The sequence below is a fragment of the Pleionea sediminis genome (assembly GCF_007570825.1).
Classification (GTDB): domain Bacteria; phylum Pseudomonadota; class Gammaproteobacteria; order Enterobacterales; family Kangiellaceae; genus Pleionea; species Pleionea sediminis.
Genome location: NZ_SUNB01000001.1, coordinates 692059 through 749729, shown reverse-complemented (window position 1 = coordinate 749729; position 57671 = coordinate 692059). Strand labels below are relative to the sequence as shown.

Sequence of the window (57671 nt, the reverse complement as noted above, 5' to 3'; positions counted from 1 at the left end):
GCGGGTATAGAATTGGTTAGTAAGTGTACGAAACAGAGATGCCAGTTGTTCGAGGTCGGTTGGTCGAAATACGACGAATGTCATCTAAGTTATTGATAAATAACTCGGCTCGTTCATCGGTCAGGTTATCGATAAAGAATTTGATTTTCCAAAGATCTTTTTCGATTCCAATCGAAAAATTGGTGAGAGTATAGGCATCTTGCTGTTCTCGCTCTGCGGCAACGATCGAACTATAAGATTTACTCGCATGTTGGAGACCAAACTGCCAATTGGCTAAAAATTCACCGATTTCGAAGTCGTATTGGGCTCGAAAATTGGCTTGAAATTCTGGTGTCATTGGCAATTCACTGCCGATGGGTGCCATTTCAATAACTTGTGCGTTAACACTGGTTAGCTCTGTTTGATTGATCGAGAAAGCTCCGTAAAGAGTGAGTGGATTGTCCATTCGCCAAACAAAATCGGATTCGAGGCCTCGTATTTCAGAATCGGCTGCATTTTCGATAAAGGTTAGAATGGATACGTTCACGGGATCAAATCGAGACACCTGCATATCAGTCCACTCGATAAAATACAGGTTTCCATTCCAGCGGAAAGAGCCATCCATTAATGTGGATTTCCAGCCAAACTCTATGTTTTGTACATCATCGGTATCGTAAGTGACTTCAACTGTGGGGAAAGTAGGGTTGGCTGACGGTAAACCACCACCTCGGTTAAATCCACCAGGACGGAAACCTTCTGAGTAGGTTGTGTAAAACATAATATCGTCAGTGAATTGATGTTTGAAACTGACTTTGGGAATAATATCGTCAATTTTTAGAGGTTCATCCGTGTGTCCACCACTGGCGTCGTAGTCACGACCACCGCCACCATCGGTTACGGTTAAATCACCGCCGGGCCAAAAAGCTTCGTTATTGGCAAAGTTGGATGAACCAGTAAAGTCAGACTCCATATCGTAATATCTTAATCCAAAAATAATCGTCGACGCTTCATTGAAGTCATACTCGACCTCACCAAACAATGCGACTTGCTCTTCTGTTCGCGTGATATCGTTATAGAAAGCAATCGGCAAAGGACGTGTTGCATTACTGATATTGTTTGCTGCAGCGATGGGAGCATTCGGGAAAAATCCTAGATCTTCAACGGCCATGTAGTAATAGTCATCAAGCGTTTTAATTTCCAGGTCATCGAAAAAGATACCTGCGGTAAAACGAAGTGACTTTAATGGATCCGTTGCGATTCTGAATTCGTTCGTGAAGCGCTCATGCTCTTGATAACCTTTAAATCCTTTAGTGGGATCTAAACAAGCTCGTGTCGCATCATAAGTACAGGTATAAAATGGAATAAATGCTCCGGAATTATTGTAACCTGTGTAGTCGATAGATTGTTCGACTTCACGATCTAAAAACGCACCGGTATAAATAAATTCGAGCGCTTCCATTCTTCCGGTTAGTGTCCAAGAAGTTTGGTTAAATTCATCGCGTAATTTATCGGGGAAGAAACGACTAACTGCGAGATCGCCAACTTCTGGATCGTAATCGAAAACACCATCAGCGCCAAGTTCCTGCTGTGCATGTTGTACTAATAAATCCCACTCTTCATTGATCCAATATTTTAAACCGAGACGATAACCTTTGTAGTAGCTGTCGTTAAAGTCATCTTCGGCTAACGCTGTATTACGAGTGGTTTCAAAAGTAGTGTCGGCTGGTAATGCTTGTACGCTGTCGGCCACGTTTGGATTTACGGCAGGATCTAAAGTAAATTCGCCCAGTTTATTATCGATGTATCCACCGCGGTGCACATTATAAAAAGCAAGACGAGCAGCAAAATTTTCCGTTATCGGAAAATTCATAAAACCTTCGACGGTGTTATTCATTTCACCGCCATGCGTATCGGAGATGGTTGAGCTTATACCTGCTTCGAAATCGTATTGACGTGGTTTGTTAGTTATGTACCTTACTGTACCTGCTTGAGAACTTGCTCCAAATAATGTGCCTTGCGGTCCTGGTAAAACCTCAATCCGTTGTAAGTCTGTCGCATAGACATCAAGATTTCTACCAGGTGCTGTGACGGGTTGTTCATCAATATACAGTGCAACGTTGGGCATGGTTCCCTGTGCACCAGAAAGCATGGTCGTAATCGGTTGAATCGCCATTCCTCGGATGAAAACATCATTTTGACCGGGGCCACGTCCACCGACAGAGATGTTCGGCATATAACGGACAAAGTCATCAAAGTTACCAATATTTTGATCTTTGATTTCTTGCATGGTGAGTGCTTGAACGGCAATCGGAGTTTCTTGATTGTTTTGTACTCGTTTACTGGCGGTGACATAAACGACCGGAATTTTTGATTCATCGACTTCAGTTTCACTCGACTCCTCTTGTGCATGAACCGCCATGTTGGCCGACAGAGCACAAATGACTGCCTTACTCAAAGTATTGAGCTTTCTCATGGTTATTACTCCCTCCATTATTTTATTTAATTTTATCAGTAAGTTGTAAACTGAATTTTTTCAAATCTGTTTTATACACGTGACAACAACCTGGCGGTTGTATTTGAAACTCAAGCACTGCTTGTTGTAGATAACTCAATGTTTTAAGAACATCGAGTACATTGACTGCACCGCAAGTTAGATCGAGACGATTGCGGATTTGAACTTGCTTTTTTGATCTTGCTTTAATTCGTCACCACTGAATTCAAATTCGGAAGCATGAAACAGTGGTGATGGTACTAATTTTTTCTTTCTAATGCTTCTTCATGCAATAAAATTTTGTATTCTGCACTTAATCCCATCAATAAGTTAATACCAATGAATAGCAGAACAATTGTAAACGGTAATCCGGCGGTAATTGCTGCGGCTTGCAGTGCGCCCAATGCATTGTCTCCGCCACCAAAAAGTAGTACTGCCGCAATAATTCCTTCCATTGTTGCCCAAAAAACGCGTTGAGCAATTGGAACATTCAGTTTGCCACCAGCGGTAATGCTGTCGATCACTAATGAGCCTGAATCTGAAGATGTGATAAAGAATACCAACACCAATACTATAGCGATAAACGAGGTTATTTGCCCAAATGGTAAATTTTCGAGCATATGAAATAAAGCAAGCGAGGTATCGTTAACGCCATTGACTAATTCACCAACATTATTTTTAACTTGTTCGATACCTGAGTTACCAAAAGTACTCATCCAAACGAGAGTCAATAGCGTTGGAACAATTAAAACAGCAAGCAAAAACTCACGAACGGTACGGCCTTTTGAAATGCGCGCTATAAACATTCCGACAAATGGTGACCAAGAGATCCACCAAGCCCAATAAAATACTGTCCAGCCATGGTAGAAGTCAGTATCGGAGCGATCGATCCAGTTACTTAACGGTATGATATTTTCTAAATAGCTAACTAAGTTGGCACCTATCCCATTAACGATGCTACTCGTTGCGCCAGTAATGAAAACAAATACCAGTAGCAACGCGGCTAATGACATATTAATGTTACTTAAAATTTTCACACCGCGACTAACGCCTCTCACTACAGAAAATACAGCGACTAGAGTGACTCCAAAAATGATGGCCACTTGTGTGCTGATGCCGGGGGATATTCCAAACAAGTAATGCAGACCGGCCGCCGCTTGTTTGGCACCAAATCCTAGAGATGTGGCCAAGCCAAAAATAGTTGCCATCACGGCGACGGTATCGATTAAATTGCCGAACCAGCGCCACACATGATCGCCCAACATAGGATAGAAGCAGGAACGCAGCGTTAATGGCATATTAAAATTGAATGCAAAAAATCCAAGCGCTAAACCAACCATGGCGTAAATACCCCAGGCATGAAGGCCCCAATGAAACATTGTCGCACCCATTGCCATCTTTTCTGCTTCAATGGTGCGAGGTAAAGTTTCTAACGGTGCGCCGCTCGTTGCTGTGTAGTAGATAACCGGTTCTGCGACACTCCAGAACATCAAACCGATTCCCATACCCGCTGCGAATAACATCGCAAACCAAGATATTGCGCTAAATTCAGGCTTTGCTTTTGTGCCACCGATGCGGATGCGGCCAAGAGGTAAAAAAATTAGAATTAAGCAAGTTATCGCAATGAGATTGGCACCAACCATAAATAGCCAATCAAAATTGTCAATTGACCAACTTTTCGATGCATCGAAAATAAATTTTGCTTTTTCCGGGAAGAGTAACGTTCCAAAGATGAATATAAAAACAAGCGCAGCCGAAGCAAAAAAAACTGGGTTATGTAAATCGAGACCAAAAATCTCAACATTATCTTCACCCACTTCATGATCTGTATCGTATTTTTCTTTTATTGCTTGAATTTGTTCCGACATGGGACTCCCGGAGTTGGTGTGAAACATGAGTATACCGAACTCAGATTTTATTGCAGCACTCAATCTTAAATTTTTGTTTTACGATAATGAAAAATCGCGGTATGTTGGTACAAATAAGCGAATTTCGAGGCTTTTTATCTTAAAAGTTGTTCTAATTTTGAAAATCATTTTTTATTTATGCGTTATTGTTGTTGCGAGTATGCCCGCAAGTCTTACTGCGGAGTCATTGCGTATTGCGGTTGCTTCAAATTTCAAATCGGTCACTCATAAGTTGAAAACTCAATATGAGAATATTTATGGTGCGAATATACAAGTCATTGCTGGTTCATCTGCAAAATTAATGGCACAAATTATTCATGGCGCACCTTTCGATATTTTTTTATCCGCCGATCAAGAAAAGATAGAGGTTCTATACAAAAAGCAATTGATTATTCCTGAAACAAGGAGCATTTATGCCGTTGGTCAGCTCGTTCTTTATTGCCCTGAACTTCACTGTAATAATGTTGAGTGTGATTTGGCGAAAATGAATGCTGATTCGGTTGATACGCTTTTAAATCGAAAGGATGTGAATAAAGTTGCGATGGCAAATCCTAAGTTGGCTCCGTATGGCCTCGCTGCAAAACAGGTTTTAGAGCAAGCTAAATTGTATAGAAAACTCGAGTCAAAATGGGTGTTCGGTGAAAACGTGAATCAATCTTTTCAATTTATAAAAACCGGTAATGTAGATTGTGGGTTTGTTGCCTTCTCTCAAGTGATTTCGCAAGGAGCTGATACTAAAAATTATTGGTTGATATCAGAAGATCGCTACCAACCGATTAAACAAGAAGGAGCGGTTCTTTCTCAGAGTAAAAACAAGCAGCAAGCAATAAACTTTATGCAGTGGCTTGCTAAGAGAGACGTTCAAATGTTTATTCAAGAATATGGTTATCGAAGTGCGAGTGCATTATGATGCTCAGTCCTGATGATTGGCTCGCTATTGGATTAACAATAAAATTAGCCGTCACAGTTGTTGTCTTATTGTTACTCATTGGAACGCCAATTGCCTGGTGGTTAGCAACGACTACCTGTCGATTAAAAAGTATTTTTGAAGCGCTTATTGCTTTACCTCTTGTATTGCCCCCCACGGTAATTGGTTTCTATTTATTAATGCTAATGTCGCCAGATGGTTTTGTTGGTCAAGTAACACAAAGCCTGGGACTCGGCACATTACCATTTACATTTTCGGGTATTGTTATAGCTTCAATTTTTTATTCTTTGCCCTTTGTTGTTCAGCCTCTACAGAATACTTTTCAAAGTATCGGTAAACGACCTAGGGAAGTCGCTGCTACATTAGGTGCATCACCGTTCGACACTTTTTTTTCTATTGTTGTTCCTTTGTCAAAAAAAGGATTTTTAACGGCGTCCATTTTGGGCTTTGCACATACGCTGGGAGAGTTTGGTGTCATTCTAATGGTGGGTGGAAATATACCTGGAGCAACACGTGTGATTTCTGTTCAAATATACGATCATGTTGAATCATTAAACTATGCGGCAGCACACTGGCTGTCCGCCATTATGATTGTTTCTGCATTTTTAATACTAATGGGATTGTCTTTTTTCAATCGAGAAGTTTCTGTATTTGGTGGGGCAAAGTAAAATAATGTTTGCCGCAGGCTTAAGTTTAAAAGTAAAAAAGCAATTTCCAAAGTTTTTATTGGATGTTTCATGTGAGGTTGCATCGTCTGGAGTGACAGCGGTGTTTGGTCATTCGGGTTGTGGCAAAACAACATTATTGCGGTGTATTGCTGGCTTAGAGTCTTTTGAAGGGCGGCTTTCCTTCAAACGGCAAGTATGGAAAGACAATCGAGAAACTGTCGCAACCCATTCTCGTGCGATTGGTTATGTTTTCCAGGAGCCCAGTTTATTCTCTCATTTAGACGTAGAGCGGAACTTGGTATTCGCTGAAAAGCGCTCAAAAAGAGCAGCGATTATTGAGCGGAAAACAATTATCGATGTGTTAGGAATATCGGCATTACTTTCAAAATTTCCGGAAGAACTTTCTGGCGGTGAAAAACAACGTGTCGCAATTGCTCGGGCTTTGTTGAGTGCTCCTGACTTAATATTAATGGACGAACCCTTAGCGTCATTGGATTACCATGCTAAGAAACGATTCTTGCGCTATGTAACTTCCGTTAAAAAATTGGGTGTTCCTATTATTTATGTTAGTCACTCTATCGATGAAGTGTGTGAAATCGCTGATGACATAATTTATATGGACCAAGGGCAGCTTGTCTCTAGCGGTAAGCTAGTTGATGTCCTTACTGAACCAGCGATTGCTGCTCGACTTGAAGAGGAGGCTGGAAGTGTTATTTCTGGTGAAGTAACTCGACTTGATGACCAATGGATGTTAGCTGGTATTCAATTTGGTGATAATTTGTTGTGGATAAAAAGTTCAGATTTAACCATCAAGCAAAATATTCGGTTAAGGATAAAAGCGAGTGATGTGAGTTTATCGTTAACCAAGACACCTGATTCTAGTATTGTTAATCAACTTGAGGGTGTCGTCGACTCATTGTCTAAAGACTTTCATCCTGCATTAAGCTTGGTTTCTATTAGAGTGGGCTCTGACCGAATGCTCGCCAGAGTTACAAAAAAATCAATTAATGATATGTCATTAAAGATGGGTAGTTCTGTCTGGGTTAATATTAAGTCGGCTGCGGTTGTGAGTTAAGCCGTAATTAAAAGTTATGCATCAAATGTTTGTGAGTGAATCGCATCGAGTTTTTGAAAAAACTCCTGTTCTGCGAGTTTATTGGGGGAGTCGATTTGATATTTATTGTGAAAGAAAACGGTTAATGTAACTTTTTCGTCGGTTAAGACGATGGTATACCCATCAAAGTCGGAGTCAGCGAACACGCCATTTAATCGGTGTTTGTTATCTATTTTGGATCCATGTTTAATGATGGTTTGAAAAATTTTCAGTGTTTTATGAATGTCTAACTGATTTTTCATATAATTCTCAAAATGATATGAAGCGCAGTAAGTCTGCGCTTCTTTGAACCTACTGTTCTGAGATTATTGAGATAATGAAGCTCTCAACATCCATGCCGTCTTTTCGTGCACTCTCATCCGATCAGATATTAAGGCAATAGACGATTCGTCATCGGCCTCTTGAGCGACTTTCAATGAATCTCGACACGTTTTAACGACCTGCTCGTGGCTTTCCGTCAAAATGGCAACCATTTCTTCTGCATTGGGTACACCATCAACTTCTTTTATCGAGCTTAAGTCTGAAAAGGCTTTGTAAGTTCCCGGAGCTGCAACGCCGAGGGTTCTTATTCGTTCAGCGATTTCATCAACAGCTTCCGCGAGCTCGGTGTAGTGCTCTTCGAACATTAAATGTAACTCTCTGAATTGAGGCCCGGTAACATTCCAATGAAAGTTATGAGTCTGTAGATAAAGGGTGTAACTGTCCGCTAATAGCTTTTTTATTGAGTCAGCGACACGGATTCGATCTTTTTCGTTAATTCCAATATCAATAGATTTCATGTTTGCCTCCTTATGAGTGTGAGTACACTGTAATAAATACAGCTTATAAAAAACAGAGGTAAACAACAATCGTTGCAATCGCTTTATTCAATTAATCCTTTTTTTATCGCAAAAAAACGGCGATGTTGCCATCGCCGTTTTAGCTTCTATAGCGTTAAACTATTGACTTAGAAGTCGTAGCTTAAGTTTAAGAAGTAAGCTTTACCAACTTGCTCATAACCTGTACCAACCATACGGCCAGCTCGGTCAGAACCAAGACCAGCTGCAACACGTGCAGGCTGCTCGTCAGTGAAGTTGCTAATACCCATAGTCACGCTAAAGTCTTGCTGAGGATTCCAGCTAAGCGAGATGTCTGAGAAGTAAGCTGCTTCTGCATGACAGTCGGTGTAAACATCAGGTGAACCAACAATTTCAGTTTCTTCAAATGCATTACGTTGGAAGCAAGAAGAGGTTGAAGTTGAAGGATCACGGATGAATGCAAACGTTGAATCAACGTAACGACCCGCATAGATTAATGTCCAGTCACCAGACTCAAATGCTAAAGTAGTTGCTGCACGATTCTCTGGAGCACCAAAAGTGCCTACCAAGTCATCAGTACCGATACGATTCTCAGGAGCTAAAGCACTCTCGTCTTTGATAAGAGTTTGCGTCAACTCGTCTTGAATAGTCCATTGAGTTAACCAGGTGATTTTCAATGGGTTACCCATGAACTCGTCGAAAGAGTAAGAGAATCGAGTATTTAAATCAAAACCTTTCGAAGTTGCAGCACCACTGTTAGTGAATGACGCATCGATGAAAGATGGGAAAGCTGTTGTTGCTGTACCAACACGTGGTCCGACTTGATCACAGAATGAACTTGCTAAGTTATCAGCACCGTTCAAACAAAGCTGCAAGATAGTGCCTGCAGGTAAGCTTTGAACTGTGTTTTCGATTTCAATATCGAAGTAAGTGATAGCAAAGTCAAACTCCATTGTTTCGTTTGAAATTGGAGCTGCTTTCAATGTGAAAGTAACCTGCTCAGCCGTTTCTGGATCCAAAGTAAATACGTTACCACCAGTACGGACAGGTAGTGTTGTAGTACCTTGTGAACCTAACTGTGTTGGGTCTGCACCTTGAAGGATACAGTTGTCTAAGATGCGTTGCTCTCGCTCATCCAATGCAGGATCGTAAGTTTGAGTTGCACCGTCCCAACCGTCGCCAGCGTTATTTACGTTACATGGATCGGCGAAGCCGGAAGCTCCACTGAACTGATCGCCAAGGAACTGTTCACGTAAGTTAGGCGCACGATAAGAAGTACCATAAGCAGTACTTAAGCTTATCCAATCTACTGGGGAGTACAATAAACGTACACGCTCAGTGTTTTCACGACCGAAGTTTGATTCGTCAGTGGTACGTGCTGCGATATCAAGTGTTAACTCTTCTGCACCAGGAGCACCAATCAAGATTGGTAAGCTGATCTCAGTGTAGAATTCTTGCACGCTTCGGCTTCCAGCAGTGATGCCTTCAGTCGCGGGGTTTTCCGCAACGATTAAGCCGTTAGCACCTAAGAAGTCAACTTGTGAGTCGATGGTGTCTTTTCGGTAGTCAGCACCGATTACCATGCTTGCTGTGCCACCTGAACCAAAGTTGAATAAATCACCGGTGACGAAACCAGAGAATAAAGTTTGCTCAACAACGGTACGGTTAACACGCTCACCCATTAAGAAGTCACGCTCTTCTGTAGTCGCGAAACTACCACCATAAGAACCACCGAAGGTATATAGTGAAGGAGCGAAGAAATCAATTGGTACACAGTCTGGAAGTTTGATGATGCCGCCAATGGTGTCTGTGTTCCAAATTTGCGAACCACAAGTGACGTTACCGTTTGGATCAAGACGCAGTGTATCAAGCGCTAATGATAAATGGTTTTCGTTCATCATCGGTTGAGTGGCAACACCGTCACCTCGATCGTAAGAAACAGATGCTTCATAGATCCAACCTTTTTCTTCTAGGAAAGGAAGGTTGCCTCGTGCACCCATGCTTGCGCGGAAGTGATCCAATTCAATTTCACGATCTTGGCTGTAGTCATCGAGTGTGATAACTGGCAGTGCGTTTAAGCCGTTGAATGGATTCATTGGGTTGTTGAACAACTGCAAAGAACCGTCAGGGTTCAATAATAAACCACCTTGACCGTTTTCTTGAGGAATCATGCCAGGTACTTCTGGGTAGATTTGCTCAATCGCAGCTTTGTTGGTCAAGCTACGATGGAAATACATGGCATCGTAGAAAATTTCTGTTGATGACTCTTCACCCCACTCTGGAGCGTAAGTTCCGCTAGTCACTAATGAGAAACGAGTTACTGGTTGAACCAGGTCACCACGTAGTCGTCCACCTACGTCACTGTAAGCAGGATTCAAACGGAAACGGTCAAAGCCCACTTGATCGTCGATCAAGAAGTCAGCACCGCCACCCCAGCCTTCTGCTGGCTCAGGGATATCGTTTGACTCACTCCAGTTAGGAACAACAGCGCCGTCGCCATCGAATGCCGAACCGCTGATGCCAGGTGTAAACCAAGCCCAATCATTGCTGGTTGCGCCAGGGATGATAGCAACGTTATCGGGGAAACCGTTTCGGCAGTAGCTGTAAACTTGTCCAGTTTCAGCGTCGATACGTCGAGTGTTGATACAGTTTTCACGCTCGCCCAACGAGATTCGTTGACGTTTGTAGAACTCTGCACCGAAAATGTAGCTTGAACGCTCGCCTTGTCCACCCGTTACGATAGAGAATTGACGCTCTTCGCCACCTGTGTCATCAGGCATGCTGAAAGATGCATCGAAGTTCATACCTTCAACAGAATCTTTTAAGATAATGTTAACAACACCAGCAACGGCGTCGGCACCGTAAACTGCTGATGCAGAATCGGAAAGGATTTCAACTCGATCAACCATTTCGAATGGAATCAAGCTTAAGTCGGGCTGTGATGGCGCACCACGTACACCAGAGGCACCGAGTCGACGACCGTTAACCAAAATAAGTGTTCTTTCTGCACCTAACCCACGTAAACCAACGTTTTGCGATCCAACACCACCTGCTGGAGGTGCTTCCGTCGCATTTGAGTTACCTGAGTTGGTATTGATTGTTTCATCAATTTGCGCACCGTTAACAACGGTCGCTTGCTGAAGCATGTCGGCAATGTTGGTGATACCTTGCTTTTTTGCATCTTCAGTTTTGATTATTTGAATTGGGGAGGGGCTAGCGAATTCATCACGACGGATACGCGATCCAGTGACGACAACTTTTTCGCTTTTTGCTTCTTCATCTTCTTCTGCAGCGAATGCTGGTTGTGATATTCCGGCACCTGCTATGCTGAGTGCAATAGCGGTTCTTACTGCACCCCGTATAGTAGACTGCTTAAACTTCTCTGTCTTGGTCATCATAACATAACCCTTTTTTTAGTTTTATGACTTCACGCGTCCGAGTTTAAACTCGATTTGCGTTTTGTTTTCTTTGTTTTATTGCTCCACTTATTTTTGGAACGGCATACATTTATCAGAAATCGCAGTTAATGTACATGATGAATTTGATTTTTGAGTTTTTTCTGCTACTTTTAATGAGCCGTTTACACTATCCTTTTTTGAGTTTTATTCTCTTCAATCATTAACCTTTACTCGATCATACAAGTACTTTTCTTTCTTTTTTATTTTTTGTTAAAAACTTGTTGTGTTGTAGTGCACCATATTGATACAAGATTTGGGCACGTAAGTTTTTTGGGCACCGAAAAAGAGCGTTGATTTTTAATTGAGATATCCGGGTTGCTTCCTGTTGCGAAAGTGTGAATAATCAGGACACGCAATATGAAGTGAAACTATAAATAGCAGTAAACATGAAGCCTTATAAAAGTGTTGTGATTCTTGGTGGCGGAACCGCTGGATGGATGGCTGCCAATTATCTCATTAAGAAATGGAAAGACAAAGGCATCAGTGTCACTCTTGTCGAATCGCCTGACATAGGAATTGTTGGCGTTGGCGAGGGCTCTACACCATCGATGCAAAATTTTTTTCATGATATGGATATTCCGGAATCAAAATGGATGCCTGAATGCCACGCGACTTACAAAGCAGGAATTACTTTTGCTGGGTGGTCAACCAAACCAGGCTTTGAAAAATACTGTCATCCTTTTCCTTGTGAAGTTGATGCGTTTTCGTCGTCACGTTTTGCGCACAGTTGTCGCTTAAGACGGTTCGGTCATGATGTCGATGTTCATCCTGATAAGTTTTTTTTACAGTCTTATTTGTCAAATCACCAACTCTCGCCAATTGCGAATCACTCTTTTCCTTTTTTAAATTTCTATGGCTATCACTTCGATTCTGGATTGCTGGGTGAATTTTTATGTAAGGTAGCTGTTGAACGCGGTGTTAAACATTTACAACGAAAGGTTGAGCAAGCTCACCTTGATGAGCAAGGAAATATCCGTTCATTATCGTTTGCTGAAGGCGATTCAATATCTGGCGACTTATACATCGATTGCTCAGGTTTTAGCAGTGTTTTATTGCAAAAAACATTAGGCGTTGATTTTGTTCCATTTTCTGAAAACTTATTTAATGATTCGGCTGTTGTTATGCCAACGCCGCGTGGCGATAGTTTGAATTCGCAAACGATAAGTACAGCGATGAAACACGGTTGGGCCTGGGATATTCCATTAACTTCAAGAACAGGTAATGGATATGTTTACAGTAGCAGCTTTTGCTCTGCCGATGATGCGGAAACAGAGTTGCGACAGAAGTTAGACTTGTTAGATTCTGATGTTGAAGTTCGACATTTAAAAATGAAAGTTGGAAGAACGGCACATCACTGGTTTAAAAATTGTTTAGGTGTTGGGTTGTCGCAAGGATTCATTGAGCCACTAGAAGCAACTGCATTACATTTAGTTCAAGTGACAATTCAGGAATTTATGCTTAACTGTGAAGAAGGAAACTTTACCGATCAAAATCGAGATAAGTTTAATCAGCTGATGAATCGAAGATTTGAAGGTGTGCGAGATTACATTGTTGCTCACTATCGTTTAAATTCTCGTACAGATACTGAATATTGGCGTGCCAATGCAAGTAATCAAAAATTGTCGGAGTCATTAATTCGTATCTTAAATAGCTGGACGGGTGGTTTAAAGCATGATCTTGACGAAGAAATTGAACAACAGGGTATAGGGCATTTCTTTCCTATCGATTCATGGCGTATTTTGTTAGCGGGCTATGGATTTTTACCGCCAATTAAATCTGATCTGGCGCCATTAGGAAAGTTTCAGAAAGTTGATATAGACCATCAGATCGACTTCATTCAACGTTGTGCATTAAATTATCGAAGCCAAATGGAAGCCGTTGAACATTAAATTTCATACACTAAATATATGATATAAAAAAAGCGGCAAAAGCCGCTTTTTTTATGAGTGAATAAAACTAATTTTATTCTTCATCTTCAACCATGGTCATGAGCGATGTGTTTCCACCCGAAGCTGTTGTATCGATACTGACTGTTTTTTCTGTCAGTAAACGATGAATCAGGTTATCAGCGTACTCTGCTGTTATAACCGGTAATATAGCTCCTGTTCGGTCGGATAGCTTTCGAGCAAAATAAGCACTGCGATCACTATTACTATCAACGACTACCCCTGCCAGATGTTCATTAACCAGCAATGCATCTAAGTGTTTCAAACGCGCCACTTGTAAGACATGTTCAGGAGCTCCCGTTGAAATAAACTTGTCACGAAATGCGAGAGCTTCTTCGTAGAACAAATCTGAAACAACAGAGACAACCGTATTTCCTGTTGCTAATGCATTAACGATCGACAATGCCCAATATTCGAAAGTAACATCTTTATCTGCGAAACAAACCAGAATTCCCCTGGGCTCCATGTATAGCAGGTTACTTTCTCCCGTCGGCCCTGGAAGTTGCATTGGCTTTTTCAGTTTCTTTTCAATGTTAATCAATTGATCTCGTGCATTTGCCAGAGTTCTATTTAAGTCGTCTGCTAATTCGTCAACAATTTCAACCGTTGCTATTTTTGCCAGCAATTGTCTTGCGGCCGAAATGCGGTCATTCAAATTGGTCAAACGCCAAGTCGACTCAACACTCAATGAATTTTTCATTAGTGCGTCGGCTTCTTTTTGTGCGGCTTCATCACTAGCCAATGCTTTATCTTCAAATATCGCTTCATTAATGATTTCTTTTGGTGTGGCTTTTTCTTTAAGGAGGCGAGGAAGATAGTGCGGACCGCCAGCTTTTGGTCCTGTTCCTGATAAGCCCCGACCACCAAATGGTTGCACGCCAACAATAGCGCCAATCATATTTCGGTTAATGTAAACATTTCCTGCACGCGATAATCGAGCTAATTCATTAGCGCGTTCTTCGATGCGAGAATGAATGCCCATAGTTAAACCAAATCCGGTACTATTAATTTCGTGAATGATATTCTCGATGTTTTTCGACTTGTAGCGAATAACATGAACGCAAGGACCAAACACTTCTTCTTTTAATACATTGATGTTATCAATTTCATACAAATGTGGAACAAAGAAGGTTCCTAAATCTTCTCCGTCATTAACTTTACATTTGAATAACAGCTTGCCATTTTCTTCCATGTAACTTTTGTGTTCGTTTAAACGAGACATGGCTTTAGAATCGATAACTGGGCCAATGTCTGTATCAAGCATTGCTGGGTCTCCCACGGTGAGTTCGCGCATTGCCCCGGTTAACATTTCGATTACTGTGTCGGCAATGTCTTCTTGTAAGTAGAGAACTCTTAGTGCAGAGCAGCGTTGGCCAGCACTTTGAAAGCCGGAAGAAATAATATCGTCGACAACTTGTTCGGGTAATGCCGTTGAGTCGACAATCATGCAGTTTTGACCGCCAGTTTCTGCAATCAGTGGAACTTGTTCTCCACCGCGAGCGGCTAATATTTGTGAAATTAAAGTTCCGGTCTGAGTGGAGCCGGTAAACATGACTGCCCGAATTCGCTCGTCGGGTAGCAATGCCTTGCCGACAGCCGCTCCCGGCGCAACCACAATTTGTAATGCATTTTCAGGAATACCAACAGAGTGCATTAATTCAATGGTGCGTCTGGCAATTAAGCTGGTTTGTTCGGCTGGCTTCGCAACGACGGTATTTCCCGTAGCCAGTGCTGCTGCGATTTGTCCCAAGAAAATGGCTAATGGAAAATTCCAGGGGCTGATACATAAGACGACTCCTCGAGGTTCGAGACGATCATCTTCCGCTAACTCTTCTGCACGGGCTGCGTAGTAGCGACAAAAATCAACCGCTTCACGAACTTCATCAATACCATCTTGAGTAACTTTTCCTGCTTCTTTAATACATAGAGCGATAAGCTCACCCATATGCCGTTCTAAAATATCGCCAACATGACGTAGCAAATCTGCTCGCTCTTTTACTGGAACGGACGACCAAGAGTTAAATGCCTGATGCGCCAGATCGAGCTTCTTTTCCATTTGCTCAGTTGTATCATATATGTGATAACCAATGACTTCGTTATGATTGGCTGGGTTTAACACAGGTTCCGTATTTGGTGGTAGAGACTCTTTGGTGTATTGATTTTCTTTCAGCCAGCGGTCGCAAATAAATTTCAATTCGTTAATCGTTGGTATATCAGTAAGATCCAAACCTTTCGAGTTATCTCTTTCTTCTCCGTATAACTCAATCGGTTTTAAAATTGCAGAATTGAACTTTACTTTAAGCCGCTGAGTTTTTTCGACGGGATCGCCCAGCAGTTCTTCAACTGGTTTTCGATCATCGACAATGGCATTAACAAAAGAAGAGTTAGCGCCGTTTTCAAGCAGTCGTCGAACAAGATAAGCAAGTAAGTCTTCGTGAATTCCAACTGGTGCATAAACACGGCACTGTATTTTATCTTCAGAAACAACTTGGTCATATAAAGTGTCTCCCATTCCATGCAAACATTGGAATTCAAAACCTTCTTTATCGTCGCCAGCCAGTTCAAGAATGACCGATGCAGTATAAGCATTGTGAGTTGCAAACTGCGGGTAAATTGTGCTGCGATAATCCAAAAGACGATTCGCGCAAGCGTGATAACAAACGTCGGTTGAGGATTTGCGAGTGAATACCGGAAAGCCATCAAGTCCGGCCATTTGGGTGTTTTTAATTTCGGTATCCCAGTAAGCGCCTTTTACCAGACGAACCATCATTTTTCGGCCTGTTTTATCGGTTAACTCTTTTAGCCAATCGATCACGTAAAGCGAACGTTTTTGATAAGCCTGAACGGCTAGTCCAAAGCCAGTCCAATCACCCAAGTCATCATCGGTGAATACCGCTTCAATAATGTCGAGCGAAATGTCTAACCTTTCAGATTCTTCTGCATCGACGGTTAAACCAATGTTGTATTGTTTTGCGAGCATGCAAAGAGCTTTGAGTTTCGGGGGAATTTCATTCATGACGCGCTCGCGTTTTAAAAATTCATAGCGCGGATGAATGGCAGACAGCTTTACTGAAATGCCGGGGCTTTTTCTTGGACCTCGACCTTTGGCGGCTTCTCCAATAACTTCGATCGCATCTTGATACGATTGATAGTAACGCTCGGCATCTTTAGCGGTGCGTGCTCCTTCACCCAGCATATCGTAGGAGTAAACGTAACCTTTCTTTTCTTTTTCTTGCGCTCGCTCAACCGCGTCTTCAATATTCTCGCCCATGACAAATTGTCGACCCATAACTTTCATCGCAATGTTCATGGCTCGACGAATGACGGGTTCACCCAGTCGACCTAAGGTCTTTTTTAACAGACCAAAGTGTTCTCTTTTTCGCTTGTCGGCGTACTGGACCATATTCCCGGTAAACAACAGACCCCAAGAAGATGCATTCACAAAAAGAGAGTCGCTGTTCCCTAAATGGGGTGTCCATTGACCTTTTGACAGTTTGTCTCGAATCAATTCATCTTGAGTCTCTTTATCGGGAACTCGAAGAAGTGCTTCGGCAAGGCACATGAGTACAACACCTTCCTCTGTTGAAAGTGAGTACTCGTTTAATAAAGCATCAACTCCACCATGTCCTTCTTGCTCTCTCCGAATTTGTAAGACCATTTTACGGGCTCGTTCCCATGCTCTACTTCGCGCTCGCATGTTGACTTCGGCATGTGGCAAAATCAAATCAACGGCCTGACTTTCGTCGATTCGATAAAAGTCTCTAATCCGCTGGCGTAGCGGGTTTGCAGTGTCGAGTTTATCTTTAAAAAGCATATGACCTCGTAAAGTATTTTGTCAGTATGTTGAGTATGACTTTTTCAAGTCTCAGCTCAGTGTATTTTGGGGCAACGATAACGTTTTCTGCCGGCTAAAACCAGTTTTTTGGTTGGTTATTTTTCAACAATTTTTAGTCTTAAAAGTCATAAGCCGGTATGGAGCGGTTTATGTGTTCAAGAAAACAGGTTGTCTGATTTATTAGAGAGCAAAGAAAAAGTTATTCTGTGGCTTTTTTGTTGACAATGCATTACTGGTTTGTCCAGTTGTACAGGTGACTAACCTTGATTCTTGATAAAGGCATTAAACTCGTCAACGGGCATTGGCTTGGCATGTAAGTAGCCCTGAATGAAATTGCAATTTAATGATTTTAATAGATTCTGCTGTTCCAATGTCTCAACTCCTTCTGCGATAACCTCTATATTTAATTGATGCGCCATAGCAACAATCGCTTGGCAAAGATAATACTCATTACTATTAGGCGTTAAATCGTTAATAAAAGATCGATCTATTTTGAGGTAGTCAATAGGAAAATTTCTCAAGTAAGATAAAGAGGAATAACCAACACCAAAATCATCGACCGCAATTTTAAATCCAGCATCGCGCATTTTTTTTAAATCTTTGGCCGTTTCTGCCTCCAGTAAAAGAGATTCAGTAATTTCTAGAACTAATTTACCTTCAAGTTTTGGCGATGCTTTGATTCGTTCTCGCCAGTGTTTTAGTGTTTGTGTTTTTAGTTGTACCGGAGACACATTGATACTTATTCTAAAAGAGTTGTTAGAATTTTCTTCTAAATAACTGGATGCTGTTTCAAATACCCAGTCGCCAACTTGATTGATCAGTCTTGACTCTTCAAGTGTTGGAATAAATTTATCGGGTGGAACCAATCCGCGCTTTGGTGAACGCCAGCGAATCAAAGCTTCAGCTTTAGTCACTGTATTGGCTGGTAATTCGATAATGGGTTGATAAAAAACTTCAAACTCATCCTTTTTTATAGCGGTCCTTAAATCGGTTAAAATATCCAGTCGATACAAAGCCTCTTCATGCATACTTTGAGTGAAGAAATGAAAGTTGTTTTTACCTGTTTTTTTTGCAGCGTACATGGCTTGATCGGCATTCTTTAATAAGGTTAATTCGTTTTCACCTTCTTTTAGATCTTGCGGATAAATAGTAACGCCAATACTGGTTGAAACATAAACTGGATTTTTTTCGACAATAAATGGCTCCTGAAAAGCGAGCAATATTTTTTGCAATACGGAACCAATTAAAAAATCTTCTTTTATATGTGTTAACAATGCAACAAATTCATCACCACCTATTCGTGCGATAGTGTCACTTTGGCGAAGGCTTTGTTTCAGCCTTTTTGAGGCTTCAACGAGCAGTTTATCACCATTTTCGTGTCCAAGAGAGTCATTGACTTCTTTAAATCCATCCAGGTCAATTAGAATAACAGCAAATTGCTTTTGGTTTCTTTGATGGCTTTTTAGTGTTTGTTCCAGTCGCTCTACCAAAAGGCGACGGTTAGGCAAATTTGTGAGAAAGTCAAAGTGAGCTTGATGCCACTGTTCTTTCTCTTTTTCTTCGAGTATTTTGTTATGCTTGCGTGCTTGAAGGTAAATAACCGCAAAGCCGATCAGTAAAATTAAGCAAACAATAATGATAAATGTGATGTGTCGGTAACTTTCAGAGATATCAAACTGTACTCGACGCCAAGAGTTATCAATACGTTTTGTTTGCTCCGGAGTTACTTCGCTTATGAGTTGGTTAAATATAGCGACTAGTGGCTTTTTACTATGGTGAACACCTATCCCTAAATTGATCGTTGAAAGCTCATCAAATTGTCCATTAATTTTTAAATTAGTATATCCGCCTTCTTGAATTCCATATCCTGCCAAGTGCAATCCACTAAAAAAGCCATAGAGCTTTCCTGAGCTAACATATTCAAGTCCCTGAGTGCGACTCTCCACTTCTACCAAATTAATTTCGGGATAGCGGTTACGTAATAAGTCAACGTAGGCATACCCTTTTATTACACCAAGCGGTTTATCTTTGAGTAATGAAATTTTGGAAATAAAGAACTTTTCCTGAGTCGTTACGATGACAAAAGGTATTTGCACATAGGTATCCGTAAAGTATAAATACTCTCTCCTTTGCGGAGTTTCTGCTACCAGAGAGATAATGTCGCATTGGTTGTTCTGAATCATCACCAATGATTCATTCCAGGTCGTTGATAAAACCAACTCCACCGGAATGGGGAGTTTTGACTTGAATATTTTAAAGTACTCGGCATTCATCCCTGTATGTTCACCATCGACAATGGCATCGAGAGGAGGTGACTCGGGCGCTGTACACAAACGAATGGAGCCCAACGATTGTAGATAGCTTTTTTGTTCGGGAGATAATGCAAATATCTCCGTAACGCTAAGTAGCATAACGAAGATAGTAATCGCTTTTATTAGAATAAAGGATTGTTGCTTCAGAGACGTCTCCCATGCTTCTTTTTAGTACATGTGTAGTATAGAAGCTGTACTGAGATTTGCATTTTGAGTTGATAAACGTTGATTTGACACTGTCGGGTTTGGGCTTCTGACGGGCTACTCTGGCTCCTTACTGTTCATTAAACTAATAATGCGACTGCCAGGCTTAACGTCGTACTCAACCTGGGGACTAAAAATATGCAAGTGACCTCGTGGACTTATAGCAAACAGAGGAATTGCTTTTCCTTCATGGTGAGTCATGTAGTCATCGAATGAAAATTCTTTACTGATATTGGTCGAACGAATTTCTCCATTGTCTGCCAGAATTTGATAGAGCTGAGCGAAAGTTGCCTCTTCTTTAAATAGGATGGCGCCGCGGTGACGGTTCGATACTCGGTGTTTGTCTTTGTCATCCATGTCTTTTTCATCGGCCAGTTCATACACATTGCTGCTGCCAAATTCGTACTTAAAACGTTGGCATGACAAGGCGTTGTAGTTAGTGCGAATTGTAAGTGCTAATAAATGCCCTTTTCCTACCAGATCGAGATACCGGTCTGCATGCTCTGAGTTGACATTTCCGAAGTAGGTATCAAGTCCGCTCATTCGAGCTTTCTGCGCGTCTCGCCAGCTGGTTGAGCTAAGGGTGACTTCAAAGCCATTATCTTGTAAAGCTTTGCCTATTGCCCGGGCAACAGTGTTCGCACCAACAATGAGTATGCCAATCGCTTCGGGATGAGCGACTTTGAGTAACTTGGCAAACGGACGAGCCGTTAGGCTTTGAATGATCACCGTGCCCATAATAATTAAAAACGTCAGTGGAACGAGCAATTCGACATGTTGCCAGCCTAAATCAGCTAATCGAATCGAAAATAGAGCAGAAACGGCTGCGGCAACAATCCCTCTTGGAGCAATCCAGGAAATAATGGCGATTTCCTGCCAGGTCATTTTTGTCCCCAAAGAACTGAAAAACACAGCAATGGGGCGTGGAATGACCATGACGATCAATAAAATCATTAATGCGCCCACGCCCATTTCGGAGTAAGCGCTCAAATCAATGCGTGATGCCAGAACAATGAATAGAATCGATATTAATAGCAGACTTAAACTTTCTTTGAAATCGATGATCGAATTTAAGTCGAGCTGCTTTTTATTTGCCAGAATTAACCCCATTAATGTGACAGCCAGCAGTCCCGATTCTTTCTGGATCCACTCAGCGGAAGCGAAAATACCAATCACAAAGGCAAGAGTTCCAACATTATAAAGATAGTCGGGCAACCAGCGGCGCAATAGTATTTGCGTTAATATTTGTGCACCAACAAAGCCAGCCGCGACGCCGGCACCAACGAGTAATAAAAAACTTTCCAGAGCATTAATAAAACCCGTGGCAGCTTCTTCAGCAATAAAATAATTAAACACCAGGACAGCAACGAGTGCTCCAAGTGGATCAATTGTTATTCCTTCCCAGCGTAAAATATTGGCGACTCTTTCTATGGGGCGAACTGTTCTGAGAATGGGGACAATAACGGTCGGACCACTAACAACGATAATTGCGCCAAATAACATCGCCAATTTTAAAGGAAAATCGAGAAACGTGTGAGCGGCCCAGGTACCCACCGTTCCTGTCACTAGAGTACCAATAATCAATAGTCGCCAAACTACTTTTCCGGCATCTTTGAGCTCACTGAATTTTAAACTTAAAGCTCCTTCAAATAAAATGACACCGACCGCCAGCGAAACCATCGGAAACAAAGAAGTTCCGACCAGTGCATCGGCATCGACAAATCCCGTGACCGGTCCCATGATTATTCCGGCGAAAAGTAGATATAAAATCGCAGGAAGTTTTGTTATCCAGGCTAGCCATTGACAAAGAATACCGACGACAACGATTGCGGCTAAACTAATGAGAATGGCATGTTCCATTGATTCTCCTGTGAATGAGAGCTCACCTTGATCATTTGAGAATAGTTAATAGTTTAGTCGTAATTACTCAGTTTTTTATTTGATCATTCAAACAATCATTCATCACTGAGTTAAAGTACTGATTTTGATACTATTCATGAGTCTCGGAAATTTATAGGGGACGATTTGAAAAACTTTCCTTTGTTTTAACGTTTCCATTTAGTTTGAATGGCAAAGATGCTTTAGTGAAGCACCTCTGCCACTCTAGCTAGCTAGTTAAATGAATGCGTATTACCAGGTATTACCAATTGACTTACCGTCGACATCGATTCTCGTGCGATAAACCATACGGAATCTGCGCCAGTCCCAGCGGAAAGACTCGCTGATATTCGCTTGTGATATTTTATTTTTAAATGCTTGGTAACTGCCATACATTTCTTTATTGCCAACGACGACCGCCCACATTTGTCGTCCTTTATCTCCCCAGTTTCTGGGATGTCCGTCAGAGCGTATGCCAGTTCCGGCTCTTAACACAGCGATATAGCTATTATTTTTTCTTGCCACTAACCAGTTTCCATTACGGTGACCGTAAATTTCTTGATGCTCATCAAAACGTTCAGTAGGCCAAAAAAGATTGACTCCTTTATCACCGGTACCATTTCTTATTTCAAACAATGGAAAGTAAGTTATTAGAGCAACATTACCGGATTGTTGTACTTTGGGGAAGTGACTGTTTTGACTTATTTGACTGCCACTTTTTTTATCAAAGTTGGGAGCAACATCGCCTGTTTGCGCGAACACCGCTACGTCCTCAATGGTCGCTGCCCATGGCCACTGCTGATAACCTTTGTAGCCAGGATAATAATTATCAAGAGAAGTAAGAACGATATTTTTATTTTTGAAAATATCGATGGTCGCTTTTGATAGATTGGAACCACGAGAAAAAGCCGCACCAATTTGAGAAATATTATTCATCCAACTATCGGGCAAAAACGCAACTCGTGCTAGGTCTTTAAATTCCTTTCGATCTTCAAAGTTATAGTAGTCGACGGTATAAGCGGTATCACTTGCGGTATCCGGATGAAAATAAGCCCCAGAACTCCATTGAAAAATGGTTCTTTCTAGTCGTGATAATCCATAGTGAACATCGGTTTTTTGATTTTGATTATGACCTTGTCGTAGAGTTATGTTAACTCGACTTTTGTAGGTCGCTGCAACATCATCGAGATTTATGTCACTGGTTGCTAAATACCCGCCAACATAATCGGTGCCGTTAGGTACATTACCTTTCCCTGTAATGATCCAAAATAATGGGTACTCTCTCGAAGAAATATAACGACTTGGATAATTACGACCCGCTGCAGGATAAAAGGCACCACGATCATTAAATACTAATAGTAATTCTTTCATCATCCGCTTTGCAGCAGCAGTTGCTTTTGCTTTTATTAATGGATCTTCAGCGAAGTCGGCTAAATTGAGTAAGGCTCCTAAAGTGAAAGGATGATAGGTGCTCGAGAAGAACTCGTAAAATCCATACTGTAACTTTAAGTCAAGAAAATGATTGAGCCGTTGATTTAAATCCTCTCGCATTGCCCAACCTTCACGCTGGCGCATTAGATAAGCTGATGATATCCATAAAATCATATGGTTTTCTGACCAGCGGGCGTAAAGCTCCTCGTCACGCACAAGCCAGTAATCAAGCTCGCGCAAGACAGGCAGCAAAACATCGTCGTATTTATCACCTGATAAATACAATAAACGAACCAGTTCTGCTAAACGAAAATCACCGGTTTCTCGAGTGAGCAATAACTCAATTTTATTTTCAAGTACAGACATTGGAACATCATCGCCATTAACTGCTTGAACAAACATGTTGTTGGCAATGATTTCTCGAAACTCGGCTTTACGAGATTCAGCTCCTGAGTCTGGTGCTGGAGATAAAACGGGGGCTTTGTGTATTTTTAAGCGTATCTTTTCCCAACTTCCTATACGACCGCGATTGGCATTTGCGTTGCCGTCGCTCTCCGCGACAACAAATTTATTTTGTGCGCTCCGTAAGGAAATCCAGTCATTATTTGTAATGCATCGACCGGGATGAGAATGGTTAATCAATGTAAAAACTTCGTTAATGCCCACCGAAGTTCGATCGACATGAAGTCGACCATCACCAGGACTGCGCCAATAAAACTGATTCCCCGAGCGAACGGATACTCGAGAGCCATTGCGAATACAGCCATCATGTCTTGGAATGAGAAACATTTTTTCCCAATTGCCAATGGCACTTCGGTTGGCATTCACTGTTTTATCGGAACCACCATTTCCTTCATTAACAAAGTAACGGTTATGAACACTTTTAAAGCTTACCTCATAAGAGGAAGCATGAAGAATAGGAGATAAAATCAGAAATAAAAAACAAAAAATATAACGATTACATTTTTTTATTGAAACCTGCTTCAACATAGGGTCACCCTTTTATTGTGGTTTTTGGGATTAGAGTGAACGAGCTGCTACGGATGGGAGGACTGATTAACACGTCCCAAAACTCGAGAACGACTTATTTTCTTTTAGAGATATTAAACTTATATGAAAAGAAAATTGTCGAATCAAGAATTTGAACTTTATTAATGAATTGAGTTTTCATAATGATGTTTTCAATCATTATAATTTTAATATAATGTTATAATTGAGATGCTCTGGCTCTTTGCCATAAAGCGATTAAGAACACCGCTTTATGGCAAAAGGTAGAGTCGAATATCGACAACGGGTTACTTTATAAAACGAAAGAAACCGATATTTACTTTCGACAATGCCAGTGATTGTTATGTTTTCTACAACCCCTGGTTTTCGCTGGAGCAACATGGACGATGATAATCGCTTTATCCTTGTGCTCGACTTCAAGTGAAGGCAGTCGCTTCACTGTTTTACCATGATGTTTTGAGTTTTTTGGATGAATAACACAGCCTGAAACCAGAACAATAGAAATTAAAAGAATGATTAAGCGCTTCATCTTGATACTCCTTTCTAATAACCCATACCTTGGTTAACGATTTCTGGCTCAGTTTGTGAACCCTCTCGAGTTCCTGAGAGTCGATAACCGTTACCTAAGTTGCCATCATGGCAGTCAAATTGCTGTTTGATACAAAAATCGACAATGAGCTGCATAATTTCTGGGTGCCAACCATTAAACCAGTCACCGTGAAGTGAGAGGCCGCCAGGCGTATCATCGGTTACCTGATACATATCGGCGGCTAATCGCCATCCCTTTGATGTGTGAGTGGTGGGATCATAGACTTCTGGTTTAACACCAAAGGCGTAATGATAACTTGGGCGCGCGATAGGCACTGGATGTGTTTCTGGACAGACCATTTTTCCGGTGTTTGCATCTTCAACGGGGTAAGCCATATGACTTTTGTGATCTTCTGAGTCCAAATCGACACCATTCCAACAACTGGGAAAGAATATATCCATGCGAACGCGATCGGGTGCTTCACACTCCGGAATCGTTGCACTAAATTGCGGATTAGATGCATCGTCCGACTCCCAGGTTTGGCAATGCCAGCGAACAATTGATGTATTTTGTTCTTCTCCCGGCATGGTTGAGTGATCGCCTGCAATCATTCTCAAACCAGCAGGAACTGGTTGAATGGAATCCAGGTCATCAACTCCTGCGGAGTAATAAAAAACCTCGTGCGCTTCATCATCATTGCCAACCACGGCTGGTACAACTTGCCACGCAGGATCTCCATTTGTATCGAGTTCTCGGTCACCTGTTACGGGATCATAAAGTGGTGCCAATAATGCAGGAACCCAGTAAGAGGATAGGTTTAATAAGTTGCCCTGACAGCTCGACTCTCCGGTAGTGTAGAGTGTTTCCATGGTTGTGTTGTGATCAACTTCGGTGTTGCCATAAAAACGATGCAAATGGGCTGCATTTTCTAAACCTGGGAAAACAATGGGATCGTTATAGCTACTGTGGGCAAAGTCGCAGTTAATGCGAATAATGCCTCGCCAGCTATTCGGTGCCACAGGATCGGGTGACACATTTGTCGCAACTAAGTCTGAATTATCGGCATCAAACAAGCTGTTTATGGTCCATTGATACTTTGAAGTCTCGCCAAAATTGCCTGAACTACCAACTGCTCTTACTTCAAACGAGTGCTCTCCCAGACCAATATCTGCAAGAAAGATCGCCGACTCGCACTCGGAAAAATCCATAGCATTCAAGCGGCACTCATAACTTTGAGCATCGGTTGCTGAAAATTCAAAACTGGCATGTTGTGCATTGGTTTCTGAGTCAGGTGTCTTTGAAAAGCTAATGGATAGATCTTCGACTATGGAAGTGTCATTGTTAGTGTCGTTTTCAGTAGAGCTGGAGCCTCCACAAGCGGTTAAGATTAACGAGCCTGTTACTGCTAAAAACATCTTTGAATTTTTCATAGGAACCCCATTCGTTGATTTAAAAAAAATGAGGGTTTTCAGTATCTTTTAATAAGAAAATTGTTGAAACCCTGTCAGTATAGAGTATCTAACGGGGCGTAAAGTAACGTTTTCTTTTGTAAAGTTGTTTAAAGATAGCTGTTTGATAGTCATATTCTTAATGCATATGGTTATCTCGAAACTCAGACGGTTTAATGCTGTACTGTGCTTTGAAGCAGTTTGTGAAGTAAGTTGGTGACGAAAAGCCAACGGCTTCTGACACTTGATTAACAGGCATTCCTTTCTTCAATAGTAATGTCGATCGCTTTAATCGGTATGCACGAATGAACTCGGCTGGAGTAACACCGGCAATCGCTTTCAATTTGCGTTGTAATTGGCGTTCGCTCATAGCGACACTTGAATAAAGATCTTTAGCACTAAAGTCTTCATTGGCATAGTGTTGCTCTATCACTTTCTCTACTTGATTGATGAAGTTAAGCTCTTTGTCCGACTTAGGTATTTCCTTAGGCTGTTCTTGCGTGCTTTTTTCGACTAGCGTTGGGAAGTAAATCTGATTGCTTAATCTCGCCTGAAGTAACTTTCGAATATCGAGAAGACTTTTTACTCGAGCAAGTAGTTCGTTTTTATTAAAGGGTTTTGTTAAGAAGTCATCGGCTAAATTTTCATAGCTTTTAACTCTTATATCACTAGAGTTTAACGCCGTTAACATCACGATTGGAATATGACTGGTGTTATTTGCTGTCTTAATTTTTTCGCAAAACTCTAACCCATCCATTTCTGGCATCATAATGTCTGAGATGATTAAATCTGGAATCATGTCATTGGCTTTTTCAATTCCCTGTCGACCATTGTGCGCAAAGTGGCATTCGTAATCGTTACCTAATGAGTTCGCAATGTGTTGGCACATATCAAGATTGTCTTCCACAATGAGAACTTGATAGGTTGCGTTAATTTCCGTCGGAGCGACATCAACACGTATATCTTCCAACCCTTCCATTTCGAGTGCGATGAGTTCACTATTAATCGGTGATGGTGAGCTCATTTGTGTCTGTATTTCTGCAGGTAACTTTACGGTAAATGTACTTCCTCTGCCAAACTCACTCGTAACATCAATTGTGCCGTGATATTTTTCGACTAGCGCTTTTACTAATGATAAGCCAATTCCGGCACCAGAGATTCTTTCAAATTGTTCATGTGCTAATCGACTAAAGCGTTCAAATATAGTGTCTTGGTTTTTTGCTTCAATGCCAATTCCCGAGTCAATAACTTGCAAAACCCAGAACTGCTCTTTGAAAGAGGTTTTTACCAAGATACTCCCTTGATCCTTATTATATTTAATTGCATTGGATACTAGGTTGGTAATCATCTTTTCTAAAGAATCTGGTCCTGCATGTGCCAAAATCTTTTGATCATCGAGTTCATAACTGAAAGAGAGGTTTTTTTTACGGCACACCGTTTCAAAAGGCTCTAATACTAAACGTGAAAAGTGATTAACATCGTCTACTTTGGGTGTTTCGGAATCATCGGGCTTTGAAAATTCGAGCAAGTGTTCAACCAATCTCAATAATCGAGATGTGTTTCTTTGAATCATATTCACTTGTCGATTATTTTTATCTTGACTTAACAGGTCTTCTGTAGGACCTAAAATAAGTGTTAAAGGAGTTTTGAATTCATGTGTTACATTAGCAATAAACTCTTCCTTTACAGCGAGTAGATGGCTGACTTTTTCTTTTTCAGTAACTAACTCGGCAGTACGTGAATTGACTTCTTGCTCGAGTTGATAAGCCCTTAAACGTGCTCTTCTTGTTTGCCAGTGGATAATCGCCATAATGAAAAGTATGACGACGATTAGCATGGATATTCTAAAACTCGTAGTTTGCCAGAAGAAAGGCTCTTTTATAATATCAACTTCGAGCAAGTTGTCGACCCACACGCTATCATTGTTGGTAGATTGGATTTGTAGTTTGTATTCTCCTGGTGATAAGTTCATAAGCCGTATGAATCTTTCTTTGGAGTCAAGCTGAATCCACTGATCACTCAAACCAACCAGTCGATATTTATAATCAATAAGTTGAGAGGCTTGATAATCAAGAGCAGAAACAACAAAAGATAGACCTTGCTCTTCTGCCGGTATAATAATTTCTTTCTTTGGAGAGGAGGGGCCTAAGAGGAAGTCTTTTTTCAGCGTAGAAAAGCCTAAGTCAAACTTGAAGTCTTTTACTATCAAAGATGGGCGATATGAACTTGGCTCTGGCTGAAAGTTCTTAAACCAAAACAAACCGTCATTAGCACCAACATAAATTCTACCAGACTTGCCATGGCGCATAGCGTTATACAAAAAGCCGGCGGTCTTTAATTTAGGAAATACCTTTATTAATTCGTTTTTCTTATTATCTGCAGCGACCAGCGTTTGGATATTGCCAGCCCATAGTGTTTTTTCGGTGCTGGCTAGTAAGCCACTACTAAAGGATTTTCCTGCCAACGTTATCGGAATCAATTTTTTCTCCTTCGTATATCGATAAAGTTGGTCGCTCGCAATAAAAAGACCCTCATTATGGTCACTTTCTATTAAAAAAACCGGTTTGTTTAAACCCTCCTTAGTAAATGTATTTGTTCTTTCATCAAACTTAATAAGGTCTTGGCGAGTTCCAATGTAGAGTGAATTTTTTTTATCCCAGTAAAGAGTGTCTGATAGCAGATTTTTTAAATGGGGATGAGTTTCTTCTGAATAGGTTGTTAGCGATTTAGATGCTTTGTTGAATCGGAATAGTTGTTCGTAGCTACTGAACCAAATATTCTGCTTTGTTTCTTCAACGAAAGTAATTTTCTCTAAAGCGCTCAACTCAGGGCTGAATTCATTAGCTATATTGATGATGGATTTATCTGCAATGTTAACTGCGTTGATTCGTCCACCCGATGTTAAAAGCATAACACCCGATGACAGCGGTGTCATAGTAAACACCTCTCCTGTTAGAGGAGGCTGCCGATGTTCTTGGCCGTTTTCAGATTTTATCCAGAGACCCTCACTTTCTTCGTTTATATGCTTAAGTAAATTAAAATTCAAGTCATAAATTAATATGCCTGCATTGGTTCCTAGCCACAGTTCTTCGTTGATCTCTTCAATCTCGGTTACTTTTGAGACCTTTCCTTTGTTGCCCTTAAATTCAGACAAATGATAATAAGAAGGCTCATTAAAGTTATACTGGCTTAATCCTCCACGCGTTCCAATCCAGAGAGTGTTATTGGCCGAGCGATAAAAGCTAGATATATGGTCGTGATATATTTCGCTAGCGGATTTTTCTAAATAAATACTGCTCTTTGTTTTTAAATTGCAAAGATAAAGACCATCTCGAGAACCTAAAGCTATTTTGTTATCTGACAATACTTGAATTTGACTGAACTTAGGCTCTGCATTCGATATACCACAGTCGAGAGTTTCTAGTTGATTAGAGGTTTGATCATAACGATACAAGTAATTGAGTGAAATTGCGTAAATCTTATTGTTTAGTTGTGAGAACTCTCTTATTCGAGTGTCATTTTTCGCTAATACTTTTGAGGGGATAAATGGTAAGAATTCATTTTTTTGATAGTCGTACCGTAGAAATCCATTGCAATAAGCGAAAATTAAATCTCCGTTATCTGCCGTGGCCATTGCCGCGATATTCATAAGATCGCAATGTGTCGGTAACGTCACATCAACCGATTCGATAGTCAGAGCGGGAGTAATTCTGAATACTTTATCTTTCTCTATTTCATACCAAACATGACCTTTATCATCGATAAGTAGCGGCATGAGATAAAGCTTCTTGTTAACAGTGACAGAATCGACTTCGCCGTTATGAATGTTGTAACGTTTAACTCCCTCGCCAGAATTTAGCCACAAGTAACCACCTGGTTGGTATTTTGCGCCGATAATACTGAGCTTATCAAGCGTTGCATTTTCTAGCTTTGTTAGTTTGTAGCCGTCGTAATAAAAAAGACTGGTGTTCAAAACTATCCAGAGAAGGCCGTTGTCATCCTCCGTAATTGTGCGAACGGTTCCTTTGCCAAAGGTCGCGTCTATTTTAGATATATTACTGGCTAATGCTGAGCAAGCTAAAAATAAGCTGGTTAGGATTAAAATAAGACGAGAATTTTTACAATTCATGAATGTATTAAATACGCTCGTTTATTGTTTGCCGTTTTAATGGAAAAAACACCTCAATAGTATTTAACCATTGAGGTGTTATCTTGATAGATAATTTAACTTACAGTTTAGCTTTTTTATAAGGTTTAGTTAAACTCATTAAAATAAATGCTAAATCCTGAACGATTGGGGTTGATACCCGACCACACAGCGAAAACATGACCGAGAGAGTTGATAGCTAAACTCGATGTATTGGCATTGTCTGGGTTGCTATCAATTTCAATGCGTTCTTGCCATCCTGTTGTGGGCGTATAGCGTTTGGTACTGATGCCATAGGCTCGGCTTTCACTATCGTAACTCGTCCAAGAGACCATCGCATTATCGTTTGAATCAATAACTAGATTGTATTGAGTCGGAGGGCCATTACTACTTGCTAATTCAGCAGGACTTTGCCAGCCATTGTCAAAAGTGAATTGACTGCTCCAAACTGACTCTACATCGCCCTCTACATGTGTCCAAACTGCGATTGCCGTATTGTTTTCCGATAAGGCGACTGCAGAGTCGTAGTAAACCCAGTCTGCTGTAGTATCAACACCAACAGCTCCTTGCCAACCACTTTCTGGTGTAAAGCTATTTGCCCACAATTGGCTACCACGGTTGTCTTCTCGAATTTGATTCCACACTACCAGAGCATTGCCAGAGTTGTTAATGGCGACTTGCGGTAAGTTTGCGCGGTATGTATTACTCTCTAGTAGAGTTTCTGTTCCCCAGCCGAATTCGGGCGAGTAGTTTCGAGCGTAGATGCTGTAGGCACTACCGTCATTGCCGTACCAGGCAACTATTGCTTCACCTGATGCATTAACGGCCACTTTCGCACCATAGCTTTGATCCGTCAGGGCACTAATCGCCTCAGCTGATCCCCAACCTTCATTTTTCGTATACTTATTTACATAAATGAATTTGTTAGTGTCAATGTGTTGTCGCCACACAGCAAGGGCATTACCAGAACTATCCATGGCTAACTCAACATCAACCGCCGCACCAGATTCAATATTTTCGATTAGCTCGGGCTCACTCCAGCCTATTTGGGGTTGATAAATGCTAGACCAAGCGTCGTGTTTTTCGCCGTCATCTAGATACCAAACAGCAATAGCATTGCCTTCATTATCCATAACAACCTTGGGATAATAAGCACTACCGGTTTGATTATTCTCAAGCAAAATTGCTTCGCCCCAACCGGTAGTGGGTGAATAATGGTTGGCATAGATCGAATTCATCTCTCCGTCATATTGATACCAAACGGCAATCGCATTGCCATTATCGTCAACGGCTATCTCTGGTGCTCGTCCTGCCCCGGTGTCGATATCTTCAATCAAAGTTTCAGTTTTCCAACTTCCGTCACCCGTTGTGAAAGACCACTCAATAAGTTCTGACAGAGGGTTACCCGCTGCATCGGTAATTGCCGTCGTTATTTGGGCGGTATAATTTTTAAAGAATCCTAGTGGGCTACTTGGAGTAAGATGAATCGATTGTGAGTCACTGTTGTAATTGACTTGCGACTCGACGATTTCGTTGTCGATTTTGAGAACAAAGTTGCCGTTAGTAACCGATTCTGCAGCCAATGTTTCGCTAAAGGTAGCGCTAATGGTTGCATCGGTTGATACTTCGGAACTACCTTCTTCAGGTGACTTAGTTGTGACCGTAGGGTTCGTTAAATCATAAACCGAGTCATCGAGTGGAGCATCGTCTTCTTCATCAACAACACCGTCATTGTCATCGTCGAGGTCGGCATTATTTCCAATACCATCACCATCGGTATCGGTCGTTTCTGAGTCATCCAGCGGGAAGGCATCGTCACTATCGATTACGCCATCGTTATCATCATCAGAATCGCTATTGTTGCCCACGCCATCGTTATCGGTGTCTACAGACTCACTATCGTCGAGTGGAAATGCGTCATCGGTGTCTGGAACACCATCATTATCGTCATCAGTATCAGCGTTATTACCCACGCCATCATTGTCTGTGTCTTCTGTTTCATTCGGATCATTGGGAAAAGCATCTTGTGCATCAACAACTCCATCACCATCAGTATCTATTTTTGTCGGATCGGGTTTAGCAGAACCTCCTCCGCCACAGCCAGTTAAAACCAAAGAACTCAAAAAAAGAGAGACGATTAATTTACTCGTCATAACAACTCACCTCATATTAAATTGACAACAACAACCCAGGGTGTGGGCTGTCAATCGAATGCGATGGATTGTATGCTAATTAACCAGGTTGGCCGGTAGCAATTTTCCGGCAAAAAACTATAATAATCCGACATAGCTTTTTTAATCTATTGATTTAAATGGGATTTTTGAAAAGTTACTATTTGTTTCCGAGTTTAAGAAGGCAACGATTGTGAGGTTTGTGTCGCATTTATTTGAGGAGGTTAGGTCAGTGAGAGCTGTTATTTATCATCCTTAGATTTGCGTTGTTCATGCAAATAACTGATTCGACATTGGCAATATCGGTTCTTAGGGAGGACATTCCAGCAGATAAGGAAAACGCAAGTAAAGAGAGCTGAATATTCTTTTATTGATGAGTCGCGTTTGAGGTTTTTTCTGAGAAGACAGAGTTTCAGCTGATACCGAAACTCTGTCAAATTTAGACTTAATTACATTTTTATTGGTTAGTACAGATAATGTTGATTGCTATTATTCTCTTCAGCTCGCTCCCACATTTGTAAGTAGGCTTCAGCAGAATTCATAATAGCTTCATACACTCGATAAGAAGTACGTTCTCTCACGTCTTGTAAATGATCGGCGAGCATGCCGTAGTGAGCAACACCATCGCGATTTAAGTCGAAAGTTCGATTACCTGACTGTTGTTTGTCAAATACAAAACCAAATTCTGAAACAAAAGGATAATTCAGAGGATCGCGTTGGCTGTCAGAACGCGGTGCGGCCTGCCCGCCGAGGCCTCCCATATCGGTTGAAATTCCAATACCGGAAAGGTACGGAGTGTACTCAACTTCATCCAGAATTTTATTCATGCTACTTTTAATGCGGTTTGCATTTTTATTGTAAGGAATAATAATTCCACCGGCCTGAATCAAACGTTTACTGGTGCTATGTAAGCTGCCATCTTTTGCAGAAGGCATCCAGCTGTGTGATGAAACAACGCCGCTGTAATTTCTTGCTTCAATAATATTTAGAATTGAAGATGCGGAATCGTTACTGGTGTGATCCAGTTCGATTAACATATTTTTATCAATCAATCGATTGACCAGGTATCGACCTAAATGAGTCAATCCATTCTGGTTACAGCTTTCCATATTTTCATCGTATTGAGGATTCAAATCATCGTCTATCAAACCCAGCATTCGAGAAATGAATGGCGCATCAGGAAAGAGTGGGAATCCACTGGTGAATGATTTGCCCTTCGTCTCAGCATCACACTCTTTGACTTGCCAAAAATAGCCTGCATTCAGGTAATGCCCCAGGTTGATAAAGCCATTACCTTCGCGAACTTGCGAGCCACCAAACTGATTGTCAAATTTATGCGTTGGGAAAACGGAACGAACGCCTAAGGCATACAATTCATCTAATTGCGCATCAATACTTTGTTCTGTGCAATTGTCACCAATACCGCAATTGAACGTTTCTGAAGCTTCTACACCAATAAGCACAGCCATTTTTCCATCGGCGATAACTTCTCGCGCTTCTTGCGGTGATCGTACAATTCGGAAAAAGCCTTTTCCTGGTCCGCCTGATTGTGCGTCGACATATTCTTGAATCTCATTCAGTCGGCGAACTTGTAAGCGAATGCTGTCCATTTCATTACAACTGTTTGCGCCTATCCAACTTTTGGGATTTAACGTCGATTGAACGCGGCATAAAGTCTTATTGTCTGTTATATGAGTCACCATTAAACGTAAGCCAGACAAATAAGCTCGTTCCATCCACTTATAATAATAGCCAGTATGTGTGAGTTGTTTGTGGTTTGGCCAAAAAGGAAAGTCAGGCCAGCCTCGAGTGTCGTAACGGAAATTTAAACCACCATACTCGAGTAGATTACCAACAATATCGAGTGAGCCATTTGGACCGTGAATAGCACGACTATCTTTTAAGGCTTCTGCAACACCCCAGCGATCGAAGGGTTTGCCGTGAAGTAACTTACCGCCAATAAACTCATAAGAAGTGACATGTGCATGGCCCTCTACATAACCTCTTATTGGACTGCCCACGTGTCCTTTTAATAAATCCGTATCCGCTTCCACATTAGTTGTAATTTCTGGAAAAGGAGTACAGTTGCTTAAACTGACTAATTTAAATTTACTTTCACTACGACGGTTGAAGGGATTCCACATATCGAAAAAGTAAGCTTTTCCTTTGCGATAGTTATGTCGCAACTTCATGTTTAATCCGGTCAAACGAAATTCATATAAATGGCCATGTCGTCTATCGCTTGTGGCGTTAACTTGCCATTCTGAAAATCGACCGGCAGATCTTCCTGCGGTGACACGCATTGTAAAATGACCACCTAAAAATCGACCATCAACATCCGTAAGCATGTATCTTCCCAAACCTGTCGGTTTCATAAAAAATCGAGCTGCGGAATTACTCGATATGTTTCTAAAGCGATAACTTAATCCATTGTTAAGTGCGCCTCCACGATGATACTTTTGCAAAAAGTCACCGTTGCGCGGAGATTGGATGGCATAACATTTTTGCGCAAGGTTATATACTGCATTGAGATTTTGGTTCGCCTGGATATTTGATGAAAATAACAGCCCAACAAAAGCGAGTATTGCTATGTATTTTAGCTTCATAACATTTTCCTGTTGTGAGTAGATTATAGTTATATTGAATGGTATGAAATCAATTGACTGGAACAAGCACAGTTAAGCTTAGTGAATAAAGCAAAATACTCAAAAGAGCAACTGGGTATCAAGTTGAGATACATGACGCTATTGAGATATTATCTTCTTGGTGAGTTAAAAATAAGGTAGGGTTATTTCAATATAAAGAGAGGTGCTTGTTTTTACTGAGTCTGCTTACCGCAGTTGTTTAACGAAAGTTGACTACTTATTTTTCGATCATTTCCCAGCGATCTCTTCCATTTCTCTTGGCTTGGTAAACAGCACGATCGGCACGCTTTAAAATACTTTCCCAGTTGCTCTCTTTGTCGCATAGCGTCACGCCCATTGAAAAGGTTAAGTGATATTCCTTCGGTAAACCTTTAACATTGCAGTCGTAAACTGCTTGTTTCAAACGATCGAATATGGCATCAATTTGACTGAGTTGTGAACCAGGCATAACCAGTAACCACTCTTCTCCACCAATTCGACCAAGCTGATCAACCCGCCGAAGAACACCCTTGGCTTCACGATAAAAGTACTTCAATACTTCGTCGCCGACTTCATGACCATAAACATCATTAATTAATTTGAACTTATCAAGATCAATCAGGGCTATGATTAAGTTGCTGTCAGTCTCTCTTGACCAAGCTAATTGATCTTTAGCATATTCTAAAATATGTCTTCGATTAGGCGCCTGAGTTAATTCATCCGTTAGTGCTAATCGTGTGAATCGTTTTCGTATCAATATTTGTCGCTTTAAAATAATAATGCCTGCTAATACAATAATTACTGCCAATGTTATGAAGAGCCAAAGCACGCGCTGTTGAGCCGCTTGCTTTTCTATTTTTAGTTGTTTTATTGCGTTTTCCTTTTCTAATAGTGTATTTTCCGCCTCTTTTTTTTCGGTTGCGAACTTTACTTTAAGCATGTTTAAAGATTCTTGATTTTCGGCTTCTTGCTGCTTGCGTATAAGTTCTATCTGCTCTTTATAAAAGCCGATTGCTTCGGAATAGTTTTCAAGACCCTCGTGAATAACTGCGGCCACTTTGTAAGATTTAAGCAGTCCTTCGGGAACATTAAAAAACTTTGCAATTTTGATTGCTTTATCGATTTGTTCTAATGCACTCTCAAATTGCTCAAGCGCAAGGTAGCTTTCTGCCAAACCAATATGAAGGCTAACCAGCATTCGGCGATCTTTATGCTCTGACATAACTTCAAGCGCTTTTAAATGATACTCAATGGACAACTCATGATTGTCCTCCATCTCTGCAATTTTCCCTAACTCTCGCCACGCGTAGGCTTGACCTGCTAAATCACCCAATTGCTCGCTTAGATCTAACGCTTTTTTAAAATACTCTTCTGCTTCTATAAATTGCTTTATTCTGGTGTAGGCGGTGCCGACGTTATAATAAATGATCGATGCATAGAGTTTTTGGTGAGCAACATCGATTAATTCCAGAGATTCCTTATAATACTCAATGGCTTTGACATGATCGTTAGTTCTGCTGTAAAGCTGAGCGATTGATGAGATTACTGTGCCCAACTGGATTGGATAATCAAATTCTTTAAATATCTTGTAAGCAAGTTGATAGTCAGCCAACGCATTATTGTGCTCGTGTTTGGCGTAGTAGATTTGTCCGCGAATAAATTGAGCTTCGGCAAGTTCTATGGGTAAGTCTTCATTTTTTAATATGTTGATAGACTGATTGATTGCAATTAATCCCTGTTCTAACTCGCCCATGTTTAGATGTATATTGGCTCGAATGCCAAGAAACCGAGAATTAAAACTATCTGGAAGCTTAGTTATAAGTGGTTTTATTTTATTGAGTTTATCAAGTGCTTCGGGAGATTTTTCTAAATTAACCAAAACTTGAATTTCGGTGAGTTGAGCATAAGCGCGTTTTTTAACTTCGTTATCCGGAATCCCTTTAATCTTGGTGTCTAACTCTTCTAACACAGCATTAGGATTTTCATTGGAGCGCATGAAAGCGTCATCCCAAGTATCTAAAAACTCTAGCGAAAGTTGATAGGCTTTTGAGCGCTCTTCATCAATGACGCTAGTTTCTTGAGCAAAAGCGGACGCGGATAGATACACCATTATAATGATGACGTGTAATAAAAGTGGAATGTGTAGAAATCTTCGCATTGCTCACATTAACTTTATAAGTTGACCCCTATTAGTGTAATCACACTAATAAAAAAGTGCAATTAATTCGGTGTGAGATTATTTAGGAAATTCAAACATTTAGTTGTCATTTCTTGACTCATTGCGATTAACTTCCGCCTTAGTGAATCGCAGATTTTGATGAACTAACTGAGCGATTCGAAATATCGAGTGAAGTAATTATCCTAACTTTAGTTTCTTGGAGTACAGTCTCGAACATATTGAATTGAAATTAATTTTACTCCGGTTGCTTCATACAATTTTGGAGAAGCTGGAGCAAGGTCAAAGCACCATGGGCTGTTGTTCTTACTTGAAATAAATAAACCGTGTTTAACAACCAGTATTCTGTTTTCCGATACAATACGTTTGGTCGATGGATCGAGTGCCTTTATTATCTCGACAATATAAATTTCACCACCCAGTTGAGGGCACTTAAGATCTTTTAATTGAATAGGCGATCGATTGTTACACTGATCCAATATCCAGCCAGAAAACTTTGCTGACTTGGGGATCGCAGTGATAACTTTCAAATCGTTACTTGTGTGTTGATGATGAGTGCAACTGATTAATAGTAATATTATAACCATTGCAAATTTTGTTCTCACTGGTGGAACCTCAGAAATCTGTTTGTATGGATAAAAGTATAAGCTATGTAACAATCATATTTTGGTTTTATGAGTCGTTATCGCACGGTTTTTTCTTCTTTCGTGAGCCTAAAAAGTGTTCGTGTTCTTTTCTGAGCATACTCGAACACTCAATAACTCCTCCTTAATATGCCTGTTTGTTTTGTTAAACCCAAATTTAAATCAACGTCGTTTAACTCTAGGGTATTTAATTAAGTGAGATTGTTTTATCATGAAAGTATTACCATTAATTGCGTTTCTATTTCTTTCTTTTAGTTCTGCTGCACAAGAAAAGTTCATCGTCAAGTCTAAAATATACTTAAATAAATGTCTGATAGGCTCTCCCACTCTAGAGACGAAGGAGGGCAATGTTGCCTTTGTTTCTGTGAGCGATGTCTACTACTTTCAGATAATATTAGAGCGTCAAGAAAATAATGAGGTGAAAATCGATTCTGATATTATGGTTGATGGTAATCGTTTTGAACAGTTAGTTACTTCCAAGTTAGGTGAGGTTGTGCTTATTGAGCTAGAGAATGTTCTTCTGGAAATGAAAGTTCAAGAGTTCTCTAAAGTTAACCATTAGAAATATTTGAATAAATAATGCTTGTTAATTTTAGTTGTAGTTCAGTATTAAATTTAAAAGTGAGTTCAATCAGTCGTATTGAATTAATGAATAAGTCGAGTCGGGTATTAATTGTTTATGCCTATGGTTGATTATCTTCGAGCCACTTTAATAAAGGCTTAAAGCGATAGTTTTCGACAAAAGGCTTAACGTTACTGTAAAAGTAATTCAGGTCTGGATCGCTTTCAATTTCTTTCAATACTTCATGAATACCTAAGATATTGTGACGTTTTGCTTGTTCTTTCAGTTGCTCAAGCAATTCTTTATCAGGAAATTTAATGGGTTTGCTTTCTTTTGATAATTCACTTTTATGCACCGCTGAAATTGTATCGGATGATTGCTCGAAGGCTAGAGGTAGATCGAGATCAAACCAAAACTGACTGCCTTGTCCAAGCTTGCTTTTAACATGTAAGTTAGAATTCATTAATTTTATTAATCGCTGACATATTGCCAGTCCGAGTCCAGAACCTTCTGCTTTAGTTATCGCATTTTCTAGTTGATGGAAGGGAATAAAAATCGCATCCAGTTGGTTGCGCGGTATGCCAATATTCAACAGCGACTTTGTCTGGTGAAGATAAAAAGCTTGCGAGTACAGCTCTTATGGTTATGGGCGCTATCGCTAAGAATCAACAAGGCAGTGAGTTTTCGGCTCAGGTGACTCAACGAATAGCTGAGTCATTAAAAGCGAGTCAGTCCCAGCAAACATCCGCGGCATTGATTGCTGCATTGGGGAATAGTGGCGATTCTAAGCATGAAGCTCTTGTTAAAGATTATTTGCAGGGTGATAGTTCACGATTACGAGCTCAGGCTGCCAGTGCTTTGGGCAAAATACCGGGCGACTCCAGCTTGACCGCTTTATCAAGTCAGTTGAATCAAGAGTCCGATAGCAAGGTCCAAAGTGCGATTATTAAAGCACTCGGAAATAATGACTTAACAGCAGACCACATTAATACGGTGTATCAGTATGCCAGTTCAAGTACTAATCGTGATGTTAGAAGCGGTGCCATCGACGCATTGTCCTTGCAAGCGAAAGACAATGCATCGGTTAGGCCTCAATTAGTACAGCTTTTAAAGTCGGAAAAGAATAAACGAAATTTAGGCCAGCTTATGAAAGCGCTTTATGGTTCTTAGATGATTGCTCAAAAAGTTTGAGTATATATTTGTAATTTACTTAAAAATCAGGTGAGCATGATGCACCGTATTTTGAATTTTACAGAAGTTTTTCAAAGTACGGTGCATTAAATATTAGTTATCGAGCGACTCCGATTTGAAAAACGAAAGCTCACTTGAATAAATGTCATCTGAGCCTTGTTCAGTGACATACCATTTCATGGTATGTAAGCCAGGCTTAAACCATGAAGGGATAATTAGCTCTCTGTTTAAAAACTCTTTTGTTTCACCGTAATCAACATCAAACGTTCTTTCACTTAAAACAGGAAATGGTACATCATCGGGCATCATAATAACGCCCCACATTTTAAATCGTTTACGAGACATGGCAGGGTCAAAGTTACCCAATCTTGCTTCATATTCCAAGGTGCCTCCTGCTTCTGGATAAAAAGTTAGTACAGATGTTTGTTTCAATGAAATTAAAACGCTGGTAGGCGTGCCTTCGAAGTTAAGTGTTAAGTTATCAATAAACAATGGGCCATTGTTTGCCGTTATTTTTATTTGGGCTTTTCCATCTTTCAGGCTGTTGCTTAACATACTTAGACAGGGAGATGGGTCGGATAAAGTTTCTGTTGGTGGAATGTAATTGCCATTATCATCAAATACTCCTGGAGTCATCATCCACATAAAGGGAGTCATTACACTCCAGCCTAATCCGATAGGTTCCTCACTTTCATGACCGATAGTTAAACTCCCAGCAGATTCACCATACGGATGTCGACTTTCGTCTATATTAAAATCAAAGCATATCTCTGAAAATTCCGTGTAAGGCTTTCCTAAGTCAATGTCAATTAAGTATTCTACGTTTGGCTCCATTTCAAAGTTACTTTCACCATTGTAACTGAGATCAATGGTTTCGGAAAATGCCGAAAGAGACGTTGCTGACACAAAGGTAATTAGCGGTGCTTTTAAAAATTTAAACATATTTCCCTCTTAATAATTATTGTTAAGTTAATTATAGAAACCATTTATTGAATGATGTCGGCGGTCATTACGCACGATTAAATATTAAACTAAAATATTCCCCAGCTAAGAAAAAGAGTCAGTTGTGTAAAAATTGACTTAAGGTTAAAACTTAGTTATTTCCATAAAACATAGTCAGTTCATTTTGTTGGGTAAAGTCCGATTTTTAATTGGGCAATAAAAATTTGCCCGAGTTTACCATAAAAAATAACGCCTGCTAGAAATTGCTAAAACACGAGTATTGAAGAATGTAATGTCTTAGGTTCTCGACACTCCTCTCCTTAATGACGCTCTCATTAAATCAGTTGGCGGTGTCAATATTAGACAAAGTGTAGACGCTACTACTCAAAGTAAAAAACACAATTGCTTGTAGTCATTTTAAGTGATAGTGACGAATGAGCCTGTAGTACTTTCCTACATATTTTTATGCTTTATTTTTATAATCTTAAAGTTATTGAAAAGGCGAGTGGCTATCAATTTTGTTTTACATTACTTATTGAATCTAACTAAATGTAACCTATTAATATAGGTTTAATAACTATTTATCAAATTAAGGGATTAAAATGCGAATCTTCTTGGCTGTTCTTTTTTTATACTCTTGCTCTACTTTTGCGGAAATTCGATTTGAGGGAAAGTCTTACATCGCTTGTAATACTTGCACCACAATTGATGAATTTGAACAAGCTGCTAAATTTCATCATCTAGCGACTTTTTCAGAAGAGCATTTATCTCCTCGGGACATCGACTTTTATGTTGTTTTAAATATGACCACGGAAATATTTAACACGATAAGAGTGACTCGTCATTACGAAGAGAGTGGAGAAGGTAGGTTTCAGAGAGTTACAACTGAGCAAATTGCAAATCATGCAGATGATACATTGTATCTGTATGAATACGTAGCTTTCGAAAAAATCAATTGGCTTCCGCTAGGGAATGTCGATTCAAACTGGTATGGCAATCCCGATTTTCTTCAATCAGTATCGAACGCCTCTAATCAACTTATTGGTTTATTGAACGTTAATCCTTTCCTATTTGTTGATTCTAATATGAAAGTGTCTGTCTCAACGAACGACGGCTTCGCTGTTGTACTTGTTAACAATGGAGTTGGAGAGCCTAATTCATGGAGTATGGCTTTTAGTGCAACTCTTTCTGGAAGGATTCCTAATTGGGGGCCGCTATATAACTTTTATGAATTTTACGACTCGCAAGGTAATGTCATTTCTACAACTGGATCTTTTAATGAGAACATGGAGTGTTTTGTCTCCCTATTTAATCGATATTGCATGGAAAGAGTGGGAGAATCGTTTTTTGGTCCCCTGTATATACATTACCGTATAAATAAGAGAAATAAACCAGAGCCCACCAGGCCTCCGCAATGTGACTTTTCTGAGCCGGACAAATGTCGAAAAGCTGAAGTGTCCAAGTAACCTGGCAGCAATGTTTCTTAATTATGAATAAAATTTAGTAAAAATTACCACTAATGCTTACTCAACACTAATGATAGTATACAACTCATTAAAACCAGTGATATCAGAGCTGGATTTTTTGAGTGTTTATTAATCAGTGTTGAATAAAATAATAAAACAATAAAACAATAAAACAAACGAATAAAATTGGGAAAAAAATGCGTATAGCTATTATTTTTATAACTCTTATTTCAATGTCTTCTTTTGCCGAAATTCGCTTTGATGGTAAGTCGTACATTGCATGTAATACATGCATATCAGACTTGGATTTTAAGAATGCTGCCCGGTCGCACCATATGGCATTGTTTCCTAGAAGTCATTTGAATCCGAGAAATATCGATACTTATGTTGTTCTAAATGAATTTTCCGAAGAGATTAAAACTGTTAAGCTTCGCCGACACTATGTAGTATTCGATGATGAGTATATAGGACCATATACAGGGGGCAACTCTGCTCATAGGTTTTTTACTCATTTAGAAAGTCAAGTTAGGATTAACCAACAAGTAGATATCAATTTTTTGCGTGATTACTCATCGACGAGCGATATTGATTATGACTATGATCCGAAGAGGCCTGAAGTAACCCATCAATTTTTAATGGAGAGGTACTCTAAAAAAGTTAATTATATTTGGTTAAGGAATATTTTTGACGTGAGTTGGTATGCAAATCCCTATTTTCATCAGGTAGGAGCACAGATAAACGAAGAAGTAGCCTCGCGCCAAATCAACCCTCTTTTTTATGCTCGTTCAAAGTTAAAAGTAAGAATATATACGTCTGACGAATTTGTCGTTAATATGGTTAATGGTGGTATAAGGCACCCTAATGAATGGGCAGTGGCTTATGCTAGAGACTTTCGAGGCGAACGGACGAAAGGCTCTCCTCCGCCAGACTTGCTCGACTCCAATTGGAACGTTATATCATCAGGCGCTCCTTTTGATCAGAATATGGAATGCTTTGTTAGCGAGGGAGGAGCGTCGTGTGTTGAAGAATCTGGCTTTACTTTCTTTGGACCTATACATTCTTATTCTTGGATAGACGGCGGAATTATTGATGAACCACCAACGCCAACTCAATGTCAAGCAGGGCAGCAAGGTTGTGGTTCTAATACAGAAACCCAAGAATCAGAAACACATCGGGAAAGAAATGAACGTCCTGGCGGTAGTACTGGGGGAAGAGGCGGTAACAGGCATATACCTTGAAGAAAGTCGTCTACATTTTATTTATTATTGGCTGCAGTGTTTGTTCTGCAGCCTTATTAACTCCATCTCCTGTTGTTCACCAGTTGTCCGTTGATGATGGTCTTTCTCAACTAACGGTTAATGACACCGAGGTTTTTGACTCCCTCATTTGGATCGCAACTGGGGATGGTTTGAATGTCTTTGATGGACACGAAATTAAAATATTTGATGCCAGCAATTCAAATCTATTGAGTTCAAACATTAAAGCGGTTGAAAAGTACAATGACACGCTACACCTAATCGCAGGTAATGGATTTTATAAATACGAAACGTTATCTAACAACTTTACTCTCATTCATGATTTTCAAAAAGAGGGAGTAGAGCTATTTTCCTTAACTCAATCGCAAAGCGGTTTAGTAATAGGTACCTCGAGTAACTTGGTTATCGAATATTTATTTAACCGAAAAGAGATTCGGCGTTTTCCGCTAGAGAAAAATACTAAGCGTTTTGATATTTCCGTTTATTCGGCGTCTGAATTTGAGCACGGGATTTTACTGGCAACAAATCAAGGATTGTTTATTAAGGAAAGTGGACAGACAAATTATCACAATATATCAAAGGAAAATTTCGTTAACTCTATTCACTACCTTGGAGAGAATAAATTTCTATTATCAAACTCCTCAGATGTATTTGAGTTGGATGTTTTCAATAATACTAAAAAATTTGTTGTTCGAAAATCTGACTTTGACGAGTTGGCAAACAAAAATATTCGTTCTATCGTAGTCTCTGAGATGGTATATATCGGAACTAATGATGGCCTGTTTCAATTTAATCCCCAAAAGGGCTCTGTTGAGTCAATAGTCTTATCAAATAAAGATAGCAAAAATACTTATATCAATAGTCTAAATTTAGAAAATGATACTATTTGGGTAGGTTCTTACTCACAAGGGTTAATATGGAAGTCAACTAGACAACAGCCTATCAAGCTGTTTCAAGCTCAATTTAATGAAAAGGAATGTCTTGGCGCAGATGAGATATATGCTTTGAAGCTGTTCGATGATACTTTGTTAGTTGGATCATGGAATGAGGGACTAAATATTATAGAGCCAGATAGTTGTCAGCTATTGAGCCACCAAGGTAGTGAAAGTAAAAACTTCTTGTCCAATAAAGTTGGTGGCATTTTCTATGAGAATGATAATCTTTGGTTAGCTTTTTCTGGTTCTGGCTTGGTGAAAATTATTCCAGAACTGGGTGAACGAAAATCGGAACTTTTAAGTGGCTCATCGATTATTGAACTGAATTATAATGATATTTTTGATGTGAAGTCTGAAATGAACGGAGACTTATGGGTTGCAACTCATATGGGACTTAGTCGAGTAATTTCAGAAACAAAAATAAAGCACTATACAACAAACAGTATTCCCTTTCGGAGTCAAAAATTTAATAGTATCTTTATCAATGGTGATGAGTTATGGCTTGGTACTGAATCTGGTATCGAGTTCTTCAACGCTCAACAAGAAAAGTTAGTTATTGACAGTCCAACAGACAAACTCCGCGACGCTATTAATTCCCCAATATACGCAATTCAAGAAAAACGTGGATTTTTGTGGATAGCCACTGGCGGAAATGGAATTTATATTGTTGATAAAACAAGTAAAAATATCGTTGAACATCTATTTGGTCAGTCGGATTTGCCTAGTAATACCGTTTATAGCTTCGAACAAGATTTTTATGGTTACGTTTGGGCAGCAACCTCTCGTGGGCTTATCCGAATTTCTTCGAAAGATTTCAGCGTCGTTCGCTTTAAAACTGAACATAACTTACAGGGATTTGAGTTTACAACTGCATCGACTGCTTCAAATGATAAAAATCATTTGTATTTTGCCGGTGTTAACGGCTTTAATCGTGTAGATATCGAGGATTTAAAACAATTTGAAAAGTTCTATCAGCCTATTCTAAGAAAGTTAAAAATTAATTATCGACCTATAGAGCCTCAGAGGTATTTTAAATTTACCGGTAATCAGCTATTAAATGACGCCGAGGAAATTTATTTGCCTTATGATATGAATGCTTTAGAATTTTCTGTCGGTATTTCAAACTTCAATAATCTTGCAAGTATAAACTATCGATATCGATTACTAGGTCAGAGCGCCGAGTGGGTTGAGACTCGCAATAAGATTTCATTTTCTGGACTTGGTTACGGAGATTATCAATTAGAGATTCAGTCAAGTAATACTCTGGGAGAGTGGCCAGAGAAATCTAAAGTTCTAAATATAAATATAGCTCCTCCATATTGGCTTACTTGGTGGGCCAAGAGTATTTATTTGTGTGTATTGATGGGACTTTTTTATGGTGCATATTTATGGCGAACGCAGGCAATTCGCAAACAAAACGACAGGCTCAGAACTGCAGTGACTCAACGCACAAGCGAACTACAAAAAGAAAAGCAGAATGTAGAGCATTTATTGCAGTCTAAAAATCGAGAGTTTGCTAACGTATCGCATGAGTTTCGAACGCCGCTAACCTTAGTGCTTGGTCCGGTCTCAAGGATGCTTGAGGAAGAAAGTGAGAGCAACCGAAAATCAAAATTGCAGCTTGTGAAGCGAAACACCTTTCGTTTAATGCGAATGGTAGATCAATTGATTTACCTTGAAAAAATGCGTGTTAGCAAGGCGGTTGAGAAAAAGCCAGTTCCGGTGAGTCAATTGTTCAACTATATTGCTCAGTCGTTTGATGATTTATGCCAGCTTAAAAATATTGAGTTGTCATATAAGTATGATGATGACATTTGGTGTTTGTCTACCAAAGAAGCGGTGGAAAAAGTATTGTTAAACTTGTTTTCGAACGCTCTTAAATATACACCTGAGGGAGGCAAAATTAATCTGGCGCTGAGTAAGAAAAAAGATACGTTTGAACTGTCGGTTTGTGATACTGGTTTTGGTATTCCAGAAGACCAGCGAGCTAGAATCTTCGAACGCTTCGAACGTGTGTTAGATGAGCGCAGTGAATCGATTACGGGAGCGGGTATCGGACTCTCTTTAGTAAAGGAGTTACTAAACGAGCATCAGGCGACGATTAAGCTGGACAGTGAAATTAATCGTGGCACTACCTTCACTGTTCAATGGCCAATAGTAGACGCGCCTAAAGACTCAGAAGTGGCTGTATCATTCGAAGCTATTGATTCTGAGGCGATTGATATTGAGTTTGAGTCGTTGAAAGAGAGCACCACGCCGACGAGTGATTTTGCATCCTCAGAAATGGCTCAAGCCAATGAGGAAGCTCCAGTTATCTTAGTGATTGAAGACAACCAAGACATGCGGCAGTACATTCAAGAAGTCGTGTCTGTTCGCTACACCTGCCTGGTGGCTAAAGATGGCGCTGAGGGAATTGAGCTAGCACAAGAAAATATTCCAGACTTAATCATCAGTGATGTGATGATGCCAAGGCAAGACGGCTTTCAAGTTAGTGAACAATTAAAGAACCATGAAAAGACCAGTCATATTCCGATTATCTTACTGACCGCACGCGGAGACAAGCAAAGTCGACTCACAGGATGGGAAAAAAATGTTGATGAATACTTGACTAAGCCATTTGATGAGGATGAATTGTTAATCAGAATCGGTAATTTATTGTCGATTAGAGAAATTTTAAAGCATCGGTTTAGTCAAAAGGTTTTACGACAAGAAAAAGAAGTTCAAGCCGACTCAATAGTCATAGCTAACACTCTTTCAGAACTTGATCAGCGTTTTATTGATAAAATAAACAGAACTATCGAGCTTCATTATGGCGATAGAAAATTCAATGCTGCAAAACTTGCAGAGCTAATGAATTACTCTGAGCGTCAACTTTTGCGGAAACTTAAGAGTTTAATCGATTTCAGACCCATAGAGTACATTAAACATATTCGATTAAAGAAGGCGATAGCGCAGCTTGAGAATGGCGATGAAATAAAAGTAGTTGCCCTTGACTCTGGATTTTCCTCCTTGTCCTATTTTTCTAGCTGTTTTAAAGCTTACACCGGACTCTCACCAAGAGATTATGTTGAAAATATCAATAAATAATTTGATTCTAAAGTGATTAAAAGTCACTACATAATATTGAATGCAAACTTTTTATGCATTGTTAGAATAAAAATCATTCTGATAAATTTCCTCTCTTTTAGTCTAGTTTATTCGTGAATGAGTCTAGTGAATACTAGACTCAAAGTTACAGAATCTATGTTATCTTGACCCTACGAAAACATGAAAGTATTGAGTCGATTCACCGCCTTGACCATTGCAGGATAGTTTAAAAATGCCAGTATCCTTTAAATAATATTTTACGCCAAATGTCGGTGGTAATATTTTTGTCTCACCGGATGGACTGTTTAAATTTTTGAGAGAGCACCTTTCTGCGTGCTCGGCTTGGCCATTTATCCTTACTACCCCAGGACTGCGAAGTAACTTTGGATTAATCGAAGCTGAAATAATTGGCTTAGGGCTTTCATTCAGATTAACCGAATAGTCTTGAGAGCTTCTGCCGTTACCGTTAACACAGGTAACATTAACAGTTTTTGGTGAATTAACCACTAGTGTCTGTGCCCCAGCAACTCCTGTGGTATTAATATCTCCAGTAACCACGCATGAAGAAGCATTTGGGGTAGTCCAAGAAAACGTTACACTTTCTCCATTATTCACTTGCTCCAAATTAAAGCCAGCCTTAATTTCTGGTCGCTCGTCGGTTTTTAAACTAGCGCCAAAGTCAATGGGCTCTTGTCCGTTCCAGCAATATGCCAACGCATTTAGGTTCTCGTCTGCAGTTATAGTGTAAGACCCCTTGCCACTTATTTGATTTAAGTTTGGGATTCCATAAAGGTCACACCTATTTTTACTGATATTCCATAAAAGTTTTACGTCTTGTCCTGGTTCTGCCTTAGAGGGCACGAACTTTAGCCTTGAATTGGTTTGATTAACTGTCAGTTCATTTTGGTCAACATAAAGAGATTCACCAGTACGACGGTCAAAACAAATCATTTCTGCAGAAAGCGAATTGTAAGCTGTGAATTCGGTACTGCCCATTCCTTGAACTTGTGATATGCCAGGCACGCCAAAAACATAACATGTTGCGTCTGTAGCTAAGTTGGAAATGGCAGGCCATGTGAATTTAACTTTATCTCCTTCATCAACTTCTTTTGGTGAAAACTCTATCGCTTGCGAGAGTATCGGAGAGATAATGAATAGTGAACTTATCATTAATTTGTGCAATTTTCTGTCCTCTTTGTAGGTCAATTAATATGCATTAAATTTTGCCATCTTGTCGTTTTAAGATAAGCCGACCTAAGTGCATGGTTGGTTTGTTAGACGAACAAGTTTAAAGAAAATCGCTGATCTTTCTAGAATTAGAGCTTTTGAAAAAAAGACATAAAGTTGCAAAAAATGGTCATAACCCAATAAAACTGGTCGTCATGTCAGTAAAGTTACTGTTAAGAAAATACTCGTATTAAAAACAGAGCTTGATGTCATCAAAGCTTAATATTTAAGTGGTGTTGCCTACCGCTATCTTACAATTTATAGAGCACCTCTAAATTGTCATTGTTTAAATATTTACCTAATAAAAATTATCTCTCGTCAGAATGGAAGGCGGTTTTTTGAAAGTGAATGTCGGTTATTCTAAAACTCTATCTTTATGAAAAATAAAATTTTTCCTAGATAATTCTGGATTAGTCGAAAAGCTAATTGATGAGTTGCCTCGTAGTTACGAGCCTATTTTTTTGCTCTCGCTTCTTCTCACTAATTAGATTTTTCGCAATGCGGTTGGTTATTGAATATTCAGACTAGGTTGCATTCGAATGAAGTATAGAGTTTTAGCTCAATCGAAAATGCACTGGATGAATTAAGTTTGAAAAAATTAACCAAACGGAAGTCGCAGAGAGTTGTTGGTTGGCGGGAGCCTGCAATGTTTGATGGTTATAAGTTCAACTTTCAGTTTCTCACGATAACTGTCCGGTACCACTATTCGAGTTTTATTTGTTAAAGGTTGATGGGTTTTTATTCGTTTTACTTTGAAAAGAAAAGTACAGCGAATTGACTATTACGGAGAAAATCTATGGAATTTAATTTGGGGAAAAAGATTTCGAGTTTTTATCGAAATCAAAAGCATTCAAAAGGCGGAGGAAGATTGCGTCGCAAACTGCCTGCCTTTTTATTATTAGGGGCAGGCTTAATCGGTATTAATGCCTCTGCAATATCAGGACCAAGTACCAGCCAAACAGGTGAATTTACTTTAACGTTTCAAGGTAATGTTGGAGGAATGGGAGAGGGGCATTATCACGATAAAATAATTGCTCGACGCGACGGAAATTACGTCACTACTTATAACGGAACTAGCAGAAGTACACAAAGAGATATCACTGTAAATTCTGCAGGTACATGGACATTTGAAGAGTGGCGTTGGAGAAAAACTTGTTTACAGAGGTGGCCTGGGCGTGGGTGTGTCGAGCCTGGAGAGCCTGTTTCTGTAAAATCTGGAACTCACACGGTTGTTGTTTCTTCAGTCCCTGTACCCAGTAGTTTGACGCAACCGGCTTTTAGCGCGGCGGGTACCTTTTATGTCAACTGGAGTGGAAGTTCCGGTGCGAGTCGATATGAGTTGCAACGTCAGTTAGGTAATGGTTCTTGGAGCAGCAATATATATTCCAGCTCTGGTCAAAGCTATGCTCAACCAAAGCTCGCAGAAGGTACTTATCGCTATCGTGTTCGTGCATGTTTAGGAAATATTTGTTCGAGTTATCGAACAGGCTCAACTGTGAGAGTTCGATACACACCTAACTTGCCTCGTTCCCTTTCCGTGCCGAGTTACTCTTCAAGTGCAAGCGCTACAATTTCATGGGGAACTAATGATGGCGGTGGTTCACCCACTCGTTATGAGTTGCAACAACGAAAAGACAATGGCGCTTGGCAAAATGCTTATTCTGGTAGTAGCCGGAGTTACACGGTTCCGAATTTATCTCATAAGTCAACCTACCAATACCGTGTTCGAGCCTGTAATGACACATGTTCGAGCGGCTATCGTGTTGCTAGTACTAATCTTTATGTTGAGTTTAAGCCGGCTGTACCTTCAATCAGTGCGTTATCGAACAGCAGTACAGGTCGATACAATGTTACTTGGTCAAATGCGTCTTTTGCAGAAACCTATCAATTACGAGAAGGCTCTACACAAATTTATTCGGGAACAGCGAGAACTCATGCGATTTCTCACGACCGAAATGGTACTTACAGCTACACCGTTCGTGCATGTAATTCAAGAAACACCTGTTCCAACTGGTCAGCAGCGCGCGCGCTAGACGTTAACATTCCGGTAGCGAGTCCCACGAGTGTTAGTGCGACACCTAACCCTGTTTATAATGGTGATAGTACAGTCATTTCATGGTCGGCTGTGACTGGTCATCCGGTTCGTTATGATATCCGCATGCCAAATGGTACTGTAACCAATAAAGGCAGTACTCGCACTCATACTGTCAGTGGATTGGCCTCCGGTTCTCATACGTATTCCGTTCGTGCATGTTCAACGGTTAATACGTCGGTGTGTTCAAACTATGTCAACACCGTTATTAATAGTGACCACATTGTTGGTGCTCCACCGATTACCTTAAACAGTTCGACGATCGAAAATTATTCTGTTACTTGGAGTAAATCCGGTAACTCGAGTGAGTACCAGCTGCAGTTGTCGACTAACAATTCAAGTTGGTCAACGGTTTATCAAGGTACCGCTCTTAAATTTGACTACAACGTTTCGAGAAGTGGTCATCAATATGGTTCTCATCGTTATCGTATTCGAGCCAGAAACCCTGCAGGTTGGTCTGACTTTGGTTCGGTAAAATCGACGACCAACATCCCGCAAGTCGCTTCAGTGGCTGCGACACCTAATCCTGTTTTTAATGGTGGTGAGTCGACGTTAAGTTGGTCAAACGCTGCAGGACAAGCGGTGACGTATCAATTACGCACGCCAGCGGGAACCATTTCAACTATTGGAAATGTCAATAGTACAACCGTGGATGATTTGGCTGCGGGTAATCACATTTACGGTATACGAGCGTGTTCAAGTACCATTACTAATATTTGTTCATCGTTCCGTGATGTCACGGTTGCTAGTGCTTATCGTCCTTCGCAACCGAATGCTCCAACGTCAAACGTGCCTGCTTCAACAGGTTACACCTTGGGTAATTACGCTATTAATTGGACCATTGTAAGTGGTGCAACCAATTATGAGTTGCAGCGTTCAATCAATGGTGGAAGTTGGTCAACGGTTTATTCAGGAAGTAGCAATCGATATAACTACACCGTCGGTAGCTCGCACGTTAATGGAGTTCACAATTACCGAGTTCGTGTTCGCAATGTTGCGGGATGGTCCGACTGGAGTTCTTCAAACACAGTGAATGTGCTTCCTGCAATTAGCGGGTTAACTGCATCACCCACGTTGGTTAGAAACGGTGAGCCAACGACGTTGAGATGGAGCGCGGCGATCGGTCAGCCAATCAGCTACGTGCTAAGAAATGCGGATAATACAACGCGAGTTTTAGGTAATGTTGCAGACACTGATGTTGCTAACTTACCTTATGGTGAACATTCGCTCGGTATTCGAGCTTGTTTGGCGTCATCATCTTCATTATGTACTCCTTTCTCAAATGTTACGGTGCAAAGTTTGTATCGTCCTGATACACCGTCTGCACCGTCTGCACCGGAGTGGAGCTTTAACAATTATCAAGTGAGTTGGACAGCGGTTAATGGAGCAACGGAGTATCAATTACAGCGTTCGATTAATGGTGCGGATTGGCAAACTGTTTATAACGGCGCTACGTTATCCTTTGCTTATAACGCTTCAGGCGAGCATACCAATGGTTCACATCGTTATCGATTACGCGCATCTAACGAAGCGGGTAGTTCAAACAGTTACAGTCCGATTGTGGAAGTTATTTTAATTCCGGAAGTGACAAATCTGACAGCAACACCTGATGTGACCAGAAATAATGAAACGTCAACATTGGCGTGGGAAGCGGCGTTGGGCCAGCCTGTTCGATATGACTTGAGAGACGTTGACGGAACGATTGTGGATTTAGGTAATGTCAACCGACACGAACTCAGTGGATTGCAACACGGTCAAAACGAATATGGTATTCGAAGTTGTTCAACTGTGGATGCCAGTGTTTGTTCCGACTTTGTCATGACCGAAATTACCAACTTCCAAACTCCAGGAGTGCCCACGGGATTGAGCGTGCCTTCATCGGCCGATCCTGAAGATGGGGCATACACGGTGACTTGGCCGGCTATTGCTCGAGCTACTGGATATCGTTTGGAGCAGTCGATAAATAATGGTGCTTTTGAGCTTGTATATGACGGTAGTGCACGGCAGTTTAGTGTGAACTTTGCTGACATAGATGAACCTTATGGTGAGCATCAGTATCGATTGAGTGCTTATAACTTGGCGGGTAGTTCAGACTTTGGAGCTGCGCAAAGCGTTCAAGTGGAAGTCGATCCTACGGATATCATTCGTAAGTCTCTTTATTACAATGAAGCCGATGCAATTCCTGCCAGTGATGATTTTCCTGAACAAAATCGCTTTTCTCGCGATGTTGCAGCGTTCCGTTATTTGGATCTCAGTTATGTATTAGATCCTGAAACGAATAAAGTGATTTTCCAATACGCGGATGGATTGTTAGACAGTGATTTTGCAACCATTTATGGCGATGCGGAACGGGATCGTGTCGATGCAGCAAGAGACGTGATCTTAAATCAATTAACCTTGTATCCCAACAATACCAATATTGAGCGATTCTTGTTGGATGTGTATTTCGAGCAAGCGATTGCTGAAATCATGGCGGGTAACCAAGTGATTGACCAAGCGCGTATTGTTCGGTTGCGCGAAGGTGATATTCGACTTGAAATTGATTTGTATCAAGCCGCAGCTGATCACTTTGAAAGTGCGTTTTATAACTATCGTGATCTGTTTGAACATAACGGTGACATTGTCGTGAAATACGAGGCGCAGCGTGGTGACATTAGTCCGCGTTATCGTGATGCGAATGATGTTGCACAAAGTGTTACACCAGATGAGCGATTGTACAATGGCTATAAAGATGTTCGAGCCTATTATGAACTCATGACTAAGTGGGCAAATTCACTGAATCAAGCGGTTAAACTTGAAGTTATCGGCGGACAAGCAAATCAAACATTGATTGATGAGCTTGTTGAAACGGTAAATACAACGGTTGCTGCATTAACTGCTTACGACCAATCGATGCAAGCATTATTCTCGTCGGTTGAATTCGATGACGTCTCTGGATTTACCGGCTTACCCGAAGCCTTTGATCGTTTTAAAGCGGCGTTAGCTGAATTGAGTTCATTGCCTGAATCAATAACCGGAGAAACGAATTTACTGGGTTTACCGAAAAATGCAGTGATGATCTTTTACGGTCAAAGCGGTCAAGGCAACGAAACAAGCGATACCTTTGATTTACTCATGCAACGCCATAATCGAACCTCCGGTTCATTGGCTGATGCGTTGAATAAGTTAGTGATAGCGAATGCAGACTTCGATACGCAACGATCCAATCAAGATCGCTTGGTAACGGACTTTAGTGATCGATTAGATACCATCAATCTACGTTTGTCGGAACTAGTCGGTATTGAAATTGACACTGGCTGTAGTGAAGGAATGTGTGTGGTTTCAACCGATGATGCGCGACAAGGTAGTGCCATTTCATTGCAGAATGCCAATATCGAAAGTGCAGAGGCAGTACTGACTGCAAGAGAAACCGAATTGTCGAATGCATTAGATGCGATTGAAATTGAAATTGAACGTCGCGGTGAAGAGCAAGGAATCGAAAATGCAATCGATCAAGTTCATATTCGTTATGACAATGAACAAATTCGAATTTCTGAGCGAATTAATCAAGTCCGAATTGCAGCCGAAAAGGCGCGTCGCAAAACGTCACGCATAAGAGGATTTGCTGACACGGTTAATCGAACGGTTCAAGGTGGTATGACAGGCGGATGGGCTGGTGCTATAGCTGGATTTGTTAGTGGCGTTATTGATGCAAACATTGCACTTCGCGAACATCGTACCAATATCAATGAGATTTCTAGTATTGGTAATTTGAATGTGATGAGTCAACAGTTGGCAAAGGAAGAGCGAGCACAAATTCGATCATTAAACAGTCAGCTGCTGGATGTAAATAGCCAGGCAACGATTCGTAATTTATGGTTACGCGTGAAAACTGCGGAAATGGATATTGTCGTTGCTGAAGCAAACTTGGATGCGGAAATTGAGCGTTTGCTCGGTATGATGAACCAAGTACAACGATTGTTGGTTCAAGCTGAACAGCTACGTGCTACGCAAGTCGATCGATATTTCGCAGATCCAATCCATTTACAACGAGTGTCTTCCAGTTTACTCGCTGCAGAAACAAGTTTTGAACGTGCGCAAGAATGGATGTTCCATGCGGTTAAAGCTTTAGAGTACAAATGGCAAGAATCTTTTGTAAGTGCTTCGGGCTACGACGCTGAATCGGTTATTGCCATGCGTAATGCGGAAGAGTTAGCTGAGTTTTATGAAGAGATGATGAACTTCAATAACGAGCGACTCGTGCGAAGCTTCCAGACCAGTACCGATGTGATTTCTTTTAAAGAAGACATCTTAGGTTACTATCACTTTTTACGCCGAAGATTACAGTGTTATCAGCATCCGTTCCCAGAGCGACGAGAAGAACTTGATTGGATCATAACAGACCCATTTGCTCCTAATGAATGTGAGTATGAAGGTGATGGCACGCTGCTAGATTCTAATTACGCATTCCGAGCTTATTTAGCAGGTTCAATTGAAACGCAGAGTGGTTACTACTCTGAAGATTGGATTAACCTAAACTTTGCAACGTTAAAGCCGGTTCCTCGTGGTCGAATTTTCTTAGGTCCGCGTATGGTTATTCGTGGAGATGAGAGTTGTGTCGTTAGTGGTGGTACTTACAACGACAAAATTCTAGATATGGGAGTGAATATCACAACCGTTGCAGGCGCTATGGAAGAAATAACACCCGCACGTTTAACTTATGGCGGTGCCAGTTATTTCCGTGCAAAGGAATATCAAGGAGCGACCAATATCGAGGAAACAATTGATCGTATTGAAGCAGTGCAACCGCAGTTCTGGGATGTTACTGGTGCAAGCACATTCAATTACAGTAATCGATACTCAGTGGAAATGGATGCAGCGATTACTGCGGGATCTTCGGGCGTGATTAATACTGGAACCTCAGCCTTTAAAGAGCGTTCTGTCGCGGCGTCGGATTGGCAGTTACAGCTATTACAGGCGGATGATTTCGGTTCTTTATATGAAATTTATGACATTACCGATATCGAGCTTGTCATTCGACACAAGTATGTCTCGAGAAATGTTAACACTTGTTACTCTGGTTATAACAAGTCAGGCGTTTTGATCGATGATATGTTGAAGAGTAATGATGACTTACCTTTGTATGAATTATTACCTGAAACATCACTGTTTTTAGAAGAACTTCTATACCGTGATAGTTTAGAGCAATAATTGTCGTTTAATCAGCAGCACACAGTGTGCTGCTGATTTTTACCTCCTCCTAATTGAGTGCTTAATCAAAAAAATAATTTAACGATTGCTTTTTTGCTTGAGTATTAAAAAGAAAAAATAAGGAAATAAAATCCGATGTTACTTTACTGCTGCGAACTCGTGACACAAAAAAAACAGAAAGGAAATAGCTTTCTTTGGTTAGTTATTTCTTTGCTACTTTTAGTTTCTTCGACTGTACGGGGAAGTGGTGTCAATACTGCTTCGGATCCTCATGTTCTTTCATTACCGACAGGGCCCGGGTCAATTGATGGTCTTGGTGAACGCTTTTCCCTTGCGCCTAATACTGGGACTAGTCAATACCAAGTCCCCATTGATGTACCTCCGGGGCGAGCGGGATTTTCTCCCTCGTTATCAATCGAATATAGCAATGGTTATGGTAATGGTTTGTTAGGCGTTGGTATGCAGTTGAGCGTACCATATCTGCAGCGACAAACGGACAAAGGTTTACCGGTTTATGAAGATTGGTTATCCGGAAATCGACGCGATAGCGATGGTGATGGTGAAGTCGATGAATTTGATGAAGCGGATACCTATATTGATAATACAGGAAAAGAGCTCGTCTATGTAAAAGACAATTTGTACCGAGCTCAAGTTGAAGATGGATTTATTTTATATGAAAAACTAGAGCAGGGATGGCGTTGGCACTTCCCTAATGGCTCAAAACTTACTTTAGGTACGCGTTCTACTTCAAGAGTTGAGGGGCTTCATCCTCTACAAGCAAATAAGCTAGTTGTTTATCGTTGGTATCCTGATTCGATGGTAGATAGTAACGGTAATGAAATAAAATATATTTATCAAAAAGTAGATGGCGATGCTTATCCTTACTTAGCGGAAATAACTTATAACCATTCAGAAGCTAGTCATGTTGGTCTTCGATTTAACTATGAATTTCGTCCCGATGTTCTAACCGATTTTCGATCGGGCTTTGAACTTCGAATCAGTCAGCGTTTAACTGAGATATCAACTTACGCAGGAAATAAAGAGGGGATTAGCTACAAAATAGATTACGAAGCAATCTCGTCTCTGCAACCTGTCTCACTTATAAAGTCTATTCAGAAGCAAAGTTTCAATAAAAGTACTTCATTACCACCCATCCAATTTACATGGAGTCAGTTTGATACGCAAAATGCTTTGCGTGCAGCCATGCCCAAAGTACAACCGATGCCAATTAATTCGAAGGATACTTTATTTTTCGATTTAAATGCCGATGGTTTGCCCGATGTTATTAATACGGGATATCGAAATAATCACTATTGGTTAAACCAAGGAGCTGATGAGCAAGGCGTTGTTCAGTTCTCCGGACGAAAACAGATGGAACGGGCATCGACGCGTAAGTTTTCTAATTCAAATGTTCGTGTTGCCGACGTAAATGGCGATGGTAAAAGTGACGTTCTTACTTTCTCGACGAATAATGTGTCAGTTATTAGTCCCGCTGAAGTTGACAATGCAGCAGGAAATTCAGAAATATTTTGGAAACCTCATGGGTTGTTATCAAAACCTGGCGTTGCTTTTAATGACTCTTCAGTGCGATTTGTTGATGTTAATCATGATAAACGCGTTGATGCCTTATTGATAAAGCGTGGTAGTCATGCTGTATCACTGAACCTAGAAAACGGCTGGACTCGAGGCATACCGCTTCCAATCGACAGAACGGCTCAATCCTTAGACTTAGCCAATCAAAATGTTTATTTGGCCGATATGAATGGCGACCGACTCATGGATTTGGTGCTTGTTGCTGCTTTTAATGACCGGTTTGTTGTGAGCTATTATCCTGGACGAGGCTTAAATGGGTTTGGATCACGCATCGGATTTCAAACGGTTTATAGTCGACAACTATATAGCGATGCTATCAATTTCAATGATGTCAATGGCGATGGCCGAGCCGACTTGGTTCATCTTAACGGTCGTTTCGCTGAAATTTGGTTGAATCATGGCTTAACTGCGCAACAAAGTTTAAGACATGACACC

Annotated in this window: 30 protein-coding genes (1 of these 30 running past the window's edge); 11 read left to right on the top strand and 19 right to left on the bottom strand. The window is 40.5% G+C overall.

The window, feature by feature from the left end:
• Positions 1-16 precede the first annotated feature (16 nt).
• Entirely contained in the window at positions 17-2452 is a 2436-nt protein-coding gene (locus tag FAX86_RS02920) for a TonB-dependent receptor (protein ID WP_205859092.1), read from the bottom strand.
• Between the two features lie 278 nt (positions 2453-2730).
• Positions 2731-4338: a BCCT family transporter gene (locus tag FAX86_RS02915; protein ID WP_205859091.1), complete on the bottom strand. Its 1608-nt coding sequence runs from the start codon at positions 4336-4338 to the stop codon at positions 2731-2733.
• Positions 4339-4363: 25 nt separating this feature from the next.
• Here FAX86_RS02915 and modA point away from each other — a divergent pair, with 25 nt between their 5' ends.
• From modA to modC, 3 genes are read left to right on the top strand one after another with little or no spacing between them, the layout of a single operon-like run.
• Positions 4364-5287, top strand: a complete 924-nt coding sequence (gene modA, locus FAX86_RS02910; RefSeq protein ID WP_144391833.1) for a molybdate ABC transporter substrate-binding protein — start codon at positions 4364-4366, stop codon at positions 5285-5287.
• A complete protein-coding gene (gene modB, locus FAX86_RS02905; RefSeq protein ID WP_144391832.1) occupies positions 5284-5973 on the top strand; it encodes a molybdate ABC transporter permease subunit in 690 nt (229 codons plus the stop codon). The genes modA and modB overlap by 4 nt, the downstream gene beginning before the upstream one ends.
• A 4-nt stretch (positions 5974-5977) precedes the next feature.
• Positions 5978-7048, top strand: a complete 1071-nt coding sequence (gene modC / locus FAX86_RS02900; protein WP_144391831.1) for a molybdenum ABC transporter ATP-binding protein — start codon at positions 5978-5980, stop codon at positions 7046-7048.
• A 14-nt stretch (positions 7049-7062) separates the two neighbouring features.
• Here modC and FAX86_RS02895 read toward each other — a convergent pair whose 3' ends face one another.
• The 3 genes from FAX86_RS02895 to FAX86_RS02885 form a co-directional block, all read right to left on the bottom strand.
• Positions 7063-7329 carry a DUF3081 family protein gene (locus tag FAX86_RS02895; protein WP_144391830.1) on the bottom strand — a complete coding sequence of 89 codons (267 nt, stop codon included), beginning with the start codon at positions 7327-7329 and terminating at the stop codon, positions 7063-7065.
• A 63-nt stretch (positions 7330-7392) separates the two neighbouring features.
• Positions 7393-7866: a Dps family protein gene (locus FAX86_RS02890; RefSeq protein ID WP_144391829.1), complete on the bottom strand. Its 474-nt coding sequence runs from the start codon at positions 7864-7866 to the stop codon at positions 7393-7395.
• Between the two features lie 167 nt (positions 7867-8033).
• Positions 8034-11282 carry a TonB-dependent receptor domain-containing protein gene (locus tag FAX86_RS02885; protein WP_144391828.1) on the bottom strand — a complete coding sequence of 1083 codons (3249 nt, stop codon included), beginning with the start codon at positions 11280-11282 and terminating at the stop codon, positions 8034-8036.
• A 446-nt stretch (positions 11283-11728) separates the two neighbouring features.
• Here FAX86_RS02885 and FAX86_RS02880 point away from each other — a divergent pair, with 446 nt between their 5' ends.
• Complete coding sequence (locus FAX86_RS02880) at positions 11729-13231, top strand: tryptophan halogenase family protein (protein WP_144391827.1); 1503 nt, start codon at positions 11729-11731, stop codon at positions 13229-13231.
• A 73-nt stretch (positions 13232-13304) separates the two neighbouring features.
• Here FAX86_RS02880 and putA read toward each other — a convergent pair whose 3' ends face one another.
• The 11 genes from putA to FAX86_RS02825 form a co-directional block, all read right to left on the bottom strand.
• The gene (putA, locus tag FAX86_RS02875; RefSeq protein WP_144391826.1) at positions 13305-17102 is read right to left on the bottom strand and encodes a bifunctional proline dehydrogenase/L-glutamate gamma-semialdehyde dehydrogenase PutA; all 3798 of its coding nucleotides are present in this window, start codon (positions 17100-17102) and stop codon (positions 13305-13307) included.
• A 278-nt stretch (positions 17103-17380) separates the two neighbouring features.
• Positions 17381-19534 (bottom strand): EAL domain-containing protein, encoded by a 2154-nt coding sequence (locus FAX86_RS02870; RefSeq protein WP_144391825.1) that lies wholly within the window; start codon positions 19532-19534, stop codon positions 17381-17383.
• 162 nt (positions 19535-19696) lie between these two features.
• Positions 19697-21499, bottom strand: a complete 1803-nt coding sequence (locus tag FAX86_RS02865; protein WP_144391824.1) for a cation:proton antiporter — start codon at positions 21497-21499, stop codon at positions 19697-19699.
• Positions 21500-21769: 270 nt separating this feature from the next.
• Complete coding sequence (locus FAX86_RS02860; RefSeq protein WP_144391823.1) at positions 21770-23938, bottom strand: fascin domain-containing protein; 2169 nt, start codon at positions 23936-23938, stop codon at positions 21770-21772.
• Between the two features lie 334 nt (positions 23939-24272).
• Positions 24273-24485, bottom strand: a complete 213-nt coding sequence (locus tag FAX86_RS02855; protein WP_144391822.1) for a hypothetical protein — start codon at positions 24483-24485, stop codon at positions 24273-24275.
• A gap of 14 nt (positions 24486-24499) precedes the next feature.
• On the bottom strand, positions 24500-25915 hold the full coding sequence (locus tag FAX86_RS02850; RefSeq protein WP_144391821.1) for a DUF1996 domain-containing protein: 1416 nt from the start codon (positions 25913-25915) through the stop codon (positions 24500-24502).
• A gap of 157 nt (positions 25916-26072) precedes the next feature.
• Entirely contained in the window at positions 26073-30062 is a 3990-nt protein-coding gene (locus FAX86_RS02845; RefSeq protein WP_144391820.1) for a hybrid sensor histidine kinase/response regulator transcription factor, read from the bottom strand.
• 125 nt (positions 30063-30187) lie between these two features.
• Complete coding sequence (locus tag FAX86_RS22135) at positions 30188-32233, bottom strand: Ig-like domain-containing domain (protein WP_164503437.1); 2046 nt, start codon at positions 32231-32233, stop codon at positions 30188-30190.
• A gap of 482 nt (positions 32234-32715) precedes the next feature.
• Positions 32716-34857 carry a membrane dipeptidase gene (locus FAX86_RS02835; RefSeq protein ID WP_144391819.1) on the bottom strand — a complete coding sequence of 714 codons (2142 nt, stop codon included), beginning with the start codon at positions 34855-34857 and terminating at the stop codon, positions 32716-32718.
• A 256-nt stretch (positions 34858-35113) separates the two neighbouring features.
• Positions 35114-37033: a tetratricopeptide repeat-containing diguanylate cyclase gene (locus tag FAX86_RS02830; RefSeq protein ID WP_144391818.1), complete on the bottom strand. Its 1920-nt coding sequence runs from the start codon at positions 37031-37033 to the stop codon at positions 35114-35116.
• A 209-nt stretch (positions 37034-37242) separates the two neighbouring features.
• A complete protein-coding gene (locus FAX86_RS02825) occupies positions 37243-37656 on the bottom strand; it encodes a hypothetical protein (protein ID WP_144391817.1) in 414 nt (137 codons plus the stop codon).
• A gap of 250 nt (positions 37657-37906) precedes the next feature.
• Between FAX86_RS02825 and FAX86_RS02820 the strand changes: the two genes are divergently transcribed.
• Positions 37907-38257: a hypothetical protein gene (locus tag FAX86_RS02820; RefSeq protein ID WP_144391816.1), complete on the top strand. Its 351-nt coding sequence runs from the start codon at positions 37907-37909 to the stop codon at positions 38255-38257.
• A 121-nt stretch (positions 38258-38378) separates the two neighbouring features.
• Here FAX86_RS02820 and FAX86_RS02815 read toward each other — a convergent pair whose 3' ends face one another.
• Positions 38379-38849: an ATP-binding protein gene (locus FAX86_RS02815; RefSeq protein ID WP_164503436.1), complete on the bottom strand. Its 471-nt coding sequence runs from the start codon at positions 38847-38849 to the stop codon at positions 38379-38381.
• Between the two features lie 8 nt (positions 38850-38857).
• Between FAX86_RS02815 and FAX86_RS02810 the strand changes: the two genes are divergently transcribed.
• A complete protein-coding gene (locus FAX86_RS02810; protein WP_144391814.1) occupies positions 38858-39427 on the top strand; it encodes a HEAT repeat domain-containing protein in 570 nt (189 codons plus the stop codon).
• Positions 39428-39541: 114 nt separating this feature from the next.
• Here FAX86_RS02810 and FAX86_RS02805 read toward each other — a convergent pair whose 3' ends face one another.
• Positions 39542-40390 (bottom strand): hypothetical protein, encoded by an 849-nt coding sequence (locus tag FAX86_RS02805; protein WP_144391813.1) that lies wholly within the window; start codon positions 40388-40390, stop codon positions 39542-39544.
• A 602-nt stretch (positions 40391-40992) separates the two neighbouring features.
• Here FAX86_RS02805 and FAX86_RS02800 point away from each other — a divergent pair.
• From FAX86_RS02800 to FAX86_RS02790, 3 genes are all read left to right on the top strand, one after another.
• Entirely contained in the window at positions 40993-41856 is an 864-nt protein-coding gene (locus tag FAX86_RS02800) for a hypothetical protein (protein WP_144391812.1), read from the top strand.
• A 197-nt stretch (positions 41857-42053) separates the two neighbouring features.
• Entirely contained in the window at positions 42054-43094 is a 1041-nt protein-coding gene (locus FAX86_RS02795; protein ID WP_144391811.1) for a hypothetical protein, read from the top strand.
• A complete protein-coding gene (locus tag FAX86_RS02790) occupies positions 43091-47134 on the top strand; it encodes a hybrid sensor histidine kinase/response regulator transcription factor (protein WP_144391810.1) in 4044 nt (1347 codons plus the stop codon). The genes FAX86_RS02795 and FAX86_RS02790 overlap by 4 nt, the downstream gene beginning before the upstream one ends.
• A gap of 159 nt (positions 47135-47293) precedes the next feature.
• Here the strand turns inward: FAX86_RS02790 and FAX86_RS02785 are convergent, their stop codons facing one another.
• The gene (locus FAX86_RS02785) at positions 47294-48304 is read right to left on the bottom strand and encodes a hypothetical protein (protein WP_144391809.1); all 1011 of its coding nucleotides are present in this window, start codon (positions 48302-48304) and stop codon (positions 47294-47296) included.
• 853 nt (positions 48305-49157) lie between these two features.
• On the opposite strand from FAX86_RS02785, the gene FAX86_RS02780 reads away from it, so the two are divergent.
• A complete protein-coding gene (locus FAX86_RS02780) occupies positions 49158-55643 on the top strand; it encodes a fibronectin type III domain-containing protein (RefSeq protein ID WP_144391808.1) in 6486 nt (2161 codons plus the stop codon).
• A 135-nt stretch (positions 55644-55778) separates the two neighbouring features.
• On the top strand, positions 55779-57671 hold the start of the coding sequence (locus FAX86_RS02775) for a SpvB/TcaC N-terminal domain-containing protein (protein ID WP_144391807.1). Its footprint extends 4158 nt past the window's final position; the window shows 1893 of its 6051 coding nt (coding positions 1-1893); the start codon lies at positions 55779-55781; its stop codon lies off the right edge, out of view.

Bases quoted from the DNA above. Each gene is read 5' to 3' on its own strand.
- FAX86_RS02920 (WP_205859092.1), bottom strand. From the start codon at position 2,452: ATGAGAAAGCTCAATACTTTGAGTAAGGCAGTCATTTGTGCTCTGTCG.
- FAX86_RS02915 (WP_205859091.1), bottom strand. From the start codon at position 4,338: ATGTCGGAACAAATTCAAGCAATAAAAGAAAAATACGATACAGATCAT.
- modA (WP_144391833.1), top strand. From the start codon at position 4,364: ATGAGTATACCGAACTCAGATTTTATTGCAGCACTCAATCTTAAATTT.
- modB (WP_144391832.1), top strand. From the start codon at position 5,284: ATGATGCTCAGTCCTGATGATTGGCTCGCTATTGGATTAACAATAAAA.
- modC (WP_144391831.1), top strand. From the start codon at position 5,978: ATGTTTGCCGCAGGCTTAAGTTTAAAAGTAAAAAAGCAATTTCCAAAG.
- FAX86_RS02895 (WP_144391830.1), bottom strand. From the start codon at position 7,329: ATGAAAAATCAGTTAGACATTCATAAAACACTGAAAATTTTTCAAACC.
- FAX86_RS02890 (WP_144391829.1), bottom strand. From the start codon at position 7,866: ATGAAATCTATTGATATTGGAATTAACGAAAAAGATCGAATCCGTGTC.
- FAX86_RS02885 (WP_144391828.1), bottom strand. From the start codon at position 11,282: ATGATGACCAAGACAGAGAAGTTTAAGCAGTCTACTATACGGGGTGCA.
- FAX86_RS02880 (WP_144391827.1), top strand. From the start codon at position 11,729: ATGAAGCCTTATAAAAGTGTTGTGATTCTTGGTGGCGGAACCGCTGGA.
- putA (WP_144391826.1), bottom strand. From the start codon at position 17,102: ATGCTTTTTAAAGATAAACTCGACACTGCAAACCCGCTACGCCAGCGG.
- FAX86_RS02870 (WP_144391825.1), bottom strand. From the start codon at position 19,534: ATGCTACTTAGCGTTACGGAGATATTTGCATTATCTCCCGAACAAAAA.
- FAX86_RS02865 (WP_144391824.1), bottom strand. From the start codon at position 21,499: ATGGAACATGCCATTCTCATTAGTTTAGCCGCAATCGTTGTCGTCGGT.
- FAX86_RS02860 (WP_144391823.1), bottom strand. From the start codon at position 23,938: ATGTTGAAGCAGGTTTCAATAAAAAAATGTAATCGTTATATTTTTTGT.
- FAX86_RS02855 (WP_144391822.1), bottom strand. From the start codon at position 24,485: ATGAAGCGCTTAATCATTCTTTTAATTTCTATTGTTCTGGTTTCAGGC.
- FAX86_RS02850 (WP_144391821.1), bottom strand. From the start codon at position 25,915: ATGAAAAATTCAAAGATGTTTTTAGCAGTAACAGGCTCGTTAATCTTA.
- FAX86_RS02845 (WP_144391820.1), bottom strand. From the start codon at position 30,062: ATGAATTGTAAAAATTCTCGTCTTATTTTAATCCTAACCAGCTTATTT.
- FAX86_RS22135 (WP_164503437.1), bottom strand. From the start codon at position 32,233: ATGACGAGTAAATTAATCGTCTCTCTTTTTTTGAGTTCTTTGGTTTTA.
- FAX86_RS02835 (WP_144391819.1), bottom strand. From the start codon at position 34,857: ATGAAGCTAAAATACATAGCAATACTCGCTTTTGTTGGGCTGTTATTT.
- FAX86_RS02830 (WP_144391818.1), bottom strand. From the start codon at position 37,033: ATGCGAAGATTTCTACACATTCCACTTTTATTACACGTCATCATTATA.
- FAX86_RS02820 (WP_144391816.1), top strand. From the start codon at position 37,907: ATGAAAGTATTACCATTAATTGCGTTTCTATTTCTTTCTTTTAGTTCT.
- FAX86_RS02805 (WP_144391813.1), bottom strand. From the start codon at position 40,390: ATGTTTAAATTTTTAAAAGCACCGCTAATTACCTTTGTGTCAGCAACG.
- FAX86_RS02800 (WP_144391812.1), top strand. From the start codon at position 40,993: ATGCGAATCTTCTTGGCTGTTCTTTTTTTATACTCTTGCTCTACTTTT.
- FAX86_RS02795 (WP_144391811.1), top strand. From the start codon at position 42,054: ATGCGTATAGCTATTATTTTTATAACTCTTATTTCAATGTCTTCTTTT.
- FAX86_RS02785 (WP_144391809.1), bottom strand. From the start codon at position 48,304: ATGATAAGTTCACTATTCATTATCTCTCCGATACTCTCGCAAGCGATA.
- FAX86_RS02780 (WP_144391808.1), top strand. From the start codon at position 49,158: ATGGAATTTAATTTGGGGAAAAAGATTTCGAGTTTTTATCGAAATCAA.